Source organism: Streptomyces sp. NPDC052299 (assembly GCF_040679335.1).
Classification (GTDB): domain Bacteria; phylum Actinomycetota; class Actinomycetes; order Streptomycetales; family Streptomycetaceae; genus Streptomyces.
The window spans coordinates 454030-511315 of the sequence record NZ_JBFAUP010000002.1; the positions used below are offsets into that span (position 1 = coordinate 454030).

General features: G+C 70.4%; 46 protein-coding genes and 10 pseudogenes (1 of these 56 cut by a window edge). 27 read left to right on the forward strand and 29 right to left on the reverse strand.

Annotation, left to right across the window (positions count from 1 at the left end; translation table 11 throughout):
* The 3 genes in view from AB0L33_RS05220 to AB0L33_RS05230 are tightly spaced (at most 27 nt apart) and all read left to right on the forward strand, a layout consistent with a single transcriptional unit that may run on beyond the window.
* Positions 1-1713: the 3' portion of an amidohydrolase gene (locus AB0L33_RS05220; RefSeq protein WP_365677791.1), read on the forward strand. 198 nt of this gene lie to the left of the window's left edge; the window shows 1713 of its 1911 coding nt (coding positions 199-1911); its start codon lies beyond the left edge, outside the window; the stop codon is at positions 1711-1713.
* Between the two features lie 27 nt (positions 1714-1740).
* Positions 1741-2256 carry a DoxX family protein gene (locus AB0L33_RS05225; RefSeq protein WP_365677793.1) on the forward strand — a complete coding sequence of 172 codons (516 nt, stop codon included), beginning with the start codon at positions 1741-1743 and terminating at the stop codon, positions 2254-2256.
* Positions 2253-2816 carry a DNA starvation/stationary phase protection protein gene (locus tag AB0L33_RS05230; protein WP_365677795.1) on the forward strand — a complete coding sequence of 188 codons (564 nt, stop codon included), beginning with the start codon at positions 2253-2255 and terminating at the stop codon, positions 2814-2816. Before AB0L33_RS05225 ends, AB0L33_RS05230 begins: the two co-directional genes overlap by 4 nt.
* Before the next feature lie 196 nt (positions 2817-3012).
* Here AB0L33_RS05230 and AB0L33_RS05235 read toward each other — a convergent pair whose 3' ends face one another.
* The 7 genes and pseudogenes from AB0L33_RS05235 to AB0L33_RS05265 all read right to left on the reverse strand — a co-directional run bounded on the left by AB0L33_RS05235 (position 3013) and on the right by AB0L33_RS05265 (position 10573).
* A complete protein-coding gene (locus tag AB0L33_RS05235) occupies positions 3013-3846 on the reverse strand; it encodes an alpha/beta hydrolase (protein WP_365677797.1) in 834 nt (277 codons plus the stop codon).
* A 77-nt stretch (positions 3847-3923) separates the two neighbouring features.
* Entirely contained in the window at positions 3924-4586 is a 663-nt protein-coding gene (locus AB0L33_RS05240; RefSeq protein ID WP_365677919.1) for a hydrolase, read from the reverse strand.
* Positions 4587-4955: 369 nt separating this feature from the next.
* Positions 4956-5150, reverse strand: a pseudogene (locus AB0L33_RS05245) (SsgA family sporulation/cell division regulator); the annotation flags it as partial.
* Positions 5151-5201: 51 nt separating this feature from the next.
* Positions 5202-5858 (reverse strand): CE1759 family FMN reductase, encoded by a 657-nt coding sequence (locus tag AB0L33_RS05250; protein WP_365677799.1) that lies wholly within the window; start codon positions 5856-5858, stop codon positions 5202-5204.
* The gene (locus tag AB0L33_RS05255; RefSeq protein ID WP_365677801.1) at positions 5855-6940 is read right to left on the reverse strand and encodes an LLM class flavin-dependent oxidoreductase; all 1086 of its coding nucleotides are present in this window, start codon (positions 6938-6940) and stop codon (positions 5855-5857) included. Before AB0L33_RS05255 ends, AB0L33_RS05250 begins: the two co-directional genes overlap by 4 nt.
* 104 nt (positions 6941-7044) lie before the next feature.
* Positions 7045-8058: a helix-turn-helix domain-containing protein gene (locus tag AB0L33_RS05260; RefSeq protein ID WP_365677803.1), complete on the reverse strand. Its 1014-nt coding sequence runs from the start codon at positions 8056-8058 to the stop codon at positions 7045-7047.
* A gap of 184 nt (positions 8059-8242) precedes the next feature.
* Positions 8243-10573 (reverse strand): helix-turn-helix domain-containing protein, encoded by a 2331-nt coding sequence (locus AB0L33_RS05265; protein WP_365677805.1) that lies wholly within the window; start codon positions 10571-10573, stop codon positions 8243-8245.
* A gap of 273 nt (positions 10574-10846) precedes the next feature.
* Here AB0L33_RS05265 and AB0L33_RS05270 point away from each other — a divergent pair.
* A pseudogene (locus tag AB0L33_RS05270) lies at positions 10847-10936 on the forward strand (lamin tail domain-containing protein); the annotation flags it as partial.
* A gap of 336 nt (positions 10937-11272) precedes the next feature.
* On the opposite strand, the pseudogene AB0L33_RS05275 reads toward AB0L33_RS05270, so the two are convergent.
* The 3 genes and pseudogenes from AB0L33_RS05275 to AB0L33_RS05285 form a co-directional block, all read right to left on the reverse strand.
* A pseudogene (locus AB0L33_RS05275) lies at positions 11273-11404 on the reverse strand (IS5/IS1182 family transposase); the annotation flags it as partial.
* An 11-nt stretch (positions 11405-11415) separates the two neighbouring features.
* Positions 11416-11838, reverse strand: a pseudogene (locus tag AB0L33_RS05280) (ISL3 family transposase); the annotation flags it as partial.
* Positions 11839-12044: 206 nt separating this feature from the next.
* Positions 12045-13367 carry a serine/threonine-protein kinase gene (locus tag AB0L33_RS05285; RefSeq protein ID WP_365677807.1) on the reverse strand — a complete coding sequence of 441 codons (1323 nt, stop codon included), beginning with the start codon at positions 13365-13367 and terminating at the stop codon, positions 12045-12047.
* A gap of 457 nt (positions 13368-13824) precedes the next feature.
* On the opposite strand from AB0L33_RS05285, the pseudogene AB0L33_RS05290 reads away from it, so the two are divergent.
* From AB0L33_RS05290 to AB0L33_RS05300, 3 genes and pseudogenes are all read left to right on the forward strand, one after another.
* Positions 13825-14073: pseudogene (locus AB0L33_RS05290) on the forward strand (transposase family protein); the annotation flags it as partial.
* Positions 14054-14431, forward strand: coding sequence for a hypothetical protein (locus AB0L33_RS05295; RefSeq protein ID WP_365677809.1), 378 nt, complete (start codon positions 14054-14056; stop codon positions 14429-14431). The pseudogene AB0L33_RS05290 and the gene AB0L33_RS05295, both read left to right, overlap by 20 nt.
* Positions 14395-14709, forward strand: a complete 315-nt coding sequence (locus tag AB0L33_RS05300; protein WP_365677810.1) for a UDP-glucose/GDP-mannose dehydrogenase family protein — start codon at positions 14395-14397, stop codon at positions 14707-14709. Before AB0L33_RS05295 ends, AB0L33_RS05300 begins: the two co-directional genes overlap by 37 nt.
* Positions 14710-14969: 260 nt before the next feature.
* Here the strand turns inward: AB0L33_RS05300 and AB0L33_RS05305 are convergent, their stop codons facing one another.
* Complete coding sequence (locus tag AB0L33_RS05305) at positions 14970-16418, reverse strand: aldehyde dehydrogenase (RefSeq protein ID WP_365677812.1); 1449 nt, start codon at positions 16416-16418, stop codon at positions 14970-14972.
* 118 nt (positions 16419-16536) lie between these two features.
* Here AB0L33_RS05305 and AB0L33_RS05310 point away from each other — a divergent pair, with 118 nt between their 5' ends.
* Together AB0L33_RS05310 and AB0L33_RS05315 are read left to right on the forward strand one after the other, a co-directional pair.
* On the forward strand, positions 16537-17124 hold the full coding sequence (locus AB0L33_RS05310; RefSeq protein ID WP_365677814.1) for a helix-turn-helix domain-containing protein: 588 nt from the start codon (positions 16537-16539) through the stop codon (positions 17122-17124).
* A gap of 269 nt (positions 17125-17393) precedes the next feature.
* Positions 17394-17777, forward strand: a complete 384-nt coding sequence (locus tag AB0L33_RS05315; protein WP_365677817.1) for a hypothetical protein — start codon at positions 17394-17396, stop codon at positions 17775-17777.
* Positions 17778-18101: 324 nt separating this feature from the next.
* On the opposite strand, the gene AB0L33_RS05320 is transcribed toward AB0L33_RS05315, so the two are convergent.
* From AB0L33_RS05320 to AB0L33_RS05330, 3 genes are all read right to left on the reverse strand, one after another.
* Entirely contained in the window at positions 18102-18320 is a 219-nt protein-coding gene (locus AB0L33_RS05320; RefSeq protein WP_365677819.1) for a hypothetical protein, read from the reverse strand.
* Positions 18321-19375: 1055 nt separating this feature from the next.
* Entirely contained in the window at positions 19376-20203 is an 828-nt protein-coding gene (locus AB0L33_RS05325) for an alpha/beta hydrolase (RefSeq protein WP_365677822.1), read from the reverse strand.
* A 479-nt stretch (positions 20204-20682) separates the two neighbouring features.
* Positions 20683-21630, reverse strand: coding sequence for an EamA family transporter (locus tag AB0L33_RS05330; protein ID WP_365677824.1), 948 nt, complete (start codon positions 21628-21630; stop codon positions 20683-20685).
* 39 nt (positions 21631-21669) lie between these two features.
* Between AB0L33_RS05330 and AB0L33_RS05335 the strand changes: the two genes are divergently transcribed.
* Positions 21670-22179 (forward strand): MarR family transcriptional regulator, encoded by a 510-nt coding sequence (locus AB0L33_RS05335; protein ID WP_365677826.1) that lies wholly within the window; start codon positions 21670-21672, stop codon positions 22177-22179.
* A 213-nt stretch (positions 22180-22392) separates the two neighbouring features.
* Here the strand turns inward: AB0L33_RS05335 and AB0L33_RS05340 are convergent, their stop codons facing one another.
* Positions 22393-23310, reverse strand: a complete 918-nt coding sequence (locus AB0L33_RS05340; protein WP_365677828.1) for a DMT family transporter — start codon at positions 23308-23310, stop codon at positions 22393-22395.
* A 97-nt stretch (positions 23311-23407) separates the two neighbouring features.
* Between AB0L33_RS05340 and AB0L33_RS05345 the strand changes: the two genes are divergently transcribed.
* Positions 23408-24298, forward strand: a complete 891-nt coding sequence (locus AB0L33_RS05345) for a LysR family transcriptional regulator (RefSeq protein WP_365677921.1) — start codon at positions 23408-23410, stop codon at positions 24296-24298.
* Positions 24299-24433: 135 nt separating this feature from the next.
* Here the strand turns inward: AB0L33_RS05345 and AB0L33_RS05350 are convergent, their stop codons facing one another.
* On the reverse strand, positions 24434-24562 hold the full coding sequence (locus AB0L33_RS05350) for a hypothetical protein (RefSeq protein WP_365677830.1): 129 nt from the start codon (positions 24560-24562) through the stop codon (positions 24434-24436).
* Positions 24563-24822: 260 nt separating this feature from the next.
* On the reverse strand, positions 24823-25356 hold the full coding sequence (locus AB0L33_RS05355) for a GNAT family N-acetyltransferase (protein ID WP_365677832.1): 534 nt from the start codon (positions 25354-25356) through the stop codon (positions 24823-24825).
* Positions 25357-25627: 271 nt separating this feature from the next.
* Here AB0L33_RS05355 and AB0L33_RS05360 point away from each other — a divergent pair.
* Positions 25628-25866: pseudogene (locus tag AB0L33_RS05360) on the forward strand (transposase family protein); the annotation flags it as partial.
* Here AB0L33_RS05360 and AB0L33_RS05365 read toward each other — a convergent pair.
* Both AB0L33_RS05365 and AB0L33_RS05370 read right to left on the reverse strand, forming a co-directional pair.
* Positions 25847-26639: pseudogene (locus tag AB0L33_RS05365) on the reverse strand (IS5 family transposase). The pseudogenes AB0L33_RS05360 and AB0L33_RS05365 overlap by 20 nt on opposite strands.
* Before the next feature lie 138 nt (positions 26640-26777).
* Entirely contained in the window at positions 26778-27854 is a 1077-nt protein-coding gene (locus AB0L33_RS05370) for an alpha/beta hydrolase (protein ID WP_365677834.1), read from the reverse strand.
* 419 nt (positions 27855-28273) lie between these two features.
* On the opposite strand from AB0L33_RS05370, the gene AB0L33_RS05375 reads away from it, so the two are divergent.
* Positions 28274-28465, forward strand: coding sequence for a hypothetical protein (locus tag AB0L33_RS05375; protein ID WP_365677836.1), 192 nt, complete (start codon positions 28274-28276; stop codon positions 28463-28465).
* 111 nt (positions 28466-28576) lie between these two features.
* A complete protein-coding gene (locus AB0L33_RS05380; RefSeq protein WP_365677838.1) occupies positions 28577-29074 on the forward strand; it encodes a nuclear transport factor 2 family protein in 498 nt (165 codons plus the stop codon).
* Between the two features lie 156 nt (positions 29075-29230).
* On the opposite strand, the gene AB0L33_RS05385 is transcribed toward AB0L33_RS05380, so the two are convergent.
* Complete coding sequence (locus AB0L33_RS05385; protein ID WP_365677839.1) at positions 29231-29794, reverse strand: CGNR zinc finger domain-containing protein; 564 nt, start codon at positions 29792-29794, stop codon at positions 29231-29233.
* Positions 29795-30564: 770 nt separating this feature from the next.
* Here AB0L33_RS05385 and AB0L33_RS05390 point away from each other — a divergent pair.
* The 4 genes from AB0L33_RS05390 to AB0L33_RS05405 all read left to right on the forward strand — a co-directional run bounded on the left by AB0L33_RS05390 (position 30565) and on the right by AB0L33_RS05405 (position 34556).
* Complete coding sequence (locus AB0L33_RS05390) at positions 30565-30942, forward strand: tannase/feruloyl esterase family alpha/beta hydrolase (RefSeq protein ID WP_365677841.1); 378 nt, start codon at positions 30565-30567, stop codon at positions 30940-30942.
* 316 nt (positions 30943-31258) lie between these two features.
* Positions 31259-33076 (forward strand): hypothetical protein, encoded by a 1818-nt coding sequence (locus tag AB0L33_RS05395; protein WP_365677843.1) that lies wholly within the window; start codon positions 31259-31261, stop codon positions 33074-33076.
* 10 nt (positions 33077-33086) lie between these two features.
* Complete coding sequence (locus AB0L33_RS05400) at positions 33087-33992, forward strand: hypothetical protein (RefSeq protein WP_365677845.1); 906 nt, start codon at positions 33087-33089, stop codon at positions 33990-33992.
* A gap of 39 nt (positions 33993-34031) precedes the next feature.
* Positions 34032-34556 (forward strand): tetratricopeptide repeat protein, encoded by a 525-nt coding sequence (locus AB0L33_RS05405; protein ID WP_365677847.1) that lies wholly within the window; start codon positions 34032-34034, stop codon positions 34554-34556.
* Between the two features lie 37 nt (positions 34557-34593).
* Here AB0L33_RS05405 and AB0L33_RS05410 read toward each other — a convergent pair whose 3' ends face one another.
* Positions 34594-34929 (reverse strand): hypothetical protein, encoded by a 336-nt coding sequence (locus AB0L33_RS05410; protein WP_365677934.1) that lies wholly within the window; start codon positions 34927-34929, stop codon positions 34594-34596.
* On the opposite strand from AB0L33_RS05410, the pseudogene AB0L33_RS05415 reads away from it, so the two are divergent.
* Positions 34835-35472: pseudogene (locus tag AB0L33_RS05415) on the forward strand (DNA polymerase III subunit alpha); the annotation flags it as partial. The gene AB0L33_RS05410 and the pseudogene AB0L33_RS05415 sit on opposite strands and share 95 nt — an antisense overlap.
* Positions 35473-35730: 258 nt before the next feature.
* Here the strand turns inward: AB0L33_RS05415 and AB0L33_RS05420 are convergent.
* The 6 genes from AB0L33_RS05420 to AB0L33_RS05445 all read right to left on the reverse strand — a co-directional run bounded on the left by AB0L33_RS05420 (position 35731) and on the right by AB0L33_RS05445 (position 51560).
* The gene (locus AB0L33_RS05420; protein ID WP_365677849.1) at positions 35731-36825 is read right to left on the reverse strand and encodes a Rieske 2Fe-2S domain-containing protein; all 1095 of its coding nucleotides are present in this window, start codon (positions 36823-36825) and stop codon (positions 35731-35733) included.
* Positions 36822-37877 carry an NADP-dependent oxidoreductase gene (locus tag AB0L33_RS05425; protein ID WP_365677851.1) on the reverse strand — a complete coding sequence of 352 codons (1056 nt, stop codon included), beginning with the start codon at positions 37875-37877 and terminating at the stop codon, positions 36822-36824. Before AB0L33_RS05425 ends, AB0L33_RS05420 begins: the two co-directional genes overlap by 4 nt.
* Complete coding sequence (locus tag AB0L33_RS05430) at positions 37874-39517, reverse strand: NAD(P)/FAD-dependent oxidoreductase (RefSeq protein WP_365677923.1); 1644 nt, start codon at positions 39515-39517, stop codon at positions 37874-37876. Before AB0L33_RS05430 ends, AB0L33_RS05425 begins: the two co-directional genes overlap by 4 nt.
* A gap of 11 nt (positions 39518-39528) precedes the next feature.
* Positions 39529-41214 carry an NAD(P)/FAD-dependent oxidoreductase gene (locus tag AB0L33_RS05435; RefSeq protein ID WP_365677853.1) on the reverse strand — a complete coding sequence of 562 codons (1686 nt, stop codon included), beginning with the start codon at positions 41212-41214 and terminating at the stop codon, positions 39529-39531.
* Positions 41201-50527 (reverse strand): amino acid adenylation domain-containing protein, encoded by a 9327-nt coding sequence (locus tag AB0L33_RS05440; RefSeq protein WP_365677855.1) that lies wholly within the window; start codon positions 50525-50527, stop codon positions 41201-41203. Before AB0L33_RS05440 ends, AB0L33_RS05435 begins: the two co-directional genes overlap by 14 nt.
* Positions 50528-50654: 127 nt before the next feature.
* Positions 50655-51560: a sterol desaturase family protein gene (locus tag AB0L33_RS05445; protein ID WP_365677926.1), complete on the reverse strand. Its 906-nt coding sequence runs from the start codon at positions 51558-51560 to the stop codon at positions 50655-50657.
* Between the two features lie 1042 nt (positions 51561-52602).
* Between AB0L33_RS05445 and AB0L33_RS05450 the strand changes: the two genes are divergently transcribed.
* A complete protein-coding gene (locus tag AB0L33_RS05450; RefSeq protein ID WP_365677857.1) occupies positions 52603-52815 on the forward strand; it encodes a hypothetical protein in 213 nt (70 codons plus the stop codon).
* A gap of 33 nt (positions 52816-52848) precedes the next feature.
* On the opposite strand, the pseudogene AB0L33_RS05455 reads toward AB0L33_RS05450, so the two are convergent.
* Positions 52849-52997, reverse strand: a pseudogene (locus AB0L33_RS05455) (ATP-binding protein); the annotation flags it as partial.
* Between the two features lie 146 nt (positions 52998-53143).
* Here AB0L33_RS05455 and AB0L33_RS05460 point away from each other — a divergent pair.
* From AB0L33_RS05460 to AB0L33_RS05485, 6 genes are all read left to right on the forward strand, one after another.
* Complete coding sequence (locus AB0L33_RS05460; RefSeq protein WP_365677859.1) at positions 53144-54103, forward strand: tyrosine-type recombinase/integrase; 960 nt, start codon at positions 53144-53146, stop codon at positions 54101-54103.
* A complete protein-coding gene (locus AB0L33_RS05465; RefSeq protein WP_365677861.1) occupies positions 54046-54201 on the forward strand; it encodes a hypothetical protein in 156 nt (51 codons plus the stop codon). Before AB0L33_RS05460 ends, AB0L33_RS05465 begins: the two co-directional genes overlap by 58 nt.
* Entirely contained in the window at positions 54198-54512 is a 315-nt protein-coding gene (locus AB0L33_RS05470) for a helix-turn-helix transcriptional regulator (RefSeq protein ID WP_365677863.1), read from the forward strand. Before AB0L33_RS05465 ends, AB0L33_RS05470 begins: the two co-directional genes overlap by 4 nt.
* Before the next feature lie 412 nt (positions 54513-54924).
* Positions 54925-55536 (forward strand): hypothetical protein, encoded by a 612-nt coding sequence (locus AB0L33_RS05475; protein ID WP_365677865.1) that lies wholly within the window; start codon positions 54925-54927, stop codon positions 55534-55536.
* A 12-nt stretch (positions 55537-55548) separates the two neighbouring features.
* Positions 55549-56157 (forward strand): hypothetical protein, encoded by a 609-nt coding sequence (locus AB0L33_RS05480; RefSeq protein WP_365677867.1) that lies wholly within the window; start codon positions 55549-55551, stop codon positions 56155-56157.
* Between the two features lie 172 nt (positions 56158-56329).
* On the forward strand, positions 56330-56608 hold the full coding sequence (locus AB0L33_RS05485; RefSeq protein ID WP_266301130.1) for a hypothetical protein: 279 nt from the start codon (positions 56330-56332) through the stop codon (positions 56606-56608).
* 75 nt (positions 56609-56683) lie between these two features.
* On the opposite strand, the pseudogene AB0L33_RS05490 reads toward AB0L33_RS05485, so the two are convergent.
* Positions 56684-56941: pseudogene (locus AB0L33_RS05490) on the reverse strand (ATP-binding protein); the annotation flags it as partial.
* A gap of 71 nt (positions 56942-57012) precedes the next feature.
* On the opposite strand from AB0L33_RS05490, the gene AB0L33_RS05495 reads away from it, so the two are divergent.
* A complete protein-coding gene (locus tag AB0L33_RS05495) occupies positions 57013-57276 on the forward strand; it encodes a hypothetical protein (RefSeq protein WP_365677869.1) in 264 nt (87 codons plus the stop codon).
* Positions 57277-57286: the final 10 nt, after the last annotated feature.

Sequence of the window (57286 nt, forward strand, 5' to 3'; positions counted from 1 at the left end):
GGCCCCGGCACCCGCGTCGTGGACGCCCTCGGGCGCCGTATCGTGCCGGGACTCAACGATTCCCATCTGCACGTGATCCGCGGCGGACTCAACTACGTACTCGAACTGCGCTGGGACGGTGTGCCGTCGCTGCGGCAGGCCCTCGCCATGCTGCGTGAACAGGCCGGGCGTACGCCGAAGGGCCAGTGGATCCGTGTCGTGGGCGGCTGGACCGCCGACCAGTTCGCCGAACGCCGCATGCCGACCGTCGCCGAACTGACCGCGGCCGCCCCCGACACACCCGTCTTCGTGCTGCACCTCTACCAGTCCGCACTGCTCAACAGAGCCGCCGTCCGCGCGGCCGGACTCACCCGCGATACCCCCGATCCCGTCGGCGGCCAGATCGTCCGGGGCCGCGACGGCGAGCCCACCGGCCTCCTCCTGGCCGCCCCCAGCGCCCTTGTCCTCTACTCGACGCTCGCCCGCGCCCCCGGCCTCGGCCCAGAGCAGCAGCGCCTGTCCACACGGCACTTCCTGCGCGAGCTGAACCGTTTCGGGCTCACCTCGGCGGTCGACGCGGCCGGTGGGTTCCAGAACTTCCCCGACAACTACGCCGCCGTCACCGACCTCGCCCGGGCCGGAGAGTTGTCCCTGCGCATCGCCTACCACCTCTTCCCCCAGACCGCCGGGCAGGAACTGGCGGACCTGGCCCGCTGGACGGAAATGGTGAAGCCTGACGAGGGCGACGCCTGGCTGCGGCTCAACGGGGCGGGCGAGAACCTGATCTGGGCCGCAGCCGACTTCGAGAACTTCGCAGAACCGCGTCCCCGCCTCGCCCCCGGCTACGAGAGCGAGTTCGAGAAGGCCGTGCGGCTGCTCCTCGAACACGGCTGGGGGTTTCGTCTCCACGCCACGTACGACGAGACGATCCGCCGTGACCTCGCCGTCTTCGAGAAGCTCGCCGCCGACGGGCTCTTCCCCGGGCCGGGCCGCTGGCTCTTCGACCATGCCGAGACCGTCTCCTCCGGCAGCCTGGAGCGGATCGCCGCGCTGGGCGGGGCCATCGGCGTGCAGAACCGGATGTCGTTCCAGGGCCGGGTCTTCGCCGAACGGTACGGAGCGCAGGCCGCCGCCCGCACCCCACCGGTCAGCGAGATGCTGGAGGCCGGTCTGACCGTGGCCGCCGGGACCGACGCGACGCGTGTCTCCTCGTACAACCCATGGGTCGCGCTGCACTGGCTCGTCACCGGGCGTACGGTCGGGGACCTGTGCCTCTACCCGCCGGAGCGGCTGCTGAGCCGTGAACGCGCCCTGGAGCTGTACACCATCGGCGGAGCCCGGATCACAGGGGAGTCGGACGTCAAGGGCACCCTGGGCGTCGGCCGCTACGCCGACTTCACCCTGCTGAGCCACGACTACTTCTCCGTCCACCAGGACGACATCCCGCACATCGAGTCCGTACTGACCGTCGTGGGCGGCCGGATCGTGTACGCGGCGGCCGAGCACGAGGGCGTCGACGAGGCGCTGCCCCCGCTCGCCCCGGCCTGGAGTCCCGTCGCCCACTTCGGCGGCTACCAGGCCACACCGCCGCCGGGCCTCATCGGAGCCCGGCAGGCCGACCGGATCGCCGAGGCGGTCGGCGCCTCCGAACAGCACCGGCAGTGGCGGGTGGCCCGCGGCTTCGCTCCCGAGGGCACCGCGCCGCAGGTCTTCGACCCCTGCTATGTGCTCTGACCGACCTCACCACAAGGAGAAACACACGTGGACAGCGCGCTGTTGCTGCTCCGGCTCGTCACGGGACTGCTCGTGGCCGGCCACGGAGTGCAGAAGATCAGTTTCCGGCTCGGTGGCAAGGGCCTCGCGGGCGGCGTCGAAGAGTTCCGGCAGGACGGATTCCGCGGCGGGCGGCTCACCGCTCTCGCCGCCGGAGGCACCCAGGTGGGCGCCGGACTGCTGCTCGCCGCCGGGGCCCTCACACCGCTCGCCGGTGCCGGAGTGATGGGCGTCATGACCGTCGCCCTCACCGTCAAGCGGCCGCACGGCCTGTGGGTGCAGAACGACGGCTACGAATACCCCCTGCTCCTCATCGCGGTCCCGGCCGCACTCGTCCTGGCCGGCCCCGGTGCCTGGTCACTGGACTCCCGGCTCGAAGTCACCCCCTGGCCGGCCTGGCTGAACACCGGCTGCCTCGCACTCGGGCTCGCCAGCGGCCTGCTGACCCGTCTGCTCCTGCACCGCACACCCTCACCCGCGACCACCCCGAGGAACGCCTCATGACCACCCAGCAGACCTCCCACCCCGCCGTACTCCAGGAATTCGGGACGGTGCGCCCCGTGCCGCTCGGCCTCACAGCCGACACCCGGCGGTACGCGACCCAGCGCCTCAACCGCGTACTCGCCGACACCCACATGCTGTACGCCCTCTACAAGAAGAGCCACTGGCAGGTGCGCGGCGGCCTCTTTCACTCGCTGCACCTCCTCTTCGACCGGCACGCCGGCGAACAGCAGGCGCTCGTCGACGAGCTGGCGGAACGGGTGCAGATCCTCGGCGGGGTCGCCGTGGCCGATCCCCGGCACGCCGCCGAGTTGACCTCCGTGCCCCGCTTCCCCGACGGGGCCGAGGACGTGCCGGATCTCCTGCACCGGCTGCTCAGGACACACGAGGGCATCCTCGTGGACGCCCGCGAGGCCGCCATCCGGCTCGGCGCCCTCGGCGACCCCGGCACCGAGGACCTGCTCGTGTCCTCGATCGTCCGCACGGGCGAGCGGCAGTCGTGGTTCCTCGCAGCCGAGACGGCGAGGGACGCGTCCGCTCCCGGGAACCTCCGGACCCGCTGATCCCCCCACCACCCGCCCCGCGCCCGGTCTCCCGGACGCGGGGCGTTTCGCTGCGCCCGCGCGGCCTCCTGGCGATACCCACGTACCGTGAGTCGGCGACGCATTGGTGGCGGCCCGCCTCCGCACGCACGAAGGTGCCGGGGCGGTGACGTCGTTCGTCACCGCCCCGGCACCCGGGAGCCTCAGAAGGAGGGAGTTACCGCTTCAGGAATGCCAGCAGCGCCTCGTTGACCTCCTGCGCGTGCGTCCACAGCAGACCGTGCGGGGCGCCGTCGATCACGACGTACTCGGCGGCGGGCAGCGCCTCGTGGAAGCGCTCGGCGGTCGCACCGATCGGCAGGATGCGGTCACCGCTGCCGTGCACGATCAGGGCGGGCACGTCGATCTTCGGAATGTCGTCGCGGAAATCGGTGAGCCACGTCGGGACGGCCGCGCGTGAGGCGTACGCGGAGGAGCCCGCCGCCGTCGCCCAGTTGGCGCGCACGACGGCCTCGCTGATGCGGGTACCGAGATTCTCGTCCAGGTTGTAGAAGTCCCGGTAGAAGTCCTCGAAGTACGCGTAGCGGTCGCGGGTCACGGCGTCCAGGATGCCGTCGAAGACGGCGCCGTCGACGCCGTACGGGTTGTCGTCGGTCTTCAGCAGGAAGGGTTCGAGGCCCGCGAGGAACACCGCCTTGGCAACGCGCCCGGACCCGTACCTGCCGAGGTAGCGGCCGACCTCGCCCGTGCCCATCGAGAAGCCCACGAGGACCGCGTCCCGCAGGTCGAGCCGCTCCATGATCGCGTGCAGGTCGTCGGCGAAGGTGTCGTAGTCGTAGCCGGTCGTGGGCTGCGACGACTGCCCGAAGCCCCGCCGGTCGTACGTGATGACGCGGTAGCCGGCGTCGAGCAGGACGGGAAGCTGCTTCTCCCAGGAGTGGCCGTCCAGCGGGTAGCCGTGGATGAGTACGACGGGGCGGCCGCTGCCGTGGTCCTCGTAGAAGAGGTCGATGGGGGTGCTGTTCTCATGGCCGACGGTGAGGAAAGACATGGTGGGTTCCTTCGGGAAGGCGGGATGGGAATGACGGGTGCCCGGACCCCGTGGTGCCGGGCACCTGTGGGAGGCGATCAGCCGGCCGCGTGCGGGCTGATCATCGACTGGGCGTAGACGACACCCATGCCGTACGCGCCCCCGTGCTCCTTCACGACAGCGAGCGTCGCGGCGTAGGTCTCGCCGCGCGCCCAGTCGCGCTGGAGCTCGAGGAGCACCTGGAGCCAGGTGACAGGCACGGCGCCCGCAGCCGTCATGCGCTGCATGGCGTGCTCGTGCGACTCCGCGGTGACGCCCGCGGAGGCATCGGCGACGACGTACACCTCAAAGCCCTGACCGAGCGCGGACAGGGCGGGAAGGACGAGGCAGACCTCGGTCCAGAGACCGGACAGGATGATCTTGCGGCGTCCGGTGGCCTTGACCGCCTCGACGAGCGCGGCGTCCTCCCATGCGTTCATCGAGGTGCGGTCGATGACCTCGTGCTTCGGGAGGACGTCCAGGAGCTGCGGCAGGATCGGGCCGGAGAAGGACTCGGCGGCCACCGTGGACAGCACCACCGGCACGTCGAAGACGCGGGCGGACTTGGCGAGACCGACCGTGGCGTTGATGACGCCTGCACGGTCCGCGCTCGCCGCGCCGAAGAACATCTGCGGCTGGTGGTCCACGAAGAGCATCATCGCGTTGTCGGGTGTCAGCAGGTCCGGACTCGGGGCGGCCTGAACGGAGCTGGGGTCGAACATGGTGATTCCTCGGGTGAAATAAGTGGGATGAGGTAAGAGCAGCCGGACACCGAACGGTGCCGGGCTCGACATGGCGAACCTATGGCCGCCGGTGAGAAGACAGTTGACTGTGAAGGCCCGCTTCCTGTGCCCTGCCTGCACACCTGCGACCCGGGGCAGAGACGTCAGCCGGCCGTCGTGAGGCCCGCGAGCAGTTCGTCGACGTTCGCGCGACGCACTTCGCGACCGCCGGCGGCCAGGTGTCGGTGCGGGCGAGACAGGTGAGCACAGCAGCGGTACGGAGGTACGGGACGCACCTGCCCGAGGGCGACCGCAAACCAGTTCCGTATGCGTACCGGCCGCGCGTACGCGTACGTCGCCCTCACCGGCCAGGCCGTGCACACCCTCCTCCAGCAGAGCTCGGGCGAAGACCCAGGTCACCGTCGGTCGGCCGTCGGGTGACAGGAAGTCGCAGTGGACGGCGAGCGGGTCGTGCGGACGACGCCGGAGATGGACGGTGCACCGTGCCAGGTGAGCGTGCGGCCCGACGAGGCCCGCGGTCAGGACGTGTACGACGCCGTTCATGTCCGCTCCGTCCGCGTACGACGGCACAGGCCCACCGGCCGAGCCCGGCGGCTACCCCGCCGAGTGCGCGTGGGGGCCGCGCAGTTGCGCGGCAAACGCACGGATGCCCTCTTCTTCCTCCTCGGCGAAACCGGACATCGCCGAAGCCCCGCGCCCTGCGAGGGCGGTGGCGAGTTCGGCCGCCGCGCGCTCGATGCGGCGGGGCAGCGCGGGATCGGCGTCCTCGGCGCCCGTACCCCAGTCGGCGGTGGCCGCGAAGACACCGGTGGGAACGACCGCGGCGCGCAGATACGCGAAGAGAGGCCGCAGGGCGTGGTCCAGGACGAGCGAGTGCCGACTCGTTCCGCCTGTCGCAGCGACGAGGACCGGCCGTCCGGTGAAACCGTCCGGGTCCCACAGGTCCACGAACGACTTGAAGAGCCCTGAGAACGATGCGGCGAAGACCGGCGACACCGCGATGAGCGCGTCGCTCGCACGTACGCGGTCCAGCGCTTCTTCGAGGGCGGGTGGCGGGAAACCGGTGACGAGAGCGGAGGCGATGTCACGGGCGAGCGGGCGCAGCGAGACCTCCTCGGTGACGCATTCGACCCCGGCCTCCGTGCAGGCGTTGCGGGTCGCCTCGCCGAGCCGGGACGCGAGCAGCGCCGTCGCCGAGGGGACGCCGAGCCCGCCCGCCACGACCACGACGCGCCGAACGAGGAGGCTCATCGGGCGATTCCCGCCAGGTCACGCACGCGCGCCGCGTGCGTGGGAGCCTCGGCGACCCCGGCGGGCCGGGCAGCCGCCAACTCACGGCGCAGGACCGGAACCACCTCCTCGCCGAGGATGTCGAGCTGTTCGAGGACCGTCTTGAGCGGCAGCCCGGCATGGTCCATGAGGAACAGCTGCCGCTGGTAGTCACCGAAGTCCTCACGGAAGCGCAGCGTCCGCTCGATGACCTGCTGCGGCGATCCGACGGTGAGCGGGGTCTGCTCGGTGAACTCTTCCAGCGACGGCCCGTGCCCGTAGACCGGCGCGTTGTCGAAGTACGGCCGGAATTCCCGCACGGCGTCCTGGGAGTTCTTGCGCATGAAGACCTGCCCGCCGAGTCCCACGATCGCCTGCTCCTCCGTACCGTGGCCGTGGTGGGCGAACCGTCTGCGGTAGAGGCGGATGAGCCGCTGGTAGTGGCGCGCCGGCCAGAAGATGTTGTTGGCGAAGAAGCCGTCACCGTAGAAGGCCGCCTGCTCGGCGATCTCGGGACTGCGGATGGAGCCGTGCCACACGAAGGGCGGCACGCCGTCGAGCGGGCGCGGAGTGGAGGTGAATCCCTGCAGCGGTGTGCGGAAGCGGCCCTCCCAGTCGACGCTCTCCTCGTCCCAGAGCCGCCGCAACAGCGCGTAGTTCTCCACGGCGAGCGGAATCCCGTCCCGGATGTCCTTCCCGAACCACGGGTACACCGGGCCGGTGTTGCCCCGGCCCAGCACGAGGTCGGTCCGACCCTCCGCGAGGTGCTGGAGCATCGAGTAGTCCTCGGCGATCTTCACCGGGTCATTCGTCGTGATGAGCGTCGTCGCCGTGGACAGCACGATGCGCTCGGTGCGGGCAGCGATCCAGCCGAGGACAGTGGTGGGTGACGACGGGACGAACGGCGGGTTGTGGTGCTCCCCGAGAGCGAAGACGTCGAGACCGACCTCCTCCGCCTTGAGCGCGATGGCGAGGATGGCCTTGAGCCGTTCCCCCTCGGTGGGCGGGCGTCCCGTGACGGGGTCGGCGGTGACGTCGCCGACGCTGAAGATGCCGAACTGCATGGTGTTCCTCACTCGAAGCCTGGGCGCGGCGTGTACCGCGCCGGTGCGAGGCTAGGAGCGGGGGAGCGGGCCGGGGAGCCGCTCGGTGTACGGGGCCTTGCCGCTCAGCGTCCGGCCGCCGGCCGTCGTACGAGGAAACGCCCCGCCTCGTCCGGCACGCCGCTCGCAGCGAAGGCGCGCGACCGCCATTCGAGCGGTGAACATCCGTGCAGCTGGCGGAAGGCGCGGCTGAAGTGGGCGGCGTTGGTGAAGCCGCACAGCTGGGCGACGGCGGCCACGGTCACGGCCCGACGCCCGGGCCTGGCCAGTTCGCGTGCGCTCTCTTCGAGCCGACGCCGCTGGATGAGCCGGCCCACGGTCGAATCTTCCGCCTCGAAGACCCGGTGGAGGTACCGCAGCGAGATGTGATGGGCCCTGGCTATGGACTCCGGCGAGAGCGAGGGGTCCCGGTAGTGCCCGTCGATGTACGCCCTGACCCTGCGCACCAGCTCTCCGCGCGGACCGTACTGCACCGTCTCCGGATCCGGCGTGCTGTGCTCCAGTACGAGGAGCGTCACCAGGTCCACGAGCGCGGCCCCCAGCCGTTCGCCGACGTGGGGCGACCAGTCCGCCGGAGAGGTGACTGCCGGGAGAAGGGACGCGAGCAGCGCAGCCGTCCCGTCCGTCGTGGGCAGGGCCGCACCGGCCACCGAGCCCAACTGCTCCGCGGAAAGACCGACCGCCCGAGCGGGCACCCGCAGCACAACAGCGGTGAAGGGACCTTCGTACGAGAGCGAGCACCACTGCGCGCTGTCGTGCATCAGCAGCACACTCGGCCCGGCCAGTACATCGTCGCCGCGCCAGCGGTACGTTGCCGAGCCGTGCGGGTGCAGCAGGAGCACGAGGTCCGGCTCGTCCGCGCCCGACCTCCGCACGGGGACTCGGGTCACGCGTTGCGCGCCAGACACGACGGCGGAGACGGTCACGGCCCCCAGCCGGTGTATGACGATGTCGCCGCCCGGCACCCGGCCGTCGGCGGTCGTGACGGAGACCGGCATCGCGGCGTCGCCCCATCGCGAGCCCCAGCGGGCGAGGCCTTCCTCGTCGTGAACGGGGCCGGCAGGCAGCAAAAGGCTCAAGTGCGTGCTCCTTGTCTTCTGGGAACGGAGTGGGGAAGTCGGGCGGGAAGTGCGGAAGGAGCCGACGCAGATCGTCCTGCGTCCGGCTCCTTGCGCAATCCCCAGCCAACCAAGCCGCCACCGCGGTAACCAGGCAGACACCAGGCGGTTTCGAACTGCCTGTCCGCTCCTTCCCTCAGGCGCCCTACTCGAAAGCAGTACGGGAGGGCAGAGCGCCCGCACTGAGTCCGGCCAGACCCGCCCGTGCCTCCTCTCGAAGATCAACCGGGGCGGAATCACCCAGCCCCAGCACGGCCCGGTAGTCGCCTTCCGCCTCCGCTTCCCGACCGAGATGGGCCAGGCAGTGCCCCCGGTACAAGTAGATCTTGGTCGTTGCGAGGTGGAATCCGCTGTCCGCGTACGATTGTTCCAGCCCGGTCAGGACTTCAGCCGCCTCCTCCCACCGGCCCTCATTCAGATACACGAAAGCGACGTGGTAACGGGAGATGCGGACAGTGACGGCGTAGCGCGGGTCATCTATCCCGCCCGGCAGTTGCGCCAGTGAGCCCATCACCGCGTGGTGGGTCTCGACCGCCTCCTGTCCGCGGCCGGCCTTGCGCAGCACCGTGATGTTCATATTCGCCGCTTGGAGATACCGGCGAGTGTCGCCCGCACGCAAGAAGAGATCCATGGCCTGCGCGATGTCCTCGACGGCGGGCACCACATCGTTCACGACATCGCGCAGCCAGCCCAGATACATGTATGCCTCCGCCTGCCGGCCGAGGGAACCGCACGCGGACGCGATGGCCAGCGCGGAGGTGGCGGTCTCGAGCGCTTCCTCGTGTCGGCGGTGGCACTGCCAGTACACCCAGGCAAGCATGCTCAGGCATCCGGCCTGGGAATCGGGATCGCCCGTCGCCTCGGCCGAACGGGCGCCGAGGGCAAACACCTCCGACCAGTGCCCCCAGGAGATCCAGGAGTTGCACACGCCCTCGACGGCGAACGCGATCACGACCACCCGTCCGGGATCCTGCTGCTCGGCCTCCTGCCGCAGGGCCGAGAGCCAGTTGTCGCTCTCTGCACGCAGCCACTCCAGGGCCTGCTCACGGGTACGGAAGTGCTGGGGCGACGCCGTCGAGGCGCTGCCTTCCCGGGCCTCCGCCTCTCCCGTGGCGACCTGTGCGGCAGCGGCGACAGTATCCAGGAGCCACCCGCGCAGCCGCGCGGCAGCAGCCACCGAAACCGCCTCGTTGTCCGTGTCGCGATTCCGTGCGCGCCCATACAGGCGCAACAGGTCGTGAAAGCGGTAGCGATCCCCGACCGACGTCATCAGGAGCCCGGCCTCCAGCAACTCCTCCAGGGTGTCCTCCGCCTCCACCACACTCGTCTCCGCGAGCACGGCTGCGTACGGAATGCTGAAGTCCCCGCCGGGAATCAGCGAAAGCAGGCGGAACACACGCGCCGTTTCGGGGGCGAGGCGGGAGTACGACAGGTGAAACGCCGAGGCGACTCCCAGATCGCCCGCGCTGAGGGCATCCATCCGGCGGTCCTCGTCGGCGAGTCGATCCGCGAGCCGTCCCAGGGTCCAACCGGAGCGAGTCGCCGCCCAGTTCGCCGCGACCCGGAGGGCCAGCGGGAGGTGGCCGCACAGTCCGGCCACCCGTGCCGCCGCGTCCGGGTCGGCATCGACCCGGCCGTCGGCCACGACCGCCCGCAGTAGAGCGTTGGACTCAGATCCGGCGAGCGTTCCCAGCTCCAGGCGGTGCACACCGCTCAGCCCGGCCAGCGGCCGGCGGCTGGTCACCACGACGAGCATCCGCCCCTCCGCCGGGAGGAGCGCCCTGACCTGTGTCTCATGGCCGGCATTGTCCAGAACCAGAACGGCACGCAGCCCGGCGGCGGTGGACTGGTAGAGAGCGAGCCGTTCCTCATGGGTGAGTCGGCCAACCTGCGCGTCGTCGACCCCCCAGGCGTTCAGCAGCCGGACGACCGTCTCGTCCGGAGTCGGCGGTCGGTCCTCCAGGCCGCGCAGGTCGATGAAGAAGGCGCCGTCGGGAAAGTCCGAGCGCCGCTCCTCGGCAAGGCGGAGTGCCAGGGTCGTCTTACCGCTCCCGGGCACCCCGGACACCACAGCCACCGGCGGCAACGGCGGTGCGCCCTCGGACTGCACCGCGCCGGAGCGAGTGCCCTCCTCAATGAGATCACCCAACACTCTCAACTCGTCCTCGCGCCCGACGAAGTCACGGATCCCCCGGGGCAGCGGAGCGAAATGCGCGGTGGGCGCGGGCACGTCCGCGGCCTTCTCGCTGCGGTCGGCACGCGCGGCCAGGAACAATTCCTCGGCCTCCGCCTCTCCGAGCCGGAGGCCCTGCATCAGCGCCGCGACGGTGCCGTGCCTGGGCTTCGTGCTGCGACCCCGCTCCATGTCACCGATCGCGCGCACGGATACCCCGGAAGCCTCGGCGAGTTGCTCGATCGTGAGCGCCCGCGCGAGCCGCAGCCGTCGCACCAACCTGCCGAGAGAAGAGACCGTCACCGAGTGACCGTCCCGAACCATGCTGGCCTTGCCTTCCTCGTGAATCCGCCAGAAACGAACTGCGACCGCATCGACGATGGTGAGCTCATGAGGGGTAAAGCGCTCGCATGAGCGCAGCGGACGAAGATGGGCAATTCGCTGACCCTGATTTTAGTACTCGCGCACCAGGCACTGATGGCCGCCCCCACCAGCCCCTGCTACCTGAACAGCCCGGAGTAGGGGCTGTCTCGGGGTGATGGGCATGAGGTCAGCACTTCGCACCAGGGCGCCCCGGAGCCCTCCGGCGCCCGCGCCGACGTCCACTCGTACACGAAGACGGGCAACACCCCCGACGGAAACGGCTACATCACCTACCACGGGTGATCCGGTAGGCCGGGGTCCTTCCGCCCTGCGATGCCCGTCGGCCGTCGCAGGGCAGGGGCCCGTCGGCTCCCTGCCCCCTGCGCGCCCGCGGGAAGACTTGTCAGTCAAGCCTCGTGCGGGTGACTCGAAGCTGTCGGCCGCACATTTTGACGCGGTTCCCGTTGACCGGACATGCAGAAGATCGCGATGTCGGCGGTTGGCGTCGCCCCCTTGTTTCGGCCATTTCCGCAAGTGAGGGACTCTTATGCCTTGTCCGCATGGAGGCGCTGGGGCTTGACGTAGTGGCCTCGGTGGGGGTCGTCTCGTTTGGCGACCTGTGGTCATGGGCTTCAGGGCGAGGCTGTCGTGGGTGTTGGCCGCGGAGAGTCCGACGAGCAGGGGCAGTCCGTTCGCGTCCGACAGGACGTGCGTCTTGGAACCCGGCTTGCCCCGGTCCACGGGGCTCGGGCCTGTGAGGCCGCCCCTTTTTCCCGGGACAGGTCGAGCAGCCAGGCTTCCAGACCGGCGGCCTCGCGGCCGGGCAGCACGTCGATGCGCTCGCCTGTTACGGCGTCGATGGTGATCGTGGCGTACCGGTGTCGGCGGCGCAGGGCGAAGTCGTCGACCCCCACCACTCGCGGGGTTCGCATCGGGGGTATGGGGATGCGCCGAAGTGGACGCAGGGCGGTGGCGAAGGACATGGGCACGGCCAGTGAGTGGGTGAGCCGGGCAGCCGCCCGGCCGCATAACTCCTCACCGCACTGAAGCTGGCCGGTCCGGCCGGTGGTGCGGCGTTGGAGGCGTTCCATCAGCCCGGGGACCTGTTCGCGGAAGGTCTGGCGCCGGGATTCCAGGACCGGGCGGACCAGGCGCCGCGCTTGGACGTGGACAGCGACCTTGTGGCCGTCGACCGGCACATCCGCATCGCTTCACCGTCATCGACCTTTCCTTGAGGACCAACGCGGGGAGCCCCGAAAACACGTTTGCCACAAGGCAGTTGAAATTTCCCAGGTGATGTCAACAAGGCCCATCACGTACTGTCACCAAGGACTACGAAACGGAGCCGCTAGTTTGACAGGCCCCGACCAGGGTGCCTCTTCCGAGCTCCGCGGGAGCGGTCAACTGACCTTCAACGTTGCCGTTGGCGTCGGGCGTTGATCGACGGGAGCACGGCCAGGAAGGCGGAGAGGGCGGCAGCGACCGCGGCCAGGGGGACGAGTGCCCTGCCGACACCGATTCCCCAGGGAGTCCAGAACATGGAATATCCCGGGAGCAGCGCCAGACCGATGCCGCCCGTCGCGATCAGCCGACGTCCCGCAGTGTCCCGCACAAGCGGTACGCCGATAGTGAGCACGGCCACAAGGATGCCGCACAGCGCCATCTGCACCTGCCCCTCACCGATCGTGATCCAACCAGCGCTGACCGCTTCTTCGGTCGCCGCGTACCAGACCGGAACGGTGATAAGGCATGTCGCCGACGCCGTCACGGCAGTCGCGGCTCTGAGCGTGGACCGTCCAGCAGGAGGCATGGATTCCGTGTCCCGCCTGAGCTTACGGATGACCACGAAAGCGGAGTCGTTGCCCTGCCGCGTGAGTGCCTTGGTAGGTACTGCATGGTCGAGTTGCCCCAGGGCACGGGAGGCGTCGGCAGCGGTTCCGTACCGCTCGGCCGGGTCCTTGCTGAGGAGCTTGAGTACGACACTGTCCCATGCGCCGGGGAGATCGGGCCGCAGCGAACTGGGGGCGGGGGGTTCCTGGCTGAGGTGGGCCGTCAAATGGCCGATAGTGTCGGGTGCTTGGAAGGGCAGTCGGCCGGTGATCAGCTCGAACAGCAGACACCCGAGTGCGTAGAGGTCGCTGCTTGGCTCGGGGTAGCCGCGCGCCTGTTCGGGGGCCATGTACGAGGGCGTGCCGACGACGAACCCGGTCTGGGTGAGACGGGTGGCAGTGGCGTACGGGTCGGCCGCCCTCGCGACGCCGAAGTCGAGCACCTTCACTTCGCCGGTGTGCGTGATGAAGACGTTGGACGGCTTGATGTCCCGATGCATCACGCCCGCCGCATGCGCCTCGGTCAGGGCTTCGCAGACCTGCGCGCCCCACCGGGCCGCCTCTTCCAGACTGACGCTACCTTCGGCCAGTTTGACGTCCAGGCCCTCGCCTCGGACCAGTTCCATCACCAGAAACGGGGCGTTGCCGTTCTCGGGGCCGCTCTCGCCGAGGTCGTGGATGGTCACGATGCGTGGATGCTGTAGACGCGCCGTGATCCGGGCCTCACGCAGGAACCTGGCGCGTGCCTCGTCGCCGCGGGGTCCGCTGCCGGCGAGCAGGGAGATCACCTTGACTGCGACAAGCCGACCCAGGGTTTCGTCCCGCGCTTCCCATACTTGGCCCATACCACCCTCACCGAGCTGTTGTACCAGCCGGTAACGGCCCCCCAGAAGCTGGTCTCTCACTGCTCCCCTCCCCTGTTTCGACTACTTCGGCACGGCCTCGACCTGATACGAGCCAGGAGCGCGGTGCCCTCGGCTGCCTGCCCTGCTCTGGCCTTGTCCCGTACGCGCCGAGGCATCCATGCTCACCCTGCGCCTGCTCCAGCCAGTGCTCGTGCATGTCCACACCCTGCTCGTGCAGCAGGTCCTCGCCGCACCGATACGGGGGAAGAAGCCCACCACGCGCCTCGAGCTGGGAACGATTGCTGCCGTGCCAGGGCCTCGACTGTCGGTAGGCGCCGCCGCCGACGTCACATGGCATTGCGTCCGGAACCTCAGCAACCAGCTTTCGGGAACGGCGTGACTTGAGGATGCAGTGAGCTCTTGCCAACCTTCCATGCCAGCTGTGGAGATGGGACGACAGACAGAGGGAGCTCCACGGGTTCTCGACCAAGAGAACAGTCTCCACCCGAGGCTCCGCATGCTTGTCTACCCGTCCGGCGTCGACGTGTCCAGCTCCACCCTGCGCTTCCTCGCCGGCCGTCTGAGGGAACACCGCCGCGCTGTCGGAACCCGACAGCGGCGCCTGAACGCAGGCCGACAGACCCTGCTCACCCTCACCCACCTGCGCAACGGCCCGCCCTACGCCCAGCTCGCGGCCGGTTTCTGGATCGGCACCACCACCGCCTTCCGATACCTCACGGAGGCGCTTGGCCTTCTGGCCGCCCTCGACCTTCCGCGCGGTCAACATCGCCCTCGCCAATGAACTCGCCGACAGCTGCCTGACCCTGGGCCTGGAACCCCGCGGGGTGATCGAGGCGGCGGCGACCAAGCCCTACGGATTCATGCCGTTCTATCCAGGGCCGGGCGTAGGCGGCCACTGCATTCCCTGCGACCCGAACTACCTGCGGCGGCGGTTGGCCCAGCGGGGCGCCGCCACGCCCCTGCTCGACACTGCGATGGCGGCCGTGTCCGCCCGGCCGGACACCGTCCCGCGACCCGTGCCCTCGCCCTCCTCGCCGCGAGGAAGGACGCGTCCCGGCCGCCACGCGTGCTGCTGCTGGGCGTCAGCTACAAGCCCGGGGTAGCCGACATCCGCGACAGCCCGGCGCTGCGGATCAGCGACGTCCTCTCCGCGAACGGGGCCTCCGTCGCCTACACCGACCCCTACGTACCGGCCCTCGCCTGTGGAGCTCGTGTCCTGACCTCCGTCGGCAGCCCGCCGCTGGGACCTGGTCATCGTCCACACCCTGCACCCCGGCTGGGACCTGTCCTGGATTCGGGACAGTACTCCCGTACTCGACCCCACCCACAACGCGCTGCCGCAGGCACTTGTCCGGAGCTGAACAGAAGGTCCTGCGGATAGAGGTGCTGCTGTGATCGTTCGATGCGAGGCTTGCCGGACATTGCCGGAGCACCGGCGTGCCGTGGTCCGGCAGGTGGTTCACGGCACGGCGGATGACACCTTGTGCTCGACCCGCAGCGGTTGGTCGGACAGCGTAGGACGGGGTGGCGCTTCTGAGGTCGCGGACGAGCGACGGCTGAGCACCGGCCAGGACAAGACGTCCTCCCGCATCGGCGAGGACGCGGGCGCACCGGTCGACCGTGTCGACGGGCGGGGCCGGTTCAGATGGTGGTGATGGTCTTGTACTCGGTGTAGGTGCCGAGGCCGACGGCACCGTACTCACGGCCGATGCCGCTGGTCTTGAAGCCGCCGAAGGGGCCGTCGAAACCAATGGGGGCGCCGTTGACCGTGACCGTGCCGGTGCGCAGGCGCCGGGCGACGGAGAGGGCGTGGTCGGTGTCGGCGGACCAGACACCGCCGGACAGGCCGTACTCGGAATCGTTGGCGATGCGGACGGCGTCGTCCTCGTCGTCGTAGGCGATGACGACGAGGACCGGGCCGAAGATCTCCTCCTGGGCGATGCGCATGGAGTTGTCGACATCGGCGAAGAGGGTCGGGGTGACGTAGTTGCCCGCCTCCAGCCCCGCAGGGATGTGGGAGCCGCCGGTGATGAGACGGGCCCCTTCCTCGATGCCGGCCCGGATGTAGTCGCGCACGCGTTGCTGGTGGTCGCGGCGGATCATCGGGCCGATGAAGGTGTCCTGCGCCAGGGGGTCGCCGACCTTCAGTGACTCCACCAGTTCCTTGAGTGCGGTGACGACCTCCTCGTAGCGGGAGCGTGGCGCGAGGATGCGGACCTGCGCGATGCACGCCTCTCCGTTGTTGAGGAGCGAGCTGAACTTCAGCCCGTGAACGGCCTGCTGGAGGTCGGCGTCGGGGAGGATCAACGCGGCCGACTTGCCGCCGAGTTCGAGGCTGACCCGCTTGAGCTGCTGCCCGGCGATGGATGCGATGGTCCGTCCGGCGCGGGTTGAGCCGGTGAAGGCGATCTTGTCGATGTCAGGGTGGGAGATCAGGTACTCACTGGTCGCCCGGTCGGCGGGCAGTACGCTGATCACTCCTTGCGGGAGCCCGGACCGCTCCAGCAGCTCAGCGAGGAAGCCCATGCTGAGGGAGTTCTCCGGGGAGACCTTGAGTACCACGCTGTTGCCGGCGAGCAGCGCCGGGATGATTTTCGCGTTGGCGGCGGAGAACGGCGAGTTCCACGGGATGACGGCCGCGACGACGCCGATCGCTTCACGGCGCACGATGCTGCGGAAGGGGCTGGCCGGGTCGGACGGGACGAGGACGGCCTCCCAGTCGAAGTTTTCGGCGGCCTTGAAGTAGGCGTTGGCCTGCCGGGACAGGCCGCCCTGCCCGGCGAGTGTGAACCAGGCCGCCGATCCGTTCTCGGCAGTGATCAGCTCGGCGACCTTCTCCGCGTTGCGCTCGCGCAGTTCGTTGTAGCGGCGCAGGACGGCGAGGCGTTCGTGCGGCGGGGTGCCACTCCACGCACCGGCCTCGAACGAGGTCCGGGCGGCGGCCACAGCGCGGTCGACATCGGCGGGCTGGGCCTGGGCGGCGCGGCCGACGACGGACTGGTCGTGGGGGGAGCGGATGTCGAGCAGCTCCGGATCGCTGGGCTTCACCCAGGAGCCGCCGATGAAGAGCCGGTCGTAGGTCGTCGTCATGACGTTCGATCCTTTCGAGCAACACATCTGTCACTTCAATGTAGCAGTTAAGTTCTGTTAGAGCTCGCGCGTGAGTCAGAAGGTGCAGCATTGGGCACGCGCAGGGTACGTTTTTGGGATGAGAGCTGACGCAGCACGCAACCTGGAAGCCGTTCTGAAGGCGGGAGCACGCGCGCTCGCCGTCGACGCGGGGGCGAGCATGGCCGATATCGCCGCGGAAGCGGGCGTCGACCGGCGCACCGTCTACCGGCGCTTCGCCTCCCGGGAGGCCCTGCTGGCCGCGGTCTACGAGGCCCGGCTCGACGCCATCGAGGCGGTGATCCGTGAGGCCCGCCTACGGGAGGCCCCGGTGCAGGTCGCCCTGCACCGCTACATCGAAGGCGTCATCGAGGTCAACCGGACCTGGCCCGTAGACCTCGCCCGCATGCTGACCGATGCCCCCTCCCGCGAGCGGCGCGACCAATTCGTGCACGAAGTCGACGCCTTCCTCCAGCGCGCCACCGACGAGGGACTTTTCCGGCCCGGGCTCCCAGCGGGATGGGCCTCCGCCCTCATCCCCCTGTTCATGCACCAGGCATCCCGAGAGCTGCCCCGACTCACCCCCGGCCAAGCCGCCGACGTCGTCGTCGACACCCTGCTCCACGGCATTGGTACGACCCCGCCTCCGCCCGCTTCCCTGCCGCAGTCCAACGGGCGGGCACGATGACCTTTCAGGCCGCAGACAGGAACCGTGAACCGGTTCGACCACGCACCACGGACCGGGCACACGGCGCCGTCTGCTCCGGCTGAAGGAGCTGTTGTTTCCATCGATTGCCGACGGCGCCTGGACGACGGCCCGGTGATGACCGACCCGGACCCGCCCTACGAGCGGCGGAGCCATCTGCGCCGGGCCGGTACGGGCGCGGCAATGCCTTCGAGGATGCGCCGCTGTGGAAAGATGCCGTGTCCAGCAGGGGGTAGGCGGTGGTGCGTGGCATGACCTCCAGGGCGGAGGTACTGCGCCGCCTGCACCACAGCTACGTGACCCATCAGGATCTGGACAGTCCTGAGGGCGAGCCGGCGGTTCAGGTGCTGCAGGGGCGCAGGGCTATCCAACGCTCCCGCGCGATCGGCGACTTCGTCGATGAATCGGATTTGAAGCGGAAGCTGGACGCCCTGCAGTGGCGCGCCGTGGTGATCGCCGCCGGTCGGGACGAGCAGGCTCGTGCCCAACTCCTCGCTCAGCTGCGTCAGCTGGAGGTGCTGGCCGCCGCAGTCCTGGAGCTGGATACGGCGTTCCGGCAACGCAACAGCAGCCCTTCCCTGGGCGCCCGGATCGCCGCGGCCGCCCATGGGGTGAAGGCGGTGCTCCGGCACTGACCGCCGAACGTCGAGGGAGCCGTTGCGGCGTCAGGGCATACGACGCCGTGACCCCCGAACAGGCATCCCTTGATCGACCTGGGCGTGGAAGGCGTCCTGTAGCTCGTCGAGGCGAATCCACGGTGCAAGCGTGCCCTCGGGGGCCCGGTCGGGGAAGCCGAGGTGCGCCTGGGCGGGGTGCTCGGCGCACTGGAGTGGGTATCCGTCGGCTGTTCGGGCACACGGGATGTCATGCACGGACAACATGCGCGTCCCACCAGCGGCGGTCTCATCGGCCAGGCCTCCGCCGAGACAGCGCCGCCAGACCATGACGGCGCCAAGCACTCACGCCGAGGCCGGCGCACCGGCCACCTGCGCCGCCGCGTCCTCGCTTACCGGGCAATCGATCTCCTGTCCACGCACATCCCGGACGACCCGGGTCCGGGCGATGAATGCCTGCTCCTCGTGCACACCCGCCAGGTCGTCGGCGAGGTCCGCTACCGGATCTGCACTGAGTGCGCCCAGGGCGTCATCACCACCGTCGCTATCGACGAGCGCTTCCACAGCACCGGCCTGGGCACCCGTGCGCTGTCACATCTACGGTCCCGCCACCCGGGACTGACCTGGCGCAGCACACTGCGGAAGCGCACCACCCGTGATCTCCTGCGCCGGATGCTCATTCCCTCAAACACCTCTGCCACGCCCTGTTCCCACGCTCACCAGGCACTCTCTGCCCCGGCCGACCCGATACTCGCCAACGGCTGATTCCAACCCTCACCGGCCATGGCCCCAGTGGAGAAGGGCCCCGCGCATCCCGGGCCCTCTGTGGAGAGCGAGAACCCGCTGCCCCGCGGACGTACGGTGGTCGTGCTCCGTGCCGTCCCGGGTGTGTCAGTCACCGCCGTACGACGCGCACGCACCACCAGCTGACACAGAGCCCCAGCTCGGAACCCTCACGTCTCCCACGCAATCACGCACCAACTCGCTACAGCAACGGCTACCAGTCCCGCCAGTCATCCGTGATCTCGGTGCGGCTGATGCCTCGCCTCGCACCGTTCCGCTGGCAGCGCAGGGTCAAGCCCGGACTGAGGAGATACGGCTCCCCATGGGGCCGGAAGCGCAGGCCGCAGACGTACTCGGGCAGGTTTGGATCGTCCTCAAGTGTTGACGCGGCCTCCTCAAGCCAGGGCTCGAGTTCCGAGGGCAGCCGGCCGACCAGAGGAGCGCCGTCGAGGCTGACCCGGGGGTCCCGGCAGGCGTCGACAGCGACTGCAGCCAAGGTCTGGGGCTCCTGGTCGTAGTAGGTGTCGATGCCAACTCCGTCGAGGGGATACCAGACGCGCGTACCTCTCAGGTTCGAAAGGCTCGAGCAGCGAACGCGTCAGGCCCCGAGGTTTGTGTCCTGGAGCCTGACGCGATCCGCTCACAGCTGGACGGATGCGTCACGCCTCGACCTCGTGACAGCAAGGCTGTCGATCGAGCGTCTGTGACAAGCAGCCTGCCTCCTGGGTGGCAACCACGCTGCTTCGCCCAGCACTGTCATCAGCCCATTCGGCCCTGCCAGTGACAGATGGCGTGCTTCGGCTGAGAAGCGCCCCGGCGGCCGATGTGTACGCGCGCTACTTCTTGAGGAAATCCAGCAGGTCCTCGTTGAAGCGCTCCTTGTCGCCCGGCACCAGGGCGATGCCGTGCGAGCCGCCCTCATAGACCTTCAGCTCGGCATCCGCGATGAGCTGGGCGGACTTGCGGCCGGTGGCGTTGATTGGCACCACCTGGTCGTCGTCGCCGTGCACGACGAGCGTCGGGACGTCGAACTTCTTGAGGTCCTCGTGGAAGTCCGTCGTGCCGAAGGCGTCGACGCAGTCGACACCGCCCTCGATCGTCTGTGCCATGGCCATGTACCAGAAGGCGTCCTTGTTCCCCTGGGTGGCCTTGCTGCCCTCCCGGTCGGCGGAGAAGAAGCCGACCGCGGTGTCCTTCCAGAACTGCGAGCGTTCCTTGAGGATGCCGGCCTTGATGTCATCGAAGACGGACTGCGGTACGCCCTCCGGGTTGTTCGGGCCCTGCAGCATCAGCGGTGGGATGGCGGACAGCAGGACGGCGGACCGGATCCGCCCGGTCCCGTGGCGGCCGATGTAGCGGGCGAGTTCGCCCCCGCCCATCGAGTGCGCCACCAGCGTCACGTCCCGCAGGTCCAGGTGTGTGATCAGGTCGTTCAGGTCGTCGGCGAAGGTGTCGAAGTCGTAACCGTCGTACACCGGCGTCGACCGGCCGTGCCCGCGCCGGTCGTGCGCGATCCCCCGGTAACCGGCGTCGGCGACCGCCTTCAGCTGGTCCTGCCACGCGTCACCGTTGAGCGGCCAGCCGTGGATGAACACCACTGGCCGGCCCCGTCCCCAGTCCTTGTAGAAGATCTCGACACCGTCTCGCGTCGTGCAGATCGGCATGGTGTGTCCTTTCGCCGCGAACAAGGCCCCCGGTCGAGCATCCCTCCGGTCTCCGTCGGACGCCATTCAGCACATGACCGAGCCGGTTGCGAGGCCCGGTGCCGGCCCTGCGGTGGCTCGTGGCCACCTCGGGGCCGTCGCTCCCCGTGCGAACGCCGGAAGCCGCCAAACGCTGCGGTCGACGGACCGCGTCGGGACCGGACCAGCTGAGGCCAGGGCGGCCGCCGAGGGCGCGGCATGCGGAGCCGCAGGGCGCACGCACGAAGTCTGGGGCGAGGAATTCCGGACGTCGGAGCTCCACCGGCAGGCCGTGCCGGACCGGTCTCGCCCATAGGGTGCCGCCCGGTCGGGCCCCGTGATCATGACCAATGGCTCCCACCCGAGCCCGCCGCATCCGCAGACAGCGCCTCCACCGGCACACCGCGGCCGTCCGCACCGGGTCAGCGGCGAACCTCGGCCGCCGGGCAGGGCGGGTGCACTCAGGGGGGCGGATGCGGGAGAGACGGCTCTCGCATGGATCGGTTGTCCGCGACAGGACCGGCGGGCCCTCGGCCGCTGTCGCGTCGTTTCCCGCGATGGGGCCTGCCGGTGGGTCGGCCGAGCACGACTCCGGCCAGGACCAGTGTCAGTCCGCCCAGTTGCTGAACGGTCAGTGCCTCGGAAGCGATCACCGTGCCCAGCAGTACACCTGTGGCGGGATTGAGCAGGCCGAGCAGGCCCACGGTCCCCGCGGGCAGGTGCCGCAGGCCGGTGAACCAGGCCGTGAAGGCCAGCGCGGTGGCGATGAGGGCGACGTAGGCGAACGCGAGGAGGGCGGACGGGGAAAGTGCGGGGGGAGGCCCCTCCGTGGCTGCCGCCGCGGGGAGCAGCAGCAGTCCGCCGGCGGTGAGCTGCCAGGCGGTCGAGGCGAGTACGTCGGCGTCGGCGCTCCACCGCTTGGTCAGGATGTGGCCGAAGGATGACGTGATCATGGCGGCGGCCGAGGCGAGGACGCCTCGCACGCTCACGTCCTCCGTGCCGGTGAGCAGCATGGAACACACTCCGGCGAGCCCGATCCCGGCACCGACGAGGTGGGTTGTCCGGGGTCGTTCGGATATCAGGAGCCAGGCCACGAGCATCATCGTCAGGGGGGACACCGCCATGACGGTCGAGGCCAGGCTTGTCGGCAGGGTCTGGGATGCGACGTAGACGAGGGTGAAGAAGACACTCACGTTGAGCAGGCCCAGCACGGCGGATCTCCACCACCACGCGCCGCGCGGCCGCTGCCTGCAGAGGGCCAGCAGGACGAGCCCGGCGGGCAGCGCCCGCCAAGCTGCGCCGTACAGGGGGTGGTCGTCGGGCAGGAACTCGTGCGTGACGAAGTAGTTGGTACCCCAGGCCGCCGGTGCGATCGAGGTCACCACTACCCAGCGCTTATTCGCTTCCATGGAAGCGAATATAGCTTCCCGGGAAGCTACTATGGATTCATGGAAGATCGGCACGCGCTGGACCATGTAGCCCGCATTCAGGCCGAGTGGCGTCAGCAGCGGCCTGACGTCGACATCTCCCCGCAGGGCGTGATCGGCCGGCTGCACCGCCTGGCGGGCCGGCTCACCGGGGAACTCAGTCGCGTCTACGACCGTTACGGCCTCAGTGAGGGAGAGTTCGACGTCCTGTGCGCACTGCGACGCGCAGGTGAGCCATACGAACGGGCTCCGGGCGAGCTCGCCGCCCACACGATGGTCACCACCGGTGCGATCACCAAGAGGATCGACCGCTTGGAGCGGGCCGGGCTCGTCACTCGTCGCCGGTCGGACGACGACCAGCGTGGCCGGATCGTCGCCTTGACCGGGCCCGGACGCACACTGATCGACCAGGCGTTCGTCGACCACATGCGCAATGAACGCCGTCTGCTGGATCTGCTGACACCCGGCGAGGCCGAGACGCTCGAATCACTGCTCACTACCTGGCTCGCCCGCGTGGAAGGCGGAGCGTGAACGCTGAGAGCCCGGAAACCAGTGGGCGGTCTTGACGGGGAAGTGAACGTCTCATAGTGCCGAAACTCCTGAGTGACCGTGCGTAACTGCTCGGTGGGCGGACCGGCGCTGTCGCGGAGGGTGTCGCAGGTGGGCGCCCTGCCTGTCGGCATGCCGCCATGCCGACACATCGGCAATGGATGGCGTGGGGTCAGCAGGCAGTGCGCGTGGGCTTCAGGAGTGGTGACGCGGAGGGATGGCGGGTGACGGGGACGGGGCGGGGATGTGGTTGACGGGGCTGCGGCGTTTGTTGAGAAGGATGAGTCCGGCGATGGTGATGAGTCCGCCGAGGATCGCTACGGGCCGTGGTCGCTCACCGAGCCAGAGGTAGGAGGCGGCGAGCGTGACCGCGGGGACGAGGTAGAGCGCGGCGGTGGCGGCGGTGACGCTGAGCCGGGCGACGGCGTAGCCCCAGACGGCGAACCCGGCGGCCGAGGGCAGAATGCCGAGGAAGACGACCGCGGCGGTCGCACCGGCCGGAGCGCCGAGCGCGGCCCGGAAGGCGCTGGGGGCGAGGGGGGCCAGAAGAGCGGTTCCGGCCCACATCGCGTAGGTGGCGACTTCGAACCCGGTGTAACGGCGCAGCAGCGGTTTGACCGTCAGGTGGTAGACGGCCTGACTGCACGCGGCTGCGAGGACGGCCCACGCCGCTGCCGTGTATCCGCTCTCCTTGCCGGACACGGCGATGAGTGCCGCGCCGGCGAGGGCGACGAGTGACCCGCCGGTCTTGGCCGGGGTGAGCCGTTCGCCCAGGAAGCCGGCCGCCAGGACGGCACTCATTGCCGGGACGGCGGCCACGATGAGGCTGGCGGTGCCTGCGGGGACGTGGATCTCCCCCCAGTTCAGCAGCAGTTGGTAGGCGCTCATTCCGGCGCCGCCCGCGAGGGCGATGCGCCAGAGATCGGTGCGCGCGGGGCGGCGGACTCCCAGCGACGGGGCGGCGGCCCCAAGGGCGAGGGAGGCGACGGCAAGGCGCAGGAAGGACAGTTGGGAGGGCCCGTAGCCGTCCAGCGCCACCCGGATCGCGGGGAAGGCGGTGGCCCACAGCAGCACGGTGGTGGCGAGGGCGAGCAAGGTCTTGTCTAGCTTCACCCGGGCGACTCTGCCAGGTAGGGTGGATTAGGTCTATTTATCTTTTTCTTGGTGATCGAGTAGAGGAGCTTTCTTGTTGGAGGTCCGTCGGCTCCGTGTGCTGGCCGAGTTCGCTTCACACGGCACGGTTGCCGCCGCAGCCCGGGCCCTGCATCTCACCGGGCCCGCCGTGTCGCAACAACTGGCTGTGCTGGAGAAGGAAGCAGGGGTGCAACTTCTGGAGAAGCGCGGCCGTACCCTTCACCTGACCGGCGCGGGGCAGCGTCTCGTGGATCACGCACATGTCCTCCTCGGCAACCTCGCCGCCGCCGAGTCGGATCTGACGGCACTGCGCCGCGGCGAACGCGGCACCGTCCGCGTCGCGGCGTTCGCCTCAGCCGCCCGCGCGATCATCCCCGGCCTCTGGCCCGAACCCGGCGCGGCACCGGCCCCGGAAGAGCCCGCCGTGTTCCTGGTCGAACACGAGCCCCCGGCGGCGGAGAGTGCCCTCGTGCGCCGTGAGGTCGACATCGCGGTCACCCACTCCTACAGCCTGCTGCCCCGCCCGGCTCCCGCGGGCTGTGAACACACGGCTCTGTTCGACGAACCCGTGCATCTCGTCCTGCACCCCGCCGATGCCGCCGACCACCGCCTCGCTCCCGGTGCGCAGGCGGACCTGCGCCGGTTCGCCGACGCCCCGTGGCTCCTTCCCGGTCCCGAGACGGCCTGCCACGAAATGACACAACGCGCCTGTGGCGCCGCCGGCTTCGTCCCGCGAGCCGTGGCAGTGGCGGGCGACTTCGCTGTTCTGACCGCCCTGGTCGCCCGCCGCGCAGGAGTCGCCCTCATTCCTCGCATGGCGTTGCCGTCCCCGGGACCGGACCTGAGCATCCACGCGCTGCGCGTGCCGGTCCACCGCAGCGTCCGTGCCCTCCACCGCGCGGGGACGGACCGCCAACCCGGCATCCGGCACGTTCTCGACCGGCTCACCATGGTCCGCGACGACTGAGGCAGCCCCCTGGTCCAGGGGCTGTGCGGGGCCCTTGGGCCGAGCCGGTCTCGGACTCAGGTCGCGAGCGGCAGGGGGGCAAGGCACAGCGGGCCGTCGGGTGAGTGCCCGTATCGGCTGACTTTGACGGGTTCTTCAGTTCGGGCTCGGGTGCCCGGCGAGGCGGTAGGAGCCGGTGCCGGTCTCGAATATGGTGCCGTTGCAGGTGAAGCGGTCGAGTTCCATGCAGCCGAGGTCACTCGGGCACGGCTGCTGCCGGGACATGGTTCGACAGTTCCTTCGTCAGACACGCGGCCCCAGGGCGCAACAAGGGGTGACGGGGGGCGCCTTGGGATCGGACAGGAGCGAACGGGCGGAAACGTCTCCGGCGATCGAGGCAGGCGTCTCTCACGTCAGGGGACAGCGACTCTGGCCGCAACAGTCCCAGCCCATTCGGCCACCCACCGGTCTGAGAGCCGAGCCGTAACGAGCCGTCCTCGTATGCGGTACCTCGGCGACCGCCTGGCGCTGCCTGACACGGCTGGTCAAGACAGATGAACGGCCCTGCGTTCGCGCGCGTGGAGATGTCCCTCGGCCTCGTGCGGGGCACGAGGCGGCAAAACGCTCTCCAGCGTGTAGCCCACCTTTTGCGCGACTCCGCAGGAGGCGGGGTTGCCCGCATTGTGGATCAGTTCCAGACGGCTGAGTCCCGCTTCCGTCCGGGTGTCGAAGGCCCAGGTCGTCATCAGTTCCACGGCCCTGGAGGCAACGCCGAGGCCACGTGCCGAGGCACCCGTCCAGTAGCCGACCTCACCGCACGCGTCGCCGCCGGACTGTTTGAGGACGATGTGCCCGACGACCCGCCCAGTCATGAGAATGGCGAAGCTGAGCCGCTTCCCGGACTTCCAGCCCGCCTCCTGGGCCGCGATCCAGCGCTCCGCGTCCTGGAGCCCCGCCACGCGGTGCGACGTCCAGCGACGCACTTCCTCGTCATCGGCCAACGCCGCCAGCGCGCTGGCGTCACCCGGCTCCCACGGCCTCAGCGTCAGATCGGTCGAGCGCAGCACCACAGTCGTCACCGCTTGGTCCTTCCTGTCCTCCTGCCACCCTAGACGGCCGAGGTCACACCACTTGACCTGCACCGGAGTATCCGCACCTTCTGACCACGGCCGGGAAACTGCGGCCCGTGGCGCGGACCCCGTCCTGGGCGGTGAGAAGTGGCGGTGCCAGCGGGACATCGCCCGCGACCTCACCATCCGAATGGCCGGCCGCACAGGGCGAGGCCCAGCCGGCGGCGGCCAACTGGACGAGGACCACGGAACGCGGTCGAAGCGATGGCGGCGACGAAGGCAAGCCCTCACGGATCCGCCCGACCGACTGCTGTGGGCGGCGCCAGCCCTGCCCGGCGCCGTGCACGACATCCGCGCCGCCCGTGAGCACGGGATCGTCGACGGCCTCGCCGAAGCCGGCCTCACGTGCTGGGCCGACAAGGCCTACCGGGGCGACGGAACGGGCTGCACCCCTTACTGGGGCCCGCTGGGAAACTCCTCTCCGCTGGCCAAAAGGCCGTCAACCGCCATAACGGCCAGCGAGCTTGTCGTATCTCGTGGCCACCGCGCGGTGTGGTTTCAGCCGGTTGATCCCGCACTCCACCGCGTGGCGCTCCTTGTAGTCCTCCGTGTCGAAGGCCGGCGGTCGGCTGCCACGGGAGCCGAGCTTCTTGCGGTTGCGTACCTGGTCGGCCTTCTCCGGGATGGTGCTTCCGATCCTGCGTCTGCGCAGGTAGAAGCGGTTCGCGCGCGATCCGTAGGCTTTGTGGGCACGAACCCTGGCCGGTTTGGTGCGCGCTCGCCCGGGACCGGCGCGGGGGACGCGGATGCGTTCGAGAGCAGACTGGAACTGCGGACTGTCGTGCCAGTGGCCGGCAGTGATCAGCAGCGAAATCGGCTTCTGAGCCTGCTCGGCCGCCAGATGAATCTTCGTGGTCAGGCCGCCCCGGGAGCGTCCGAGGCCGTGGTCGTCCGGCTCGGTGTCGATCCCGCCGGGCGGCTTGCGCTGCAGATCCCGCTTTACGCGCGCCAGCGTCATGCTGGTGCGCACGGCAGAGAGTCGAGTCCACGCTCACATCTCAGGTGATCAGGTCCTGCGCGTCGGCCTGGACCTGCAGTCGCTCCAGGGTTCGCTTCCAGCTGCCGTCGCGCTGCCACCGGCGGAACAGGTCGTATATCCGATCCCACCGGCCGTACCGCTCCGGGACGTCCCGCCACGGGGTGCCCGTGCGGGTACGCCACCGTATCCCGCTGATCAACTGCCGACGTGTCCGCGTCCGGGGCCTGCCCGACTTCTTCCCGATCGGCAGCATGGGCTCCAACCGAGCCCACTGTCGGTCTGGCAGTGCGCATCCTGGGCATCTACCCGGGCCACCCCCACTGGCTGGGGGAGGGCTGACCGGGTCCGCGAGAGCGTTTCGGGGGACGGCCGTCGGGCCCGCGCCCCGGGCTCAGAGGTGGCCGGCGTCGACCACGGCCTGGGCGAAGGCCGTGGGTGCCTCCTGCGGCAGGTTATGGCCGATGTCCGCGATCGTGCGGTGCGCGTACGGGCCGTTGAAGTGGAAGCGGTATACCGAACCGTCGCCGGGCGGCGGGGTGAAGGGGTCGAGCGCGGCGTCGAGGGTGACGGTGGGCACGTGGATGGCGGGCTGGGCAGCGAGCAGCTTCTCGTGGCGTGCGTATCGGGGGTCCGTGTCGACCAGGCCGATGCGCCAGCGGTAGTTGAAGAGCACGATGGCCGCGTAGTCCGGGTTCTTGAACGCCTCCGCCGTGCGGTGGTAAGTGGCGTCGTCGAAGTCCCAGTTGGGTGAGACCAGGGTCCACACGTAGCGGCACAGGGCGAGGCGGCTCTCCTCGACCTCCATGGCTGCCTTGCCGCGGGGGGTGGCGAAGTACCACTGGTACCACCACGTGCGCTCGACGGCCGGATCGGCGGGTGCGGCCTGCATCTTGCGGTCGGTGATGAGGTAGCCGCTGGTGGAGACCATGGAGGTGACCCGCTCCGGCCACAGGGCGGCGATGATGTCGGCGGTGCGTGAGCCCCAGTCGAAGCCGGCCAACGCGGCCCTCTCGATCTTCAGGGCGTCCATCAGGGCGATGACGTCCAGCGCGATGGCCGACTGCTCGGCCGTACGCGGAGTGCGGCCGGACAGGAAAGTGGTGCTGCCGTGTCCTCGCAGGTAAGGGACGATGACGCGATAGCCCAGGTCTGCGAGGAGCGGGGCGACGTCGACGTAGCTGTGGATGTCGTACGGCCAGCCGTGTAGCAGGATGACCACGGGGCCATGGGCGGGGCCGGCCTCGGCATAGCCGACGTTCAGGACGCCCGCCTTGACCTGCTTGATCTCGCCGAAGGACGTGTGGGTGCCCGGGGTGAGGGCCGGGACGGTGGGAACCTGCGGGCCGCCGCCCGGCCACCCGTGCGAGCTGGTGGAGGCGGACGCGTCGGATCCCAGGCCCGACAGCGAGACCGCGGTCGCGCCGGTGCCCAGGCCGACGGCCTTGCTGAAAGTGCGCCTGTTGATCATGTCAAACCCTCCGTCATACGTGTACGTGCTCATACGTTGTCCGGCTCGCGCTGCCCGCGATGGCGCTCACACCTGCCGTACGGAAGTGCCGGGCCGCGAGGGCATGCCGACCCTCGCACAGGATGTCGTCACCTGTCCAGCAGGTGACGCGTGGCGCGTGGCGGGGCAGGCGCGGGGGCGAGTCGCGCGATCCGGAGAGGGCTGCTGGCAGGGAGTGTCGGCGTGGACTGACTGCCGGGGGCCGGTAGGCCGGGCGACGTAACGGCTGAGGCGGGCGGCCGGAGCGCACCGCATGCGCAGTCACCCCTCAGTCATTGCGTCACCGGTTTGACGGGTGACGAGCGGAGGTGCATGCTGGCAGTAGTCGCCCGGTGCGACGAACGGGACGTGATCCACGACCGAGGAAGTGGGGCAGAGTCATGAACAAGGAACTCGCCATGGACGCCGACGCGGCAGTGAGGCACATGCGCTTCGGCAAGCTACCCGAGCGGATCCGCAGCGAGGACATGACGGCGGAGGTGGAAGCCGCGCCGGGTGCCGGGGTAGACACGTACACCCCGGAGAACTCGTGGAAGTTCTACTCGTGCGTAGCCCTCGACCTGGGCCTGTAGCAGCACCGTTCGGCCCCTTCGCCCCGCGCGGCGGCCGTCGCGCGGGCCGCGCCGCCGCGGCCGCCCTCGATGAATCACCCGCGCCCAGGCGTACGAGTACCACCCCGCCCCATGAAGGCCACCCTGGAGAAGTCCGTGCCCACGCCCTCCCGACCGCTCGGCGACTCCCTGCCGAGTCACCGGATCATCGAGAACCTGATCGCCCGGTACGCCGAACTCGTGGACGACGGCGACTTCGCCGGCCTCGGCGCTCTGCTGGCCGACGCCACGTTTCACGGCAGCGGCGAACCGGTCGGCGGAGGCGCCGCGATCGAGGAGATGTTCCGGAATACCGTGATCGTCCATGCCGACGGCACGCCGCGTACGCAGCACGTCACCACCAACATCCGTGTCGAGGTGGACGAACAGGCGGGTACGGCGGTCGCGCGCTCGTACGTCACCGTCCTGCAGGCGCTCGCCGACCTGCCGCTGCAGCCCGTTGCCGCGGGTCGGTACCGGGACCGCTTCGCCCGCCGCGAAGGGCAGTGGCGCTTCGTGGAGCGGAGGGTGCAGATCCGCCTGGTGGGCGATGTGAGCCGTCATCTGCACCAGGCCGCCACAGGGCGGTAGCGCGGAGAGCCGGGCGGGGGTTCAGGGCACCGACAAAAGCCGCCGGCGCAACGCGTCACGCGAGCTGTGCGCGGCCGCCCACCCCGAGTCCGTCCGGGCGGCGCCGGAGAGCCGAAGCCCCCACCCCGCGCGATCCGGGGGCGGCGCCGGCGCCCGTCAGCTCGCGGCGTCCGCCGCCGCGGTCTTCTTGCGGGCCCGGTAGGCGGCGGCCTTGTACTTGTTGCCGCAGGACTCCATGCCGCACCACTGCCGTCGCTTGCCCCGGGACCGGTCGATGTAGACGCGCGTGCACTCGGGGTTGCCGCACTCCTTCAGCAGGGGCACGTCCGGGCCGCTGAGCAGCTCGACCGTTCGCTGGGCGACGGTGGCCAGGGCCTGGGCGGGCGTCGCCTCGGTGTGCCGGCCCGCCGGGGTGAGCTGGGGCGTCACGGGAGGCCTGCGCGCGGCGGCATTGAGCACGGCCAGTGCCTCGCGGTCGAACTCCTCGCCGAGGCGGCGGTCGGTGATCAGCCGGTAGGCGGCCTCGCGCACGGTGACCGCCGCCCGGACGTCGTCCTCGGTGCCGGGGGTGACCGCGTCCACGAGGCCGGACTCCAGGTACCAGGCGTTGAGCCGGTCCGGAGACACGAACATCTCGAAGCGCGTCGACCGCCGGGCCCGGAGGGTGGCCGCGAAGTCGAGCGCCGGGTTCCCGCAGACGAAGACATGGTCAAGATTCACGTCACCATTCTGGCAGGTGACCACATTGACGTGCAAGAACGCGCCATCGTTCGATCCGGCCAGCGGCTGGAACGCCGGAACACTGGACCCATACTCGTTGTCACCAGTCTAACCGGTGATAGTGTCTCGATCAGTCTCCGTCGCACGGTGCGCCCGTGGCTCCCGCCCTCGCCGGCTCTGCCTCCTCTGCCGCACACGTGTGTCGACACGCGGCCCCCGTACGTCCCTACTGCCTGGACGGACACTCACCACGACTTCTGGCCGCGATCGCGGCCGGCGTGCCCTTGGCCGCGGCGGTCTGCCTGCCGACAGCCTCTGCCGAGGGCCGGACGCCCGCATCGCCCACGACGTCCCACTGCGCACAGGCGCCGGCAAGGCACCGAGGTGGAGTCCGTGACGGCGGTCCGCGACGAGGGCGGGACCAATCAAGGGCACCGTCCTCCTCGGCGGCGAGGCCAAGGACGTCCCCGTCTCCAACAAGGTGACCGTCACCCTCACCCACCCAGGCGGAGGGCGACCACGTGACGATCTCCAACTGGGCGCCGGAGAAGGGCTGAACGGCCGCTTCCAGGCACTCGGCGGCAGCGCCTACCTCACCGGGGACGACGGTGTCGGCATGGGCAACGCCGTCAGGAGCGGCTACGCGGCCACCACCACGGACGCCGGCGTCGGCGACGTCCTCGACGTGAACTGGGCGCTGAAGAGCGACGCCACGGTCAACCCCGCGTCGCTGAAGAACTTCCCCCTCCGCTCCCAGCACGAGGCCGCCGTTGTCGGCAAGCAGGTCGTCGCCTCGGTCTACGCCGAGCGCGCCGCGTACTCCTACTTTCACCGGCTGCTCCACCGGCGGCCGCCAGGGGTACGCGAAGGCACAGTGCCACCCCGACGACTACGACGGCGTCCTCGCCGACGCGCCAGCGGTCAACTGGGACGCACGGGAGGTGCTCAGGCCGACAGACCGTTCAGCGGCAGTCCCACCAACCCGTATGCCACCACCGCAAAGGCCGCCGCGACCGCGGGCGACGTCCGGCGTTCACGCCGCGAGCGGCCCAGGCGGGGGAGTACGGCGGGGAGCATGGGTTCTCCGGCCAGGCCCCATCGGATCTGACCCACTCCGCCGCCCACTTCGCGAAGGACGAGGCCCGTGACCCGCAACTGAGTACCGAGGCATACGAACCTCCTTGGCCAGTAGGCCAGTTGCCCGCCGGGTCCGGCGCTACCGCACCCACCTCGGCACGGCCGGCGACCGGTCCACGACGGAGTTGCCGGGTGCACGGAACGGCGCGATGCTGGTGGCACAGGCCATTTCGAGAATCCCGCGACGCGCGATCGAAGGCCCGGTCGACCGCAGGGAATACGAACAGCGCCGACGCCCGACCGCACCCGTCGCGGATCTCGTCCGGTCGGCACCGACACCCAAGAACCGGTGGGTCATCACCGGCACCCAAAAAGGGGGTGTGCGTCATGATCGACGTCCGAACCCATGTCGTCGCCCTGTCGCAGCAGCTCGACACCCTCGCGGCCGCCCCCGTCGCCCCGGCACTCGACGCGGCCCGCAACCAGCTCGTCGACGACTGCGCCGACCACCCCGCACACGCGCGACTCGGCGCCCTGCTCGACCACGTCCTCGCCCATGCCACATCCGACGGCACCGAGGCCGAACTGCTCGAGGAAGCGGCGAAGATGTGGACGGACGGCCTCGCCCTCTACGCCGAGATCGGCAGAATCCGCGGCGAGATCGAGACGGCCCTGTCCGACCCGTCGAGCCCCGAAGCCGCGTCGAGGTTCTGCGAGGCCACCCTGAACCTCCGCCACGCCACGAGCGACGCGAAGGGCACGTTCCTCCGGATGGACGGACTCGGCAAACGCCTGCGGACCATGGCCCACATCCCGCGCCACCCGCGCCAGGAGGACGAACCCGTGTCCCAGTGGGGATGGGGAGACGTCTTCCTCGCCCGCAGGACCGACGCGCTCGTACGTACCGCGTTCGCCGAAGCCCGTACGGGAGAGACCCGCGCCCTGGCCTTCGGCATCCTGTCCGGCTACGCGGCGAACGCCACCGGCTCCGTCTACCTCACCCAGGTCGTCGGCGGACCCCGCCGCTCCCACCGGCTCCGGGACCGCATAGCCCGCAACGCCGTCGGATCGTGGTGCGGCGAGCGGTATCCGGAGGTACGGAGCTGCCGCGGGATCGCGGACTCCCTGCGCTTCGACAACGCACCGGAGGCGACTCTGCCGGGCGATACGGCGGACTTCCTCACGAGGACGCTGGGGGAGGCGTACGACCTGTCGCAGCTGAGCCCGGTGCCCGATCCGGCCCTGGGCTACGGGCGCCTGATCAGGCAGCTCGAACTCCTCGACACCTTCGTCCAGCCGCCCCCGCCGGCCCTGCCGCCCGCCTCGTTCGTCACGAAGTTCTTCGCCGACCCCGCGCACCCGCCGCAGCCGGCCGTCACCCCGGAGACGGCCACACCCCCGTACGCCCACGGGCCCGGGGTGAAACCGACCACCTACCACGGGTACGGCGGCGGGCAGGTGGGGCCGCCGACCGCGACGGACAGCACCGCCGACAGCGAGAGCGCCTGCGGCAGCTTCTGCCTGGCCGTGCTGGCGTTCCTCTGCTTCGCCGTACTGCTCGGAGGCCCGTGCTGGGACGAGTGGGGCAAGGAGAAGAGCTGCACGTTCTGGGACAAGCACGTGGCGGAGAACTGGCGGAACGCCTTCACCAGCGATCTCAGCCAGGCCGAGAAGGACGCGCTGGCCTCGCAGAGCCAACCCCTCACCGGAAGCGGCTTCGCGGCGGCCGCCAGGGTCCCCCAACTCGACGAGCTGGTCTCCCAGTTGTTCGACCTGCACGTACGCCTGTGGGAGGCACTCGGCAAGGCGGGCGCCTATCTGTCCGGCTGCGGCCTCATCTACCCGGAGGGGCGGCTGGGCTTCCCGCTCTACCACCAGTTCCTCGCCGTACCGGGCGATGCCCTGCAGCCGCACCGCTCCGAGACGGACGACGTCCGCACGTTCTACCGGTATCCGCGGACCGAGATGGAGCACCCGGTCGACTACACGAAGACCGTTCCCGTGGGCGCCGACCCGGGCATCGTCCTCACGGCCACCGGCCCCGACTGCGTACGCAGGTGGGAGGACGTCGCCCGGGGCACGCCCGGCGACACGAACCTCGACCTCGACGCGGACCGGGGCACGGCCCACCCGTGCTGGTCCACCCGCGGCTCGATCGACGACGACCCGGTGGGCGTCGGCATCCTCGCCTACCAGGACCTGTGAGGACCCAGCCATGGACACCGATCGAGGCCGGAAGCAGCAGCCGCACGAGGGAGGCAACGACCGCCCCTACCTCTACATCCACAGCTACCCGCCGCCCGACCTGCCCGATGTGGGCGAGGACCACGGCGAGCGCCCGGTCCCCAACGGCGTCTGCTGGTACCTCTGTTCGGGAATCCAGCCGCTGACCGCGTTCCAGCCAGGACAGGACCTGACCGCCCAGGTGGCCATCGGCAACTGGCAGGGCGGGAACAGCCCCTCGATGGCGTACGTCGGCCTGTGGTGGTCCAAGCCGGTGAGCGGGCCCGTCATCCCCGATGCGTCGAAGTTCATGGGGTTCTCCCCGGTCCCGGTGCCCCCGCACGGCGGCCGGGCCGAGACCACCCCCCTCACCGCGCGGATCCCGGCGAGCTCGGGCAACCACATCTGCCTCCTGGCCAAGGTCTGGCACCCGCTGGACAACGTCGCCGCCGGAGGCCTCGCGGACCCCGTCAACGACCGCCACTGGGCCCAGCACAACCTGGCCGTCCTGCCGGCCGCCCCCGCCGCGCCGGAGCCCTTCGCGTTCCTCGCGACGAACCCGACGGACGACGACGCCACATATCAGATCGGCGTCCGCCCGATGCCCCCGGAGCTGTGGGGCAACATCCCCAACGACGAGCGCCTGCGCCCGGTCGAGGCCTCCGCCTGGCTGTCCCTGAAGGACACCGCCACCGGGGAAGAGGTCCAGGCCCAGAACGAACTGACCCGCACACTTACGCTGAGCCCGATGGAGCAGCGCCACATGGAACTGCTGCTCATCGTCACCGACGAGGTGGGCAGCGAGGCCTTCGCACCCTTCCAGATCGCCCAGTACCGCGACGAACGGCCGGTCGGCGGCATCGCCGTGATCGTACGAGGCCAGGCAGGGCTCCCGTAGGATCGGCTCCCGGACTCGTACGTGAGAGGGGGCGCGGCAGTGACGACCGACGTGACGCCCGAACTGGCCGAGGCGATCCAACGCGGCTACGACCGGCGCGACCGGGCGGACATGGCACCGACGATCGCCTACTTCCAGACGCTGCTCGCCGAACACCCGGACCATCCGGTCCTCGTGTACGAGGTGGGCGGCGCCTACGACACCGCCGGCCAGGAGGAGACCGCCCGCGGCTACTACGAGCGCGCGCTCGCTCTCGGCCTCGACGGCGACGTCCTCCGCCGGTGCCTTTGCCAGTACGCCAGCACCCTCAGATGGCTGGGCGAGCTGGACGCGTCGCTGGTAGTGCTCGACCGCGCCCGCAAGGAGTTCCCCGACTCCGATTCCGTACGCGTCTTCCGCGCCCTGACCCTCAACGACGCCCACCGGCCCGACGAGGCCGTGGCCGAGTTGCTCACCGTCGTCACCACCCACGCCGAGGCCACCGACCTCGGCCGGTGGGCACCCGGCCTGCACGGCCTCGCCCAGTGGCTCGCCGACGGCCGCCCCGAGGAGGAAGAAGAGTAGGAAGTGCCGGGCCGACGCGGCCCGCACGGCAGCGGGATCAGAGCTGGGAGAGCTCGTCGATCAGGTCGTCCAGGCCCAGGGAGCCCTGAGAGAAGGCGGCCATGTGCCAGGCTTTCAGGTCGAAGGCATCGCCCCGGCGCTCCTTGGGGCTTTCCCGGCCGAGCCGCCAGGCCCGTTCTGCTGGTGCCGCGCCGATTGCCGCGATCCGTCTTTGTCGCGTAGCTTCGCGGATGACTCCAGCACCGGCGTCCGCCACAACCTGGCCCGCGCCGTTGCCGAACTCGCCGCAGGTCAGCACCGTTCCGATCACTTTCAGAGTCGGTAAAGAACGATTCCTCTCCGAGCGGCGCGCCTCACTGCCTGACATCGACATCGACGTCGAATCCGCACGCAGGCTCGATCGAGGTGTACGACCGCATCATCGAACGCTTCGGCACCGATCGGGTGGCGGTCACCGGGATTCCCGAGACCTGCCGAGCCCGGCACGCCCTGCGGGATGCCGGCCTCGCTCCGGGCATGGCCCCACCTGTCGTCGACAAAATCGCCAAGGCGTCTCCGCACATCAGGGCTTGCGGCATTGTGACGCGTTCGGCACGCTGCCCGAACTGCGGCACCTGGCTGCCGACCCCGCCTCCCACGGGCCCTGTGGGAGCTCGCCGAGGGCCTCGACAAACTGCCGCGCGGCATCACCATGCACCCCTGCGGCGTGATCCCGCCCAACGGGAGTCTGCTGGAGCGGCTGCCGGTCCAGCCCACCCCGGGCGGCCACCCGATGGTCCAGGCGGACAAGGAGGGCGTCGAAGACCTGGGCCTGCTCAAGCTCGACGTGCTGGGGGTGCGGATGCAGTCGGCGATGGCGCGTGCCGTCGCCGAGATCTGCCGTACCACAGGCCGGCAGATCGACCTCGACAACCCAGGGGACTTCGCAGATGCCCGGGCTCTGCCCTGGCCCACCGAACCAACGGATCGCCAGGGCTGTGACTCCTTGTTCCTTTCAAGAAGACCCACCTGACCGGATCATGGGTCTCCTCGGGTAAACGGCATGCCAGGGCGTCGGCCCATTCCAGGGCTCAGGTGCGAAGCGCGGTGCTGGTGGAGTGATCGAGCCCGGAGGCGGCGAAGGCTTCGCCGTCGGTCCACTCCACCCCGCCCCCGGTTCCTCGGAGCGGCCGGGCTACGTCACCCTGCTCTCCGCTTCCCCCGCCGCACCCCGCATCACCGACGACGGCGCCCGCGCCCGTAGCCGGTCCGGCGGGTAGAACTGCCGGGCCCAGTGGCGGAACGGGCCGATCGGGCCGTCGCCGCGGGCCAGCCGGGGCGGAGACACGTACCGCTTCGTTGCCCAGACCGGGAAGTCCTGGGACACGAAAGCGCAGTTGCCCCGGAACATCACACCCGCCAGCAGCCGGTGTACCGAGCCGCTCACCCAGCGGGCCAGCGGGGCCGGGAGGGCGGCCGGCTCGGCCACCTCGAAGCGGCTCGTCTGGCGCAACTGGAAAGCCGCGGGCGCGATCATCGTGGTCGTGTATACGGCACAGGTGCGCACCCCGAACCGGGGGAGCGCCGTGCACACGTGCACCCGGCTGATTCCGTTGCCCTCCAGCGTCACCTCCAGCGGACTCGCGCCCAGCAGCGGCACCCGTTCCTCCGAGCGCACCGAGATCCGGAAGGACCGCCCCTCGAAGATCGCCGGCTCGGCCACCTCCGACGCGCCCCAGCCGTGCAGCGGTGTGAAGTGCCCGATGTCCACCGTGTTCTCGACCACGTCCTGGCTGTGCCCCGCCATCTCCCACGCGGCCAACCGCGGCGCCCGCGTCCCGAGCGTGTGCCAGGGCGTGAGCTCCCAGTCCGGCGCCCGCCCGTCGTGGTGCCGCCACACGAAGACGGCGCCGTCGACCTCGCGCACCGGAAGCAGGGTCAGATCCGAGGACGGCGGCGGGGGCGTGCCGTACCCCGTCCGCGTGCAGGCGCCGTCCGGGCCGAAGGCGAAGCGGTGGAAGGGGCACAGCAGTTCGTCGCCCTCCAGCGCGCCGAGCCCGAGGTGAGCCCCCAGGTGCGGGCAGTACGGGCGCACCGCTCGCACCTCGCCGTCGCGGAGCCGGTAGAGCACCACGTCCTCGCCCTGGAGCGGCCGGGTCAGCAGCGCCCCCCGCACCACCTCCGAGGAGAACGCCACCGAGAACCAGCCGTCCGGGTACGGCAGGACTGGCTCGTGCGCGTCGGCCGGGCTCGGGCCCTCCGTGAGCGCCCGGGTGTGGCCGCGCCTCACAGCTCGACCAAGACCTTGCCGAAGGAAGCCGCGCGGTCGGTGTACAGGCTGCGGTAGGCGGCGGGAATGGAGTCGAAGCCGTGGTGCACGGTCTGCTGGTAGCGGATCTCGCCGGCGCGCACCAGTGGCCCCAGCTCGGCGTGCAGCGCCGCCCAGTTCTCCTCGGTGAACCACTCCAGCGCGAAGATCCCGCGGATCGTCGCGCGCGGGAACATGATGTACGGCAGCAGCCGGGGCCCCGTCCACTCGCCGCCGACCTGGCTCGCCCACTGCCAGCACACCGCGACCCGGCTGTCCACAGTGAGCATCGTGAAGACGGTGTCGCTCATGACTCCGCCGAGGTTGTCGAAGTACCGGTCGACGCCGTCAGGAGCCGCCTTCGCCAGGTCGTCGCGGAGCTGCGCCGGGTCCCCGCCGTGCCGGAAGACGACGACGGCGTCGAAGCCGAGCGCCGTCAGCCGCGCCGCCTTCTCCGGCGAACCGGTCGTGCCCACCACCCGCGCGCCGGCCCGCTTCGCCAGCTGCCCGACCAGCGTGCCGATCGCGCCGGACGCGCCGCTGATCAGGACCGTGTCGCCGGGCCGTACGGCCAGGAAGGTGGTGAGGGCGCCCCACGCGGTCATCCCGGCGCCGCCGAGGATGCCGAGCGCGGTGCTCAGCGGCAGCGCCTCGTCGTAGTGGGACGGGTCCAGCTTCCGGTATGCGGGGAAGACCATCGGGAACGTGCCGGTCTGCCACAACGCCCCTGCGCCGTTACTGACCAGGTGGGTGCGCCAGCCGCCGAAGCCCTGCACGAGGTCCCCGACGCGGAACATCGCCCGCGGTCCGGCTGCCAGCACCTCCATGATCGAGTCGGCGCCCATGTGGTCGCCCACCGGGGTGTCCAGGGCGATCCCGTGGAGGTACGGGTCCACGGAGACGTACCGCGTGCGCAGCAGCATCTCGTCCTCGGCCAGGTCGGTGTCGAGCTCCTCCACCACCTTCACGTACATCCGGTCCACGTCTGGGACACCGTCGTTGTGCTCGCTGACAATCCACTTGGCCGTCTTCATGGGGTCGCTCCTGCGGGTTCGATGAGTTGTACGGGGAGAGGGGCGCTGTCGTCGACGGCGGCGGTGAACGGCCGCCCGTCGTCGCGGCAGACGAAGTGCATGACGTGCCGTCCCGAGGCCGCGGCCCGGATCAGGCCACCGGTGGTGGCCCAGACGCCGGACAGATAGAAGTCCGCGAGCCCCGGCAGTCCCGGACCGTGTCGCTTGACCTCCTGCTCCACGGTCTCGCCGCTGTCCACGAACGGCTGCCAGCCGAGCACCGTGCCGTCGTAGTTGCCCGTGTAGCGGACCTGGGTGAGCGGAGTGGACACGTCCCGCACCACGATCGCGTCCCGCAACCCGGGATGCCGCTCGTCGAGGAAGTCAACGATCGTGTCCCGAACCTGCCGCTTGGCCCGCTGGTACGCGCGCCCACGTCCGACCGGCAGCGTGTGCAGCTCCTCGCCGCGGCGGATCCGGGTGAACTGTTCGGGACCGGTGCTCAGCTCCCGCCACGGCGCGATGTCGCAGAAGTACGTGGCGTACACCACGGAGGTACCCGGCGGCGACAGCTCCGGGTAGTGGCGGCTGCGGAACTGCACGTTGACGCTGGGGTGCCGGATGCCGGTGAGCCGCTCCGCGACCGCGTCCTCCAGGAGGTACGTGGTGCAGGGCTCGCCGTCCGGGAAGGGCCGGTGCAGCCCCAGGAAGACCGTGAGGTAGCCGGGGAAGACCATGTCGGGTTCCGTGATGGTCCGGGTGTACAGCTCCCGGTACGTGTCGGTGAGGTAGCGGCCCTTCAGCAGGTCGAGGAGCGTGGTGCGCCCGTCGCAGGCGGAGACCACGATGTCCGCCCGCAGCTCCCTGCCGTCGCTCAGCCGGACCCCGGCCGCCCGGTCGTTCTCCACCAGGATCTCCACGACCCTGGAGTTGTACATGACTTCGCCGCCGAGCCCTCGGTAGCGCTCCTCGACCGAGCGGGCCAGGCCCAGCGAGCCGCCCTCGGGGACACCGGCCGAGGCGTCGGCGTGCGCCGCGAGCTGGAAGTAGAACGGCAGCACGGGGAAGTTGGGATGCTTCTCGTACAGGATGAAGTTGAACGCCTCGCGCAGCAGCGGGTCCCGGAAGCGCAGCGAGTAGTCCCGCATCAGCGTGCCGATGGAACGCCGGATCACGTTGAAGCAGGGGACCAAGGACGCCAGCATCCGCCAGCGCTCCAGGCGGCCCATGAGCCCGACCGGGGTGAGGAACGGGTAGCGGGCCAGTGCCTTGCGGAAGGTCCGTAGCCCGGCGCAGAAGTCGCGGATCACGCGGGCGTCGCCGGGGGAGAGGGCGAGCAGATGCGCTTCGAGGCGGTCCGGATCGGAGTAGAAGTGGACCGCTCGTCCGTCCCGCCCGCGCACCGTGTTGAACACGTCGAAGTTGCGCATCCGCTTGCCCTGGAGCGCGCCGAGCTCCAGCCAGATCTGGTGCATCTCGTTGCCCGGCCCGCTGCCGAGCAGCCAGCTCACACAGCAGTCGAGGGTGAAGTCGCCCCGGTCCCAGGCCGTGCAGGAGCCGCCCGGGATCTCGTGCATCTCCAGCACCCTGCTGCGATAGCCGTTCATCTGGGCGTAGCAACCGGTGGAGAGCCCGCCGAGCCCTCCGCCGACGATCAGCATGGTCTTCCTGGTCATTCGGCCACCGCCGCCTTCCCGGCGTCGCCCCGCTGTTCGAGTCGTGGCAGCCGGCCCAGCTTCCCGGCATGCCACGGCCCGGCACCCTCGCTCGGCCAGGCCCGGAACTCCCGGCCGAGCTCGTCGCAGAGGAACTGGACCGCGTACCGGCCGCTGGTCGCGGCCCGGATCAGGCCGCCCATCCCGGTCCACTGCCCGGCCATCGAGAAGCCGCTCAGCCCCGGCAGCCGCATTCGGTCCCGGTCCACCAGCGCGGTCGACACGTCGTCGGCCTCGGAGAACGCCTTCCAGGCCAGGATGCTGCCGTAAGTGTTGCCGGTGTAACGCTCCGTCGTCGCCGGCGTCGCCACGTCCACCAGCTCGATCCGCTCCCTGAGGCCCGGATGACGCTCGGCCAGGAAGCCCCGCAGGAAGTCGACGACCTCCTGCTTGCGCTTCCGGTACGCCCGCCGGTCCGCCTTTCGCAGATCCTGCCAGGACCGGTGGTCGGTGAAGTACGTGCAGTGCAGCACCGACTTCCCGGCCGGCGCGAAGCCGTCGGCGTAGTCGGACCGCCGCTGCACCACCAGGCTGTGCTGGAGGCTCCCCGGCAGCGCCGCGCCCCGCTCCGGACCGAGGAGGTACGTGGTGCTGTGCGGCTCACCGGCGGGCAGCGGGCCGTCGATCCCGACGAACGCGGAGACCACCGCCGGGTACAGGTTGTCCGGCCGGTCCAGCAGCTCCGTGTACAGCCGTTCGGTGCGCGGGCTGCTCCACCGCCCCTCCAGCAGCCGGTCCAGCACCGTCGGTCCGTCGCAGGCGGCGATCACATGGTCGGCGAAGTGCTCCTGTCCGTCCCGCAGCCGTACGCCGACCGCCCGCCCGTCCTCGACGAGGATCCGCTCCACCCGGGCGCGGTAGCCGATGTGCCCGCCGAGGCCCGTGTACCGCTCCTCCACCGACCGGGCCAGACCCAGCGAACCACCCTCCGGGAAGCCCGCGTTGCCGTTGAAGGCGCAGGCCATCGTGAAGAGGAAGGGAAGCAGCGGGAAGCCGGTCAGCTCTTGGAGGAACATGTTCGGGAACGCCTGGCGCAGCAGTGGGTCCTCGAAGCGGTCCGCGAACCGGCGCATCGGCGTGGCCGCGGTGCGCCAGTACAGCCGGAACGCCGGCAGGATCGCGAGCAGCGTTCGCGTCTTCTCCGTCAGGGACTTCAGCGGCGGCGGCTTCAGCTCCCAGCGCGGGGCGAGCCCCGCGAAGCGCCTGAGGTCCCGGCAGAACGCCTGGATCAGGCGCTCGTCGCCGGGCGAGATCTCCAGCAGGTGCTTCTGGAGCCGGTCCGGGTCGTTGTAGAAGGTGACGGACCGGCCGTCCTCCGTCACCACCCGGTTGAACTGGTCGAAGTGGGTGATCCGCTTACCGTCCAGCGCCCCGAGCTCGCGCCACACGTCGTTCGCTCCGGTTCCGCGAGCCGTGCCGATCAGCCAGTCGATGCAGTAGTCGAAGAGGTAGCCCTGGCGAGCCCAGGCGGTGCAGCAGCCGCCCGGCAGCACGTGCTTCTCGAAGATCCGGCTCTCCAGCCCGCTCATCTGCGCGTAGCAGCCGGCGGCCAGACCCGACATGCCCGCGCCGATGATGATCACCCGGGGCCGCCCGCCGGGAGGCCGGGCCTCCCAACGGGGCCCGCCGTCACGCACGCCCATCCGCGGCACCTCCCGCCAGCAGCGCCCGGACCAGCTCCGCGTTCCCGTCGAGGAACGGGCCGTCGAGCATCTCGGCGTGCCGCCCGTGCCCTTCGCGTACGGTGCACCCGCCGGCAGTGACCCCGTGCCAGCTGCCGGGCTCGTCCGCCGCGAAGCGGAGCAGTTTGTCCTGGTCGGAGATCACCGCGATCGGCGCGTCGAGCACACCGAGCGACGGGTGAGCACCGCAGTGCGCCAGGTACTCGCGGGCCTGCTCCACGGTCTCCCGGGCGATGATCTCGGAACCGGTGTGCCGCCGCAGGTGGTCCGCGAGTTCCGCCTCGAACTCGGCCAGGTGTTTCTCGCCGAGGGCGACGGCCTCTGCGATCCGGTACGAGTCCATGATCAGCACGAGGTCCACCGCGCGGCCCCGCCGCTCCAGCTCCCAGGCGATCTCGAACGCGAGGTTGCCGCCGAGGGAGTAACCGAACAGCGTGTACGGCCCGCCCGGGTGCAGCTCCTCGGCCAGATCCGCGTAACGGGCCGCCTTGTCCGGACCCGACAGGTAGTTGAACGCGGCGAGGCGGTGCTCGGGCAGCCGCGCCGCGAGCTGCCGGTACACCAGCCCGTGCCCGCCCGCGGGCGGCAGGCAGAACACCGTCGCCGCCGGGTCCGCACCCGGGTTGAACCACAGGTACGGCTCGGCGCCGGGCAGCCGCCCGGTGACGACGTCCTCCAGGGTGCGCGCCATGCCGTGCAGGGTGCTGGTCCGGAACAGCCGCCCGACCGGCACGGACGCGTTGAACTCGGTCCGCAGGTGGTGGATCAGTTCGATCAGCTTGATCGAACTGCCACCCGCCTCGAAGAAGTCGTCCCGCAGCCCCGGCCGCTCCAGCCCGAGCAGCGACCGCCAGTGCGCCGTCATCCGCGTCTCGTACAGCGTCACCGGCGGTTCGTACCTCTCCGGTCCCGCCTCCGCGCGAGGCTCCGGCAGGGCGCCGAGATCGACCTTGCCATTCGTGCTCAGCGGCAGCGCGGACAGCTCCGTGAAGTGCGCCGGGATCAGATACGTCGGCAGCTGCTCCGCGAGGTGGCGGCGCAGCTCCCGGGTGTCGGCCACCGCGCCCGGCGCGGGCACGCAGTAGGCGCACAGCACGTTCTCGCCCGTCTCGTCCCGCCGTACCGTCACGCACACCTGCGCCAGATCGGGGCGGGCGGCCAGCCGTGCCTCGATCTCCCCGGTCTCCACCCGGTGGCCGCGCACCTTCACCTGCCCGTCGGCCCGCCCGAGGAGGTGCAGCGTCCCCTCCGCGTCCCAGTGCCCGAGGTCTCCCGTCCGGTACAGCCGTACGGGTTCGCCGCCCGGTTCGAGGGTCACGAACCGCTCGGCCGTCCGCTCCGGATCGCCCAGGTAGCGGTCGGCGACGCCGGCGCCGCCGATCCACAGCTCACCGGCCACCCCCGGCGGCACCGGCTCGCCGTGCCGGTCGAGGACGTACAGCTCGCTGTTGGGCAGCGGCCGGCCGACCGGCACCATCCGGCCCGGCTCCAGCCCCTCCGCCGGCCCCTCGTAGTAGGCGCTGTCGATGGTGGCCTCGGTCAGCCCGTACGAGTTGACCACCCGGGTCCCCGGCCCGCACAGCGCGACGAGCCTCCGGTGCTCGCCCGCCCGCCAGGCGTCCGAGCCGACGATCACCAGGCGCATGAACTCCAGGCCCAGCCCCTCCCGCTCGCAGTGCGCCAGCAGCCCGCGCGCCACCGACGGCACGAACTCGCCGCAGTCCACGCCCTCCGCGCGCATGGTCCGGTAGAGCCGTGCGGTGTCGAAGAGGAGGTCCCGGTCGACGAGGACCAGCATCCCGCCCGAACACAGCGCCCGGACCAGGTCCCCGGTGAACACGTCGAAGGAGACGCCCGCCATCTGCAGGTGCACCCGGGCGTCGGTGTCCAGCCGGTACTCCTGCTGCCAGGCGACGAACACCGAGGCAAGGTTGCGGTGGCTGACCGGCACCGCCTTGGGACGGCCGGTGGAACCCGAAGTGTGGATCACGTAGGCCGTCTGGTCGAGGCCCACGGCCGGCTCCGGCCGCTCCTCGGTCCCGGGCCGGTCCAGCTCGTCGAGGGTGACCGGCTGTCCCGGCAGCCGGGTCGCCTGGCCCCGCCGCCCGTCGGTCAGAACCAGAGTGGCCCCGGCGTTCTCCATCAGCTCGGCCAACCGCTCCGCCGGGTGGTCGGGGTCCAGCGGCAGATAGGCGCCCCCGGCCCGCCACACCGCGAGCAGCGCGATCACCAGCTCCGGCGACTTCGACAGACGCACCGCCACCACCGTCCCGGCGCCGACGCCGCGTTCGCGCAGCGAGGCAGCCACGCGCCGCGAGCGCTGGTCCAGCTCCCGGTAGCCGAGCCGCCGCCCGCCCGGCACGGACACCGCGACCGCCTCCGGGTGCTGCGCGGCGATCTTCCCGATCAGCTCGTGCACCGGCACGTCGTGGTCGATCCGTCGGCCTACGCCGCCGAACCCGGTAACGATCCGCTCCCGTTCCCCGACCCCCAGCATCGGCAGCCGTCCCGCCGGGCTCTCGCCCTCCGCGCGGGTCAGGCCGTCGAGGAGGTTGCGGTAGTGCGCGGCCATCCGACGGATCGTCGCCGCGTCGAACAGGTCGGTGTTGTACTTCAGCACGCAGTGGAAGCGCCCGTCGGACCGGTCCTCGTACGCGGACAACGTGACATCGAACTGTCCCTCCTCCTCGGGGAGTTCGATGTACTCAAGGGTGTACCCGAAGCGCTCCACGGCCACCTTGTGGGTGAGCAGGATGAACATCGCCTGGAAGACCGCCGAGCGGCTCGGGTCGTGCGGGAGGCCCAACTGCTCCACGAGCAGCACGAACGGGTACTCCTGATTGTCGAGGCCCCCGAGGACCGTGTCCCGCACCCGGCCCAGCAGCTCGGCCACCGACGGTTCCCCCGCCAGGCTCACGTGCAGCGGCAGCGGATTGACGAAGTAGCCGTAGACGGTGGCGAACTCCTCCTCGGTGCGGCCGGTGACCGGGCTGCCGACCACGATCTCGTCCTGCCCCGACCAGCGGTGCAGCAGCAGGTAGTACGCGGTGAGCAGCACCGTGAACACGGTGACGTTGTGCTGCCGTGCCAGCGTCTGCACCCGGGCGCTGAGCTCGTCGTCGAGCTGGAAGAACTCGGAGGCGCCGTTGTCGGTCTGCACCGGCGGGCGCGGCCGGTCGGTGGGCAGTTCGAGCGCCGGGACCTCCCGCGGCAGGTGCTCCCGCCAGTACTCCAGCATCCGCCGCGCCTCGGGCCCGGCCAGAAAGCGGTTCTGCCGGTTGAGGAAGTCCAGGTAGCGGGCCCGGACCGGGGCCAGCTCCGCCGGCCGGCCGGTGCGCAGCCCGTGGTAGACCTCGAACAGCTCCTCGATGAAGGTGAAGGTGGAGATCGCGTCCGAGACGATGTGGTGGACCGCCTTCATCAGCACCCAGCGGTCCGGGGCCCGTCGGAACAGCCGCAGCCGCACCAGAGGATCGCGCTCCAGGTCGTACGGTCTGCGGTACTCCGCCACCAGCCGGGCGCGAACCTCGTCCCAGGGCAGCCCGGACACATCGAGAAGACCGGTGTCGGCGACGGCCTCGGGCCGCACCCGCTGGACCGGACGCCCGTCCTCGGTAGTGATGTTGACGCGCAGGCTCGGATGCCGGGCGATCAGCGTCCGGAAGGCATCGAACAGCAGCTCCGGGTCGAGCTCCGCGCGCACCTCCACCGCGCCCCCGATGTTGTACGCGAAGCCGTCCGGGTTGAGCTGCCGGAGGAACCACAGGGCCTGCTGGTTGTGGGTGAGTGGGTAGCACGCCTCGTCGGTGAACAACTCCACCGCCGCCTCCGCCACCGGACCCCCGGCCGCCGCGAGCTCGGTCAGCCCCGCGTGCAGCCGCTCGGTCAGCTCGATCACCGGCCCATTGCTGAGCAGCGCCACCACCGGAAGCGAGACCCCCAGCTCGGTGTGGGTCCGGGCCCGCAGCTCCATGGCGAGCAGCGAGTCCAGACCCAGCGAGCCGAGCCGGGCGTCCGCGTCGACCAGCTCGGGCCGCACTCTCAGCACACCCGCCGCGAGGGCCGCGAACCGCTCGGCGACCAATGCCGTCCGCGCCGTCTCGTCGGCGGTGCGGAACGCGTCGAGCAGACTCCCGCCCTGCCCCGCCGGGACCTCCCGCGCCGCCGCGGCGGCGAGCGCCGACACCAGTGGCGGCGGGGTGGGATACCAGGACAGGAACACCGGCCAGTCCACCACCGCGGCCACGAGCAACTGGGCCCGGTCCTGCCCGATCACCCGCTCCAGGACCGCCATGCCTGCCTCCGGCGCCAGCGAGCTCATCCCGCGCGCGTCCCGGTAGTGGGCGACCAGCCCGAGCTCCTCGATCATGCCGGTGGCCCACGGCCCCCAGTCCAGGCTGAGCGCGGGCATACCGAGCGCCCGGCGGTGATGGGCGAGCGCGTCCAGGAACGCGTTCCCGGCCGCGTAGTTGACCTGACCGGCCGTGGTCAGCAGCGAGGCGACCGACGCGAACAGTACGAAGTGCTCGACCGGCTCGTCGCGCAGCAGCCGGTGCAGCAGGTACCCGCCATGCACCTTCGGCCCGTAGCCCGCGTCGAACGCTTCGCGGTCCAACGACGGCAGCAGGACGTCCCGCACCTGTCCCGCGAGGTGGAACACACCCCGCAGCGGCGGCAGACCGGCGGCCCGGCGCCCGGCCAGCCAACCCTCCATGGCCGCCGCGTCCGTCACGTCCACCGCGGCGACCTGCACCTCCGCGCCGAGCGCTTCGAGCTCGCGCAGGAACGCGACCCGCCGCCCCTCGGGGCCGCCCGGATCCAGCCCCCGCCACGCGCCGCGTTCCGGCACGCCGGTGCGGCCGAGCAGGACCAGGCGCCGGGCCCCGCGCCGTACCAGGGTGCGGCAGAGCAGCCGCCCCAGCGCCCCGAACGCGCCCGTGACCAGATAGGCACCGTCCGCGCGCAGCCGCAAGGGCAGCGGACGGGTCAGCCCCGTGGGCGGACGCAGCCGGCTGACGTGCCGCCGCCCGGACCGCAGCGCGATCTCGCCCTCGCCGTCGTCCGCCGTGAGCGCGCGCAGCAGCACCTCGGCCTCGCCGGGATCCCCGGCCGGGTCGAGATCGATCAATGTGCCGCTGTGTCCGGTGAGCTCCTGCTGCCACAGCACTCGGCCGATGCCCCAGGCGGGCGCGCCGAACGGCTCCACCGGCTCGCCCGGCACCACCGCCTGGGCGCCCCGGGTGACGATGTGCAGGCGCCCCTCCGGGCACGCCGCGGGCAGCACCTGGGCGAGCAGGACGAGCGAGTAGCCGCCGACCGTGCCGACCCCGTCGAGGTCCGCCGCGCCGACCGTGTCCAGCGGGGGCAGATCGAGGTTCCACAGATGGACCACGGCTCCGAATCCCGGCCCGAGTTCGTCGAACAGCCTGCGCAGATCGGCCGCCGAATCGGGTCGGACGGTCATGTGCCGGGCCCCGCTTCGGTATCGGCTGCCCGGACGGACCAGCCGGCACCGCGCGCCGCGCGCCACGGCCGCCTCGGCCATTCGCGCGCCGAGCCCGCCCTCGTCGGCGAAGACCACCAGGTCGGGCGTGGGGGAGCCGTCGGGACCGTCCCCGGTCCCGACGGTGGTCCCGCCGTCCTCCGGCGCCGCGGTTGGCGTCTCCTCCCAGACCACCTCGGCCAGCCAGCCGTCGATGGTGCCGAGCTTCACCGAGGAGGCCACCCGGTCCACCGCCGCCGCGCGGAAGCCGCTGATCCGGCCGAGCGGTGTCCCGTCCTCGGCGTACAGGGCGAGGTCGCCGACCAGTTCCTCGTCGCTCTCCGCGGTCACCGTCGCGTGCGCCCACAGGGCCCGGTCGCCGACCGCGTCCAGCCGCAGCTCCGCGATGCCGACGGGCAGCCGAATCCCGGCGGACCGGCCGTCGTCCGGCGTCATCGCGGTGAGCATGGTCTGGAAGCAGGCGTCCAGGAGCACGGGATGCGCATGGCATTCCGCGGCCCCGTCACCCATGCCCGGGGTGGGCCGGATCAGCGACAGCGCCTGGCCGGGCGCCGTCCACACCTCGTCGATCGCCCGGAACGCCGGGCCGTAGTGGTAGCCGAGCGCCGCCAGCTCGCCGTAGCACGCTTCCCGGTCGAGCCGACGCCGCGCCCGCCTCCGTACCGCGTCCGTGTCCAGCGGTTCCGCGAGCCGGCGCGGCTGCCCGGTGCGGACGACCCCGCTCGCGTGGACCGTACGGTCCGGAGCCCCGGTCCCGGAACCGGTGAGGGAGGCGATGGTGAACCCGGCCTCCTCCGGTGCGAAGGCGAGCTGGACGGTCGTCGCCTCGCCGTCGGGCAGGAACAGAGCCCGGGAGAACTCGACGTCGGCAAGGGTCGCCGTGTCGCCGCCGGTCAGGGCCCGGACCGCCTGCGCGGCCATCTCCAGGTACCCGGCAGCCGGGAAGACCGTGCTGTCCTCGATCCTGTGGTCGGCCAGGTACGGCAGCCGTTCGGTGTCCAGGCGGCTCTCCCAGGTCGGCTGCAGCGCGGAGGTCCGCCGGCCGAGCAGGGGGTGGTCCAGCCGGCCGAGCCGGATCTGCTCCACCGGCGCGGGCTCCACCCAGTACCGCTCCCGCTGCCAGGGATAGCCCGGCAGCGGCACCGGCCGCCCCGCGGGCTGGAGCACCGACCAGTCCACGTCGACGCCCAGCGTGTACAGCTCCGCGAGGGAGCGGGCGAACCGCTCGGGCTCGTTCTCCCGGCGCCGGATCGACGGCAGCGTCACCCCCTCGACCGCCCGGCCCTCCAGGCACTCCCGGATCGAGTGCCCGAGCACCGGGTGCGGACCGATCTCCAGGAACAGGGTGTACCCCTCGTCGACCAGCCGGTCGACCGCGGCACGGAACCGCACGGGCCGCCGGACGTTCTCCCACCAGTACGCGGCGTCCAGCTCCGGCCCCCGCGCACGCCCCTCGCGGGCGGTCAGATACAGCGGGAGACCGGCGGCGCGCGGCGCGATCCCGGCCAGCGCCTCGTGCAGCTCGGCCTCGATCGGGTCCATCCGCACGCTGTGGTACGGCACTTCGACGTCGAGGAACCGGGCGAAGACCTGCTCCCGCTCCAGCCGCGCGGCGAGCTCTCCGAGGGTGTCCCGGTCCCCGGACAGCGTCACCGACGCCGGGCTGTTCACGGCGGCCACCGACACCTGGTCCCGGTACGGGCGGACCAACTGCTCGGCCTCCTCCTCGGACAGGTTCGCCGCCAGCATCACGCCGGTGCCCGCGAGCTGGTGCTGGAGGGCGCTGCGCGCCAGCGCGATCCGGACGGCGTCCTCCAGGCCGTAGACCCCGGCCTGGTGGAAGGCCGCGATCTCGCCGGTGCTGTGCCCGATGACGGCGTCCGGCCGCACCCCGTGGTGTTCCCACAGTGCCGCGAGCCCCGCCTGGACGGCGAAGTTGGCGGGCTGGGCGAGCCAGGTCTCGGCCATCCGGGACTCCGCCTCGGGCCGGGTCAGCTCGTCGAGCAGCGACCAGCCCGCCTGGCGCCGGATCTCCCGATCGCAGCGCTCGACCGCCTCCCGGAACACCGGCTCGGCGTCCAGGAGCTCGCGCCCCATGCCGTACCACTGCGGTCCCATGCCAGTGAACACCCACACCAGCCGCCGCGCCCCGGGCTCCCGTAGGCGGCCCCGCACGGCTTGGGGGTGCTGCTCCCCGCGCTCGCAGGCGGCCAGCACCTCGTCCAGGGAGCCGGGCGGGCCGAGGGGGGAGTGGACGACAGCGAGCCGCTCCTCGAAGTGCTGGCGACGGTGGGCCAGGGTGTGCCCGACGTCCGTGAGGGGCACTCCGGCGGCCAGTTCGCGGCGGACGCCCGCAGCCAGTTCGTCCGGGCCCGACGCGTGCCGGGCGCTCAGCGGGAGGATCGAGCGGGCGGGCGTCCGGACCGTCGTGCGCGGCTCCTCCGGCGGGCGGGGCGGCGCCTCCTCCAGCAGGACGTGGGCGTTGGTGCCGCCGAAGCCGAAGGAGTTGACGCCTGCCCGTGCGGGTCCCTCGTGCTCCGGCCAGTCGACCGGTGCGGTCGGGATTTCGAAGGGCAACGCGGCGAAGTCGATGGCGGGGTTGGGCTGCTCGAGGTTCAGATGCGGTGGGATGCGACGGTGCCGGAGAGCCAGCGCCGTCTTGATCAGGCCCGCGACGCCGGCGGCGGCCTCCGTGTGTCCGATGTTGGTCTTGACCGAGCCGACGTAGCACCGAGCCCCGGGCGCCCGGCCCTGTGCCAGCACCCGGCCCAGCGCCCGCGCTTCGATCGGGTCGCCTACGGGAGTGGAGGTGCCGTGCGCCTCGACGTACTGGAGGCTGCCCGGTGTCACTCCCGCCTCGGTGCAGACCCGTTCGATGAGCGTGGCCTGGGCGTCGGCGCTGGGCACGGTGATGCCGTTGGTACGTCCGTCCTGGTTCACCCCGCTACCGATCACCACGGCGTGCACCGGGTCGCCGTCGCGCAGCGCGTCCGAGAGCCGCTTGAGCACCACGACGCCGACGCCCTCGGCCCGTACATAGCCGTCGGCGGAGGCGTCGAAGGCGCGGGAGCGTCCGTCGGGGGAGAGGAAGCCGCCCTTGGTCTCGGCGATGGTGTACTGCGGCGCGAGGTGCAGCAGAGTGCCTCCGGCCAGGGCGAGTTCGCTCTCGCCGCGCTGCAGGCTCTGGCAGGCCAGGTGGACCGCGACCAGGGAGGAGCTGCACGCCGTGTCGATCGAGACGCTGGGGCCGCGGAAGTCGAGGCAGTGCGAGATGCGGTTCGAGACCATCGTCATCATCGTGCCGGTCGCGGTGTGCGCGGCCAGTGTCTCGAAGCCGAGGTCGGCGAACTGCAGGATCTTGTAGTCCAGGGTGAAGGCGCCGATGAAGACGCCGACGTCCCGCCCGGCCAGTTCGGCGGGCCGCTGCCCGCCGTCCTCCAGCGCCTCCCAGGACACCTCCAGGAGCTTGCGCTGCTGCGGGTCCATTTGCTCGGCCTCGCGCGGGCTGATCCCGAAGAAGCGGGGGTCGAACTCGTCGAAGCCGTCGATGTAGCCGCCCCGGCCGCCGGTCAGCCGGCCCGGCTTGGCCCGGTCGCGGCTGGCGAGGGTCGTGGTGTCGTACCGGTCAGCCGGGGTGGGGACGAGACAGTCCCGGCCTTCGATCAGATTGCGCCAGAAGGACCGGTGGTCACCCGCGTGTCCGGGGAGCCGGCAGCCGATGCCGATGATGGCGACCTTGTCGTGGTGGGCGGCGCTGGGTGAGTCCGTCATGGTCCAATCCGGTGGAGACGACGCCTCGGTACGGGCCGGGCGGGGGCGTACGGGGGCACGACGCCGGTACGGCGCGGTACGGGGCGGGGAGGTCGCGGTACGGAGCGGGCGTGCGCCGTACGGGGGACTACGCGTTGTGGGACGGGCGGCGCACGGGGTGAAGCAGGCTGGCGACGATCGAGCCGGTCTCCGGGAACGTGGCGGGGCTCTTGACACCGACGATCGCCGGGCGGCGGTCCGGCCGCCAGGTGAAACTGCCGAAGAGGCGGTCCCAGACCGAGAGGTCCACGCCGAAGTGACCGGCCTCGGCCAAGTCGGCGCTGTGGTGCAGCCGGTGTTGCTCGGGGGTGGCCAGGACGTGGTGGAGCGGACCGAGTCGGACGTCCACGTTCGCGTGGACGAAATAGCCTTGGACGAGGGTGAAGAGCGCCACCGCGAAAAGGCAGTCGGCGGAGAATCCGAGAAATCCCAGTGTCAATTGGACCGCGCCCTGTTTGAAGGCGACATCCAGTAGGTGGTTGACGCCGTTATTGGCGACGTTCACTTTTCCCGGGACGTGATGAATTCCGTGTACCTTCCACAGCCACCGATTGGAATGCGCCCAGCGGTGGGCGAGGTAGCCGGTCAGTGAGGAGGCCAGCAGCGCGATGGGTACCTCGGCCCCGAGCGCGAGCCCGGGTCCCGTGACGGGGGTCGCGGCCAGAACGGCAGCGACGACCGACTTGCCGAGCACGGCGCCGACCATGGTGAACCCGAAATAGGCTACGTACCAGCACAGTTCCCGGCCGCTCGGGTGCCAGTCGGTCCGGTGCGGGATCAGCCGCTCCAGCGCCGCGAGATAGGCGATGGTGCCGAGCAGGAAGAGCGGGATGACCCGGCCCCGGTCCCAGTCGAAGCGCAGAACCGAGGTGAAGAGCCAGACTGCGGACAGGAGCAGAATTGGGTACGCGGCGTAGCGGAGACACTCGCGGGCGGACGCGCTCACGGTCCACGCATTCGCCGGCAGCGACCCCGCATCGGGTCGATCTTCCATGCGGAGAATCTCCATTTGCATCCGAATAGGGGGTTCGCAGAGTAGCAGCGGGCATGAGGGGCCGTGAATGAGTGGGCGGCGTCTTTTGGCCAGCATGGTAAGGGGGGCGCACGAGGGTAATTTGTAAGAAGAAGTTCTTTTCATTGTCCGGTGCTCGTGGGGCGGGGTGGAGGGCACGGGGTGCCGGCGACCGAAAGTAACGATTCCGCACTCGCGTGGGCGGCGTCGGCTATGTGGTCACGACCCGCGTGGAGAGCAGATACCGCAGGGTTCCGGGCCCGGCGGATATGCCCGAAACCAGCACCCCGTGGGAGCGCGTGCGGGGCCATGGGCAGAACGCGAGCCGTGCAACTCGGCGGCCGGACCGCACAGGAGCCCGCAAGGCGAGAATTGCCCGGGTATTCAGGCCCACCCAACCTGGCGGCCCGTCAACGTCGGAGGCGATCGAACATGGGACGGTCCCCGACCGCCGGAGACTCCCGCGTGGGCAGGGGCATTATGTGAAGTGATCTTGTCCGGTGCGCCGGGTGCGCCGGGTGAGTCGGGTGAGCCTGAGGGCGGCCAGGCGCGGCGGTAGTCGCTGGCGGCGCATAGAAGGGCCGCGGCCATGTGGGCGGCACCGTCCTGGCGGTGCACCCCGAGGGCGAGGTTGCGCACGGAGGCCATGGTGCGGGGCGGATGCCCGGTGGGACGGGGGCCAGAAGTCGGGGACGCCGCCGTTGTCGGCCCTGTTCTCGCGAAGCTGCCGCGAGGCTCTGACGGCTCAGACGGGCCGCGGGCCCGGCGTCTCGCTCTTCTGTCGGAGTACGGCCTCGGCTCCCCAGTTGCGTACGGTTGAACGTCCCCGGTTAATGGCGCGCGTCCGGGGTCCGGCCTGGGGCGAGGTCACAAGATCGTCTCTGCTGTAGGCCGTCTGACCTGGCCCTGGCAGGATGCGTGAATGCAGACCCGAAGAATGGTGGGCTGTGCCGGCCTGCTGGTTGCGCTCGTGGGATGCAGTGATTCCGGTGACGGTGCTGCAGCCCCGAGTGGAGTAGAGCGTGTGGAGGCGACGGCTTTGATGGACCCGAACTCGATCACTGTCCTGGTGACCTTCGTCGGCGGGCCGGCCGACGGTCTGACGGAACATCGCCCGCTGGCTGAAGCGACGGGCAAGGTGACCATCGATGGTGTGACCTATCGGGGCAATCCGGGGCCGCCGCCGGAGGTGAAGGACACCCCTGACGGCCTGGCCCAGGTGATGAAGCCCGAGTGAGGCACGATGGTCTCCGCCTAGGGATGGTTCTCCCTAGGCGACGTCGTTCTCTCGCTCGATGGCCATGAGGCGGTTCTTCAGCCGGTAGCTGGTCCGTTGATGGAGATGACGTCGCAGCGGTGGAGGAGTCGGTCGAGAATGGCGGTGGCCAGGACCTCGTCGCCGAAGACCTGGCCCCACTCAACTGGGGCTCGCACTTGTTCCTCGGGGAGAGTGTGCCCTGCGACCTGGCCGTTTCAGGGATCCGCGTATCTCTTTGATTGTCTTGCCGACAGCAGGGTTTTGTAGGCGCTACCTTCATTCATCAGGTGCGAGGAAGGTGTGCCGGATGGTGGAGTCGCGTCTGCGGGTGATCGAGGGCCGGACGGTGCCCGAGGTGCCCGTTGCCTGGGATCCGTGGGAGTTTCAGGCGCTATGTGTGGAGGCGTTCGTGGCCTCCTGGCGGGCCCGGGGGTTCAGCCCGGTGACGGTCGACAACGACATCGGCCTGCTGGAGCGGACGTTGAAGGCTCTGGGCCGGCCGGCGTGGGATGTCACACCTGAGGACATCGACCGCGTGGTCGGCGGTCTGGCCGTGGAGGGACGGGCGCCGTCCACCCGCCGCGGATACGTCCAAATCTTCAAGGGCTTCCACCGGTTCCTGCAGGCCCGCAAGGCCGCCGAGATCGAGGCCGCGTTCGGCGTCCGGCTGGTCTGCCCGGTGGACGAGTTCAACGCCTCGCGGCATGTCGGCGACGACTCCCCGGCCCTGCTGCCGCCGCCGACCCCTGAGCGGGTCGAGGAGTTCTTCGACTTCCTCAAGGCCCGGATCGCTACCGCCCGCAAGTACCCACCCGCCGCCCGCGACTACGCACTGTTCCGGACGCTGTATCACGCCGGCTTGCGTTCGGAGGAGGCCTCGCTCCTGGACCGCCCGGACGTCCACTTCGGCCGCGGCCCGTTCGGCAAACTGCACGTGCGGTTCGGCAAGGGCGCCCACACCTCCGGGCCCCGTCCGCGCTGGGTGCCCATGCTCGATCAACTCGATCTGGTCCTGCGCTGGTTCCTCGACGACGTCCGCGGCAAATTCCCCGACTCGCCCGCACTGTTCGCCGACGAGTCGGGCGGCCACCTGCACCAGGGCACCGTCCGCAACCGCCTGCGCTATCTGATGGAACTCGAGGGCCGTCCGGCCGGTTCAGCCCTCATGCCCTGCGGAGGGCCTGCGCGACCCACAACTACGAACGCGGAGTGGACTTGGTGGCCATCCAGCAGCTACTCGGTCACTGGACAGTCAGTTCCACCATGAGATACGTCCGGCCCTCGGCCACGTTCATCGAGGACGCTTATCGACGGGCCGTGACCAGCACGCTCGGCGAGCTCACCGGAGAGGAACCCACGCCGTGAAGATCAAGTGGAAGCTGCGGATGGCCGCCGCCCAGCGCGAGATCTGGACCGGTGCCCAGCTGCGGCGCCTCCTGGCCGAGAAAGCGGGCCTGGAACTGTCCTCCGCCTCGGTGTCGGCCCTGTTCACCAAGGAACCCTCCCAGGTGAAGATGTCCACGCTCGCAGCGTTGTGCACCGCACTGGAGTGCACCCCCAACGACCTGATCGAGGTCGACACCACCCCCGTCGAACGCCCCGCGGCCCCTCCTCGACCGGCAACCGAACTGCCCCGGGTCGCCTCGGCCCGCGGCCGGTCCATGCCGCCGATCTGACCGAAGGAGGTGTGGTCGAAGCATGGGCAAGAGGCAGCGGGACTGCGTCGGTTGCGGGGCGCCGGTCGGCTTCATCGGCCGGCAGCACTGCTGCCGCTGCACGGCCCGGACGAAAGAGGAAGCCGCCCGCGCGTCCTGCCCTGCCTGCGGGAGGTCACGCGTCCTGCAGGCCGACACCGGACGGTGCATCACCTGCTCGCGGACCTGCGCGGGCTGCGGCCGCCCGGTCCGCTCACCGACCGCCAGCCACTGCGGGATCTGCCGACGGGAAGCCGACCGGCAGGCCGCGAAGCAGGTCTGTCCGCGCTGCCAGCGGCCCGGCCTTCTACAGACCGGCACTGGATGGTGCGGCCACTGCTCGCGTCAGCGGCAGGCTAAGCAGCCTCCGCGGCAGTGCGCCGACTGCGGCCAGGTGAGACGCCATGCCGGTCTCGGACTCTGTTCGGCCTGCTGGCAGAAGCACCCCGACCGACCCTTCATCGCCGCCGAGAATCTGGCCGCACGGCTTGCCGGGCCCGTGCCCTGGCTGGGTGACTTCGCCGGCCATCTCGCCGACCGGCACTGCGCGAGCCGTGCCTGCACCATGATCAGCACCCTGGGCAGACTGCTGGACGACGAACACCCCAACCACCCCCAGGCCCTGCTGGACCGCGCCCGCCGCCCCGGCCGATCGATGGGCTCCCTCGCCCGCGCGCTCGAGGGCTTCTTCACCCAGCGCGGCCTCGCCCTTCCCACCGACCAGGCGCAACGGCTCGCCGCCGGACGCCGACGACGCCGCATCGACGCCACCCCGCAACCACTTCGACCTCAGGTCCAGGCGTTCGCCGAGTCCATGCTGCGAGCACGCGAGCGCGCCCTGAAGGCCGGCACCCTGCCTCGCACCGACAGCACCATCGAGGCGGCCCTGGCCATCGTCCGGGACCTCGCTCGCTTCCTGACCGGCACGCGCAACAAGCAGGACTGGGCCCTGGCCGACGTCCACGATGTCGAGGCCTTCCTGGCGACTACGCCGAAGGCCCGGTAACGCCGGCTGACCGTGCTGCGGCAGTACTTCCGCTTCGCCTGCTCCCGCAAGGTCGTGCTGATCGACCCCACCCGGGGAGTGAAGGCCAAGTGCCCGTCAGGGTTCAGCGGCACCACCGTCGCCGTCGACCGGCAGCGCCAGCTGTTCCGCCGCTGGACCACCGGCACCGACGCGCACCCGCACGAGGCACTGCTCGGGGTCCTGGCTCTCCTCCACGCGGCCTCCAGCAGTGAGGTCCGGCTCCTGCGAGTGGACGACCTCGACCCCAGCAGCCGCACCATCCGCCTGGGCAGACGGCCGCATCCAGTACCCATGGACCCGGCCAGCTGGTCGGTACTCCAACGCTGCCTGGCCCACCGCGCGGACCAGAGCACCGACAACCCCCACGTGATCGTCACCCGGATCACCAAGACCGGCCGGGCCCCGGCCTCAACCGCCTATGTCAGCCACCTCCTGGACCCCTGCGGCGTCCCGCCCCGAACCCTGCGAAGCACCCGACTCGCAGACCTGGTGAACACCCTCGATCCCAAGCTCGTCGCAGCAGCCCTCGGCATGGACCCTGAAGGCGTCATGATCTACCTCGCCGACCACGTCGATGCCATCCGCCTGGTGGAGCCGTGACCGCTTCAAAATCGCTGTTCAGAGCTGATCTGGGACCTGCAGAATCAGCAACATGCCGCGCTTCTTGTGTGACCGTTGCCGATGCCCGCTCACCATACCGGTCACCAAGATCAAAGTTCCGTCGCCAGTCCCACCCTCCGAGACTCCCGGCATCCGGACACGGCCACCCCGGATGCCGCGCGGCACCTATGCCCCGAACTTCCGGCTGAGCGAGTTCACCATCGACATCCCCGGCTTTGTGGTTCATCCCGACGATGTCGTCGGCACCGAATTGCACTCCGGTTGGGACCGATTGAGCGCCTGCTGCCAGGGACCCAGCGGCACCAACGGACCCAATGTCGTCTGCGGGAGCTGCGGCGCCGAGGTGGCTACCAAGCAGGCCGACTGCTTCACCCAAGACCAGGTGGTACTCGAGTCCACCGCAGTCTGCCTCTCCTTCACAGACGACTGATCACGCGACGAGTTCCCAAGCCGAACTCGTTGACATTCGGCGGCACCTCGCACGGGTTCGCCGGAACGTGTGCGCTTTGCTGAAGGTCTTGTTCGAGGTCAGGATGATGGATCCCCGTTCGTAGCGCTTGGAGATGACCTGGAAGACCAGGTTTGCCTCGGCGCGTTCGAGGGGCTGGTAGCCGACTTCGTCGACCACGAGGACGCTGGGCCGCAGGTAGGTGCCGAGCTTGCTGGTCAGCCGTCCGGTCTCCTCGGCGGTTTTGAGGTTGCGGACCATGTCGTCGAGGCTGGTGAAGTAGATTGAGTAGCCGGCCCGGCAGGCCGCAACGGAGCGGGCGGCGCTGGCAGGCATGGCTCAACCTCGACAACGCCGCTGCTCTCCTCGTTGAGGAACCCGAGTACGTGGATGACGTGAGCCTGTGGCTGGCCACCCCGGAGTTCGACGAGGCCATCGGACGTAAGCGCGCAGAGCTCGATGCGGACGTACCGGCCGACGCCGAAGGCGCTCTCATGTGGGCTTCAGCAGCCGGTCTCCAAGCCGTGGCGCAGCAGCCTCGGATCGAAGAACTGCTGCGCGCACAGGAGACCTTCGTGGAGGAGCTCTTCGACGCGCTGCTGGACGAGCTGGGCTTCCCGGAAGCTGTCCACTCCGCATCGCAGCCATAAGAAACGACGT

What these genes read in the sequence shown, in the direction of transcription:
- AB0L33_RS05235 (WP_365677797.1), bottom strand. Translation starts at nt 3,846, where the DNA reads ATGTCTTTCCTCACCGTCGGCCATGAGAACAGCACCCCCATCGACCTC.
- AB0L33_RS05400 (WP_365677845.1), top strand. Translation starts at nt 33,087, where the DNA reads ATGGACACCGATCGAGGCCGGAAGCAGCAGCCGCACGAGGGAGGCAAC.
- AB0L33_RS05335 (WP_365677826.1), top strand. Translation starts at nt 21,670, where the DNA reads ATGGAAGATCGGCACGCGCTGGACCATGTAGCCCGCATTCAGGCCGAG.
- AB0L33_RS05430 (WP_365677923.1), bottom strand. Translation starts at nt 39,517, where the DNA reads ATGCTGATCGTCGGCGGAGGGCTCGGCGGGCTCTCCACCGGTTGCTAC.
- AB0L33_RS05460 (WP_365677859.1), top strand. Translation starts at nt 53,144, where the DNA reads ATGGTGGAGTCGCGTCTGCGGGTGATCGAGGGCCGGACGGTGCCCGAG.
- AB0L33_RS05380 (WP_365677838.1), top strand. Translation starts at nt 28,577, where the DNA reads ATGAAGGCCACCCTGGAGAAGTCCGTGCCCACGCCCTCCCGACCGCTC.
- AB0L33_RS05250 (WP_365677799.1), bottom strand. Translation starts at nt 5,858, where the DNA reads ATGAGCCTCCTCGTTCGGCGCGTCGTGGTCGTGGCGGGCGGGCTCGGC.
- AB0L33_RS05375 (WP_365677836.1), top strand. Translation starts at nt 28,274, where the DNA reads ATGAACAAGGAACTCGCCATGGACGCCGACGCGGCAGTGAGGCACATG.
- AB0L33_RS05255 (WP_365677801.1), bottom strand. Translation starts at nt 6,940, where the DNA reads ATGCAGTTCGGCATCTTCAGCGTCGGCGACGTCACCGCCGACCCCGTC.
- AB0L33_RS05435 (WP_365677853.1), bottom strand. Translation starts at nt 41,214, where the DNA reads ATGGGCGTGCGTGACGGCGGGCCCCGTTGGGAGGCCCGGCCTCCCGGC.
- AB0L33_RS05325 (WP_365677822.1), bottom strand. Translation starts at nt 20,203, where the DNA reads ATGCCGATCTGCACGACGCGAGACGGTGTCGAGATCTTCTACAAGGAC.
- AB0L33_RS05425 (WP_365677851.1), bottom strand. Translation starts at nt 37,877, where the DNA reads ATGAAGACGGCCAAGTGGATTGTCAGCGAGCACAACGACGGTGTCCCA.
- AB0L33_RS05445 (WP_365677926.1), bottom strand. Translation starts at nt 51,560, where the DNA reads ATGGAAGATCGACCCGATGCGGGGTCGCTGCCGGCGAATGCGTGGACC.
- AB0L33_RS05370 (WP_365677834.1), bottom strand. Translation starts at nt 27,854, where the DNA reads ATGATCAACAGGCGCACTTTCAGCAAGGCCGTCGGCCTGGGCACCGGC.
- AB0L33_RS05315 (WP_365677817.1), top strand. Translation starts at nt 17,394, where the DNA reads ATGACCTCCAGGGCGGAGGTACTGCGCCGCCTGCACCACAGCTACGTG.
- AB0L33_RS05440 (WP_365677855.1), bottom strand. Translation starts at nt 50,527, where the DNA reads ATGACGGACTCACCCAGCGCCGCCCACCACGACAAGGTCGCCATCATC.
- AB0L33_RS05240 (WP_365677919.1), bottom strand. Translation starts at nt 4,586, where the DNA reads ATGTTCGACCCCAGCTCCGTTCAGGCCGCCCCGAGTCCGGACCTGCTG.
- AB0L33_RS05410 (WP_365677934.1), bottom strand. Translation starts at nt 34,929, where the DNA reads ATGTCGATGTCAGGCAGTGAGGCGCGCCGCTCGGAGAGGAATCGTTCT.
- AB0L33_RS05230 (WP_365677795.1), top strand. Translation starts at nt 2,253, where the DNA reads ATGACCACCCAGCAGACCTCCCACCCCGCCGTACTCCAGGAATTCGGG.
- AB0L33_RS05395 (WP_365677843.1), top strand. Translation starts at nt 31,259, where the DNA reads ATGATCGACGTCCGAACCCATGTCGTCGCCCTGTCGCAGCAGCTCGAC.
- AB0L33_RS05485 (WP_266301130.1), top strand. Translation starts at nt 56,330, where the DNA reads ATGCCGCGCGGCACCTATGCCCCGAACTTCCGGCTGAGCGAGTTCACC.
- AB0L33_RS05305 (WP_365677812.1), bottom strand. Translation starts at nt 16,418, where the DNA reads ATGACGACGACCTACGACCGGCTCTTCATCGGCGGCTCCTGGGTGAAG.
- AB0L33_RS05310 (WP_365677814.1), top strand. Translation starts at nt 16,537, where the DNA reads ATGAGAGCTGACGCAGCACGCAACCTGGAAGCCGTTCTGAAGGCGGGA.
- AB0L33_RS05350 (WP_365677830.1), bottom strand. Translation starts at nt 24,562, where the DNA reads ATGTCCCGGCAGCAGCCGTGCCCGAGTGACCTCGGCTGCATGGAACTC.
- AB0L33_RS05330 (WP_365677824.1), bottom strand. Translation starts at nt 21,630, where the DNA reads ATGGAAGCGAATAAGCGCTGGGTAGTGGTGACCTCGATCGCACCGGCG.